Source organism: Arenimonas donghaensis DSM 18148 = HO3-R19, from assembly GCF_000743535.1.
GTDB lineage: Bacteria > Pseudomonadota > Gammaproteobacteria > Xanthomonadales > Xanthomonadaceae > Arenimonas > Arenimonas donghaensis.
Genome location: NZ_AVCJ01000050.1, coordinates 53,018 through 109,537, shown reverse-complemented (window position 1 = coordinate 109,537; position 56,520 = coordinate 53,018). Strand labels below are relative to the sequence as shown.

Genomic DNA, 56,520 nt, shown 5'->3' with positions numbered 1-56,520 from the left:
CTGGCGGCGCTTGCCGTTGCGCACGTCCATGCGCTCAACGCGGGTGTAGGGGTCGTCGTGGAAGGGCCACACTTCCACCAGCACGTCGTGTTCCTCGTCCGGCAGGGTGTCGAGCAGGAAGGCCGACACCGCCTCCTGGGTGCGGGTCTGGATGCGCGAACCGGGGCCGGAGCCCACCGCGCGGTAACCCACCAGCAGTTCGATGTTCTTGCCGTCGGCGTCCACGCCGTACAGCTCGCCGGTGCTGCTGGGCGTGTCGTCCATGCCGTAGGCCTCGGCCATGGACAGCAGCAGGCGCTGGTCGTTCACCCAGTAAAAATCGTTGATGTGGGTGTCCTTGCCCAGCGCGAAGCGCGCGGTCACCTCGTTGTCGGCGCGGCGCAGCACCACCAGCCCGGTGCGGTCGCCCAGCGGAACGGTGGCGGCGTAGTACTCGCCCGTGGGGGAAAGCTGGATGTCGCTGAAGGCATCGAGCTTGATGAAACCCGACAGGTCGACCTGGGCCTGGACCGGAAGGGCCAGGCACAAGCTGGCCAGCAGCGCCCAAAGGCACGAACGATGGAACCTGGACATGGCGTGGTATCCCGTTTTTTGGGGGATACCTACTCTACGGCGCCCCTGAGCAGTTCATTGACAGAAGTTTTCGCACGGGTTTTGGCGTCAACCTGCTTGACAATCACCGCGCAATAGAGTGAGTACTTGCCGTCCGCGGAAGGCAGCGAACCCGAGACGACGACGCTTCCGGCGGGAATGCGGCCCTGGGTGACCTCGCCGGTCATGCGGTTGTAGATGCGGGTGGACTGGCCCAGGAACACGCCCATGCCGATCACGCTGCCCTTCTCGACGATCACGCCTTCCACGACCTCGGCCCGGGCACCGATGAAGCAGCCGTCCTCGATGATGGTCGGGCTGGCCTGCAGCGGCTCGAGCACGCCGCCGATACCGGCGCCGCCGCTGATGTGGCAGTGCTTGCCGATCTGGGCGCAGCTGCCGACGGTGGCCCAGGTATCGACCATGGTGCCGGCACCCACGTAGGCGCCGATGTTGACGAAGCTGGGCATCAGCACCACGTCCTTGCCAAGGTGGGCGCCCGACCGGACGATGGCGCCGGGCACGACGCGGGCACCGAGCTTGTGGAAGTCGGCGTCGTCGAAGTTGTCGAAGCGCAGCCGCACCTTGTCCCAGTAGGGCGCCGGGAAGCCTTCCATCATCTGCATGTCGTTGATGCGGAAGTACAGCAGCACGGCCTTCTTGAGCCACTCGTTCACCTCCCAACGCTTGCCGTGCGGTGCCGCCACGCGCGCCTTGCCCGACTCGAGCAGCTCGATCGCCTCCTCCACCGCCGGACGCGTGGAGCCGTCGATCTCCATCGCCGTCAGGGTGGCCCGGCGCTCGAAGGCGTCTTCGATGATCGCCTGCAGCTGTTCAGTGCTGGGCTTCTTTCTTGCCATGGTGCATCTCTCCGTCGACGCCGGCCACGATGGCCTCGCGCAGTTGATCCAAAAGGGCCGGGTCATCGATGGGCGCGTTGGCCTCATCGGTGAGCAGGAAAAAATCCTCCACCTTCTCGCCGAAGGTGGCGATGCGGGCATCGTGCACGCGCAGGCGGAACTTTCGCAGCACCTGGGCCACCGATGCCAGCAGGCCCGGCTGGTCGGTGCAGACCAGGCTCATGCGCGTGCGACGGCCGTCGGCCGAAGCGTCGAAGCCGACCTTCACCGGCACCCGGAAGTGGCGAAGCTGCCTCGGCGCGGCGCGGCGCGGCGGCTTCACCCTGGCGGGATCGCGAAGCGCCAGCTTCAGCGCCGACTCCACCGCCGCCGGTTCCGGCGCACGGCCGTGGGGCGCGAACAGCTGGAAGTTGTCGAGCGCGAAGCCGTCGATCGAATTGAGCACGCGCGCCTCGAGCACGTTCAGGCCCAGGCGGTCGAAGGTGGCCACCAGCGCCGCGAACAGGCCGTCACGGTCGGGCGTGCGCACGAAGACCTCCAGGCCACCATCCTCGAGGTGCGGGCGCACCATCACCAGCGTGTCGGCGCCGCCCGAGGCGGCGATGCCATGGGTCTGCCAGGCGATCTGTTCGGGCCGGTAGCGCAGGAAACCGACGTCCGGGTAGGCCTCCCAGATGCGCTCGACCTCTTCGCGCGAAAGCCCTTCGCCGAGCAGTCGCGACAGGGCGGCGGCGCGGGTCTCGGCCATGATCTCGGTGGCGTGCACCGGGTTTTCCAGGCCACGGCGCAGGGCGAAGCGCGTGGCCGCGTGCAGGTCGGCCAGCAGCCGGTCCTTCCAGGCGTTCCACAGCTTGGGACTGGTCCCGGCGATGTCGGCGCAGGTCAGCAGGTACAGGTAGTCGAGGTGTTCGCGGTCGGCGACCTTGTTGGCGAAGCGCGCCACCACCACGGGGTCGGAGATGTCCTGGCGCTGGGCGGTGGTCGACATCAGCAGGTGCTGTTCGACCAGCCAGGCCAGCAGGTCGGCGTCCGACTGCGGCATGGCGTGGGCCGCCGCGAACTCGCGGGCATCGGTGGCGCCCAGTTCGGAGTGGTCGCCGCCGCGGCCCTTGGCGATGTCGTGGAACAGGCCGGCCAGCAGCAGCACGTGCGGCTTGCGCAGGCGCGGCCAGATTTCGTGGGCGATGCCGAAACGTTCGTCGGCCTTGCGCGCGAAACCGTCCAGGTGCGCCAGCACCGTCAGCGTGTGCTGGTCGACGGTGTAGACGTGGAACAGGTCGTACTGCATGCGCCCGGACACCTTGCCGAACGCCGGCAGGTAGCGCGCCAGCACGCCCAGGCGCGCCATGCGCGTCAGCGTGGCCACGGCGTGGGGCGACTGCACCAAGGCCATGAACTGCTCGCGAAGCGACGCCGGCTGCCCGGCGTAGGGCCCGATCGCGCCCAGGGACTCCCCCAGCGCGCGCGCGGTTTCCGAATGCAGGCCACGCGCGTCGGGCTGCCGGTCCCAGGCCGCGAACAGCTCGAGCACCGGCGCCAGGCCCTGGCCCAGGCGCGCCGGTTCGGTCATCGCCAGGTAGCCGTGGCGAAGCTCGTAGCCCTCGCCCAGCGGCACCGGCGCTTCCTGGCCGGAGAGCTGCTCTTCGTAGCGCTGCAGCACCCGGTCGTTGATGCGCATCACGGTGGCGGCGCTGCGGAAGAAACCCTGCATCATCTGTTCGACCGCCAGGTTGTCGCGGCGCTCGTCCTTCAGGCCCAGCATGGCGGCCAGGTTCTTCTGGTAGTCGAATCCCAGCCGCTCCTCGCGCCGGCCGGCCAGCAGGTGCAGGCCGAAGCGCAGGCGGGCCAGCACCCGCCATTCACGCTCGAGGCTGGCGCATTCGTCTTCGCCCAGCAGGCCCAGCGGAACCAGGGCACGCAGCCCGGGCACGCCGTACAGGCGCATGCCCATCCAGGTGATGGTCTGCAGGTCGCGCAGGCCGCCCGGCCCCTCCTTGATGCTCGGCTCGAGGTTGTGGGCGGTGTCGTTGAAGCGCGCGTGGCGGGCCTGTTGCTCCTCGCGCTTGGCGAAGAAGTAGTCCGAGGGCGACCACAGCACCGTCGGCGCCAGCGCCGCGGCCAGGGCCTTGGGGGCGCCCGGATCGCCGGCCAGGGCACGGCACTCCATCAGCGAGGTCAGCACGGTGACGTCGTCGCGGGCGGCGTCGATGCACTGGCTGGTGGAACGCACCGCCTGGCTGGTGGCCAGGCCGGCGTCCCAGAGCAGCGAGAAGAAGCGGCCGATGGCCACCTGGTGGCGCTGCTGGAGCCCGGGTTCGGCCAGCACCAGCAGGTCGATGTCCGACTGCGGGTAGAGCTCCCCGCGGCCGTAGCCGCCGGTGGCCATCAGGTCGAGGCCGGGTTCGTCGCCCAGGCAGCGCTGCCAGGCGGCGCGCACCACCAGGTCTGCGGCGTCGGCGCAGCGCGAGACCAGGCGATCGATGGCCTCGCCGGCGTCGAAACGCTCGCGCAGGAACTGGCGCCTGGCGGCCAGCCCGGCCTTGGCGGCGTCGCGCCAGGCACCATCGTCGGCCGCCTCGGCCAGCGCCGTCGCCAGTTCGGGGATGTCAGGGGCGGCGCTCACCGGCCGGCCCGGGTCACAGGTCGTTGTCGTCGCCGGGCAGGCGGGTGAGGATCTCGACGCCATCGTCGGTCACCAGCACGGTGTGCTCCCACTGGGCCGACAGCGACTTGTCACGGGTGACCACGGTCCAGCCATCGCCCAGCAGCTTGGTGTGCCGGGAGCCTTCGTTGATCATCGGCTCGATGGTGAAGGTCATGCCCTTCTTCAGCACCACGCCGGTGCCCGGCTGGCCGTAGTGCAGCACCTGCGGGTCGTCGTGGTAGACGCGGCCGATGCCGTGGCCGCAGTACTCGCGCACCACCGAGAAGCGTTCGCCTTCGGCGTACTTCTGGATCGCGTGGCCGACGTCGCCCAGGGTCGCACCGGGCTTGACGGCGCGGATGCCGCGGAACATGGCCTCGCGGGTGACCTCGACCAGGCGCCGGGCCTTCACGCTGGGCTCGCCCACGAAGAACATGCGGCTGGTGTCGCCGTGCCAGCCGTCCTTGATGACGGTGACGTCGATATTGATGATGTCGCCGTCCTTGAGCACCTTGGCGTCGCTGGGGATGCCGTGGCAGATGACGTTGTTGACCGAGGTGCAGACCGTGGCCGGGAAGCCCTTGTAGCCGACGTTGGCCGGCACGGCGCCCTGCACGTCGACGATGTGGTCGTGGCAGATGCGGTCGAGCTCGGCGGTGGTGACGCCCGGCTTGACGTGGGGGGCGACCACCTGCAGCACTTCGGCGGCCAGGCGGCCGGCCACGCGCATGTGCTCGATGTCCTCGGGGGTCTTCAGGCTGATGTTCATGGCCGCGATTATCGCCCAGTTGCGGCCGATTGGACCAGCCGGCTATACTCCCGGGGCTCGGAAAACCCCTCCAAGGGGTCTTCAGGGCCGCCCACGCCGGGCGTCACCGGTGAATACACACGCCAGGCCATCCCCCGCCCCGGGGTGCCCAAGGACCACGGTCCTGGGTTCGAGGCGGCAGCCTGGCGGAGGCCCAACCCCGGAGCTTCGACGCCGCCAGCGTGCGGCCGGCTCCCTGTCTTCAAAGGAAACACCATGTCCCAGGTCACCATGCGCCAGATGCTGGAAGCCGGCGTGCACTTCGGCCACCAGACCCGTTACTGGAACCCCAAGATGGGTCCGTACATCTTCGGCGCCCGCGGCAAGATCCACATCATCAACCTTGAAAAGACCCTGCCGCTGTTCCAGGACGCGATGAACTTCGTCTCGGGCATCGCCCAGAAGCGCGGTTCCATCCTGTTCGTCGGCACCAAGCGCTCGGCCCGCGAAGCCATCAAGGAAGAAGCCATCCGCTGCGGCATGCCCTACATGAGCATGCGCTGGCTGGGCGGCACCCTGACCAACTTCGCCACCGTCAAGAAGTCGGTCGCCCGCCTGAAGGAACTCGAGGCCGCTGAAACCGACGGCACCTTCGAGAAGCTGGTCAAGCACGAAGTGCTGGGCCTGCGCCGCGAGCGCGACAAGCTCGAGGCCTCGCTGGGCGGCATCAAGGACATGGGCCGCCTGCCGGACGCGCTGTTCGTGATCGACATCGGCCACGAGAACATCGCCGTGCAGGAAGCCAAGAAGCTCGGCATCCCGGTGATCGCCGTGGTCGACACCAACTACGACCCGAACGTGGTCGACTACGCCATCCCGGGCAACGACGACGCCATCCGCGCCGTGCAGCTGTACGTGCGTGCCGCCGCCGACGCCGTGCTCGAGGGCAAGGCCGCTTCGCCGCAGGCCCACGTCGCCGCCGACGATTTCGTCGAGCTCGACGCCGAAGGCAACCCGGTCGCCAAGGAAGACAAGAAGGCGGCCCCGCGCGCCCGCGCTCCGCGCGCCCGCACCGCCAAGTAACAACGGCGTCACGCCGCGGCGCCAACCTGCGCCGCGGCACCCCCCTTTCGCGCACGCCGGCCATCCGCCGGCGCGCCACCCACTGAATTTGGAGACCCCCATGGAAATTACTGCTTCCCTGGTCAAGGAACTGCGCGAGCGCACCGGCGCCGGCATGATGGAATGCAAGAAGGCCCTGTCCGAGTCCGCCGGTGACATCGACGCCGCGGCCGAGGCCCTGCGCAAGTCCGGCCTGGCCAAGGCCGACAAGAAGGCCGGCCGCGTGGCTGCCGAAGGCCGCATCGTCGCGGCCCAGGACGGCGGCAAGGCCGTGCTGGTCGAGATCAACTCGGAAACCGACTTCGTGGCCAAGGACGACAACTTCGTCGCCTTCGCCGACGCCGTCGCCCAGGCCGCGCTGGCTTCCGGCGCCGCCGACGCCGAAGCCCTGAAGTCGGCCAAGGTCGCCGCCGGCGATACCGTCGAAGAGGCCCGCGCCGCCGTCATCGCCAAGGTCGGCGAAAACGTCCAGGTGCGCCGCCTGGCCAAGATCGACAGCAGCAACCACGTCGCCGCCTACATCCACGGCGGCCGCATCGGCGTGCTGGTCGAGCTCAAGGGCGGCGACGCCGACCTGGCCCGCGGCATCGCCATGCACGTGGCTGCGATGAACCCGCCCTACAACAAGGCCGCCGACGTGCCGGCCGACTTCGTGGCGAAGGAAAAGGAAATCGAAATGGCCAAGATGTCCGACAAGGACAAGTCCAAGCCGGCCGAGATCCTCGAGAAGATCATGAGCGGCAAGGTCGCCAAGATCGTCAACGAAGTCACGCTCTACGGCCAGCCGTACGTGCTCAACACCGACCAGAGCGTCGAGCAGGCGCTCAAGGCCGCCGGCGCCGACGTGGTGCAGTTCCAGCGCCTGGCCGTTGGCGAGGGCATCGAGAAGGTGGTCGAGGATTACGCCGCCGAAGTGATGAAGCAGGCCGGCCTGGCCTGATCCATCGCCACGGGCGTTACCTGGAGGGCCGCGGTGCGAACCGCGGCCCTTCTGCTTTCTGAACGATGATTTCCGGATTCATCGAGGGTTTGGCCAAGGCTTGCAAGTCTCCCCCGCACCACCCCAACCCAAGGGAGTACGTTGATGAGCACCCGAGCCCCCCTGGCCTGCCTGGCCCTGCTGATTGCCGGCCCGGCCCTGGCCCAGAACGTCGAATCCGGTCCGCAGGCGCAGTTCGAGGCCAGCACCGGCCCGGTGACCGTCACCTCCGTGCAGCCGCCCCTGCCCAATGCCGACGAGTACGCCGTGAAGGTGGCCGACCTGGACGCCAATGGCGACCAGCGCCTGGACCGCAGCGAGGTTCCCGACGACCACGCCCTGCACTTCGAGTGGTCGCTGGTCGATCGCAACCGCGACGGCTACGTCACCGACGCCGAATTGGCGAACTGGAAGTAAGGCACCGAATGGTGGCCCGGCCCTCCGGGGTCCGGGCAACCTGGCGGAGCGGCGGCGTCGCCGCTCCGCCGAATTTTTTCCCGGAACAGCCGTTGGGACCCCGCGATCGGCTAGAATTTCGCCGTTTGCCCTGCCACCGGAGAGTTCCATGAGCGCCCAGCCCCTGAAGTACCGCCGCATCCTGCTCAAACTCTCCGGTGAAGCCCTGATGGGCAACGAGGACTACGGCATCGATCCCAAGGTCATCCAGGCCATGGCCAAGGACATCGTCGAGGCCCAGCGGGCCGGCGCCGAGATTGGCCTGGTCATCGGCGGCGGCAACATCTTCCGCGGCGCCGGACTGGCCGAAGCCGGCATGGACAGGGTCACCGGCGACCACATGGGCATGCTGGCCACCGTCATCAACGCCCTGGCCATGGCCGATGCGCTGGAGAAGGAAGGCGGTTTCGCCCGCGTGATGAGCGCGATCAAGATCAACGAGGTCTGCGAGGACTACATCCGTCGCCGCGCGATCCGGCACATGGAAAAGGGCCGCATCGCCCTGTTCGCCGCCGGCACCGGCAACCCGTTCTTCACCACCGATTCCGCCGCCGGCCTGCGCGCCAGCGAGATCGGCGCCGACCTGCTGCTCAAGGCCACCAAGGTCGATGGCATCTACGACGCCGACCCGAAGAAGAACCCCGGCGCCAAGCGCTTCGAACACCTGAGCTACGACGAGGTGATCGCCCGCAACCTGCAGGTGATGGACACCGCCGCCTTCGCACTGTGCCGCGACAACAAGGTGCCCGTGCGCATCTACGACATGATGCAGCCCGGTGCCCTGATGCGCATCCTGCGCGGCGAGCCGCTGGGAACCCTGGTCGACGCCGGCTGAGCGCCCGCAGGCGCCTGCCCCCGGGTTTAGCGCCTATAATCCCGGGCTTGCCCCAGAATCCGACCCGTCCGCGGAGCCAGCGATGCTCGAAGAAATCAAGAAAGACGCCCAGACCCGCATGAACAAGTCCGTCGAGGCCTTCCGCCACGACCTGACCAAACTGCGCACTGGCCGCGCCACGACCGCCCTGGTCGACCACCTGAAGGTGAACTACTACGGCTCGGACATGCCGCTGACCCAGGTGGCCAGCGTGTCGGTGTCCGACGCCCGGTCGCTGACCATCACGCCCTGGGAAAAGGGCATGGTCGCGGCCGTGGAGAAGGCCATCCTGGCCTCCGACCTCGGCCTGACCCCGAACACCGCCGGCACCGTGATCCGCATCAACCTGCCGCCGCTCACCGAGGAGCGCCGCAAGGAGCTGTCCAAGCACGTGCACGCCGAAGGCGAAAACGCCAAGGTCGCCATCCGCAACGTGCGCCGGGACGCGATCCAGCAGGTCAAGGAGCTGCTCAAGGAAAAGCAGGTCACCGAAGACGACCTGCGCCGCAGCGAAGACGAGATCCAGAAGCTCACCGACAAGGCCGTCAAGGACGTCGATGAGGTGGTCAAGGCCAAGGAACAGGAGCTGATGGCGGTTTGAGCCAGGCCGCCACGATGCCCGCCCCAGCCGCCCCGCCCGCTGCGCGCCTGCCGCGCCACCTGGCCGTCATCATGGACGGCAATGGTCGCTGGGCGCAGCGCCGCAACCGCCCGCGCACCCTGGGTCACCGCGCCGGCGCCAAGGCGGTGCAGGTGTGCGTGGACTATTGCCTGGCGCACGGCATCGGGGCGCTGACGCTTTTCGCCTTTTCCTCCGAGAACTGGAACCGTCCCGAGGACGAGGTCGGCGCGCTGATGAAGCTCTTCCTGCGCATGCTCGACAGCGAAGTGGACGAACTGCACCGGCGCGGCGTGCACCTTGGTTTCATCGGCGACCGCAGCGGTTTCCCCGACACGATCCGCGAACGCATGCGCCAGGCCGAGCGGCAAGTGCCGGCGGATGTCCGGCTGGCGCTGAACATCGCCGTCGGCTACGGCGGTCGCTGGGACATCGCCCAGGCCTGCCGCAGCCTGGCCGAAGACGTCGCCGCCGGCCGCCTGGCGCCCGCCGACATCGACGAAACCCGGCTCGGCGAACGCCTCAGCCTTGCCGGGCAGCCCGCCCCCGATCTTTTCATCCGCACCGGCGGCGACCTGCGCATCAGCAATTTCCTGCTCTGGCAGCTGGCCTATACCGAACTGTGGTTCACCGAAACCCTGTGGCCCGACCTCGACGACAGCGTGCTCGATGCCGCCATGGTGGATTTCGCCGAGCGCGAGCGCCGCTTCGGCCTCACCAGCGCCCAGGTGGCCCCGGCCGCCGGGGGGGTTGCATGAGCCGCCGCCAGCGCGTCACCACGGCCCTGGTGCTGGCACCCCTGCCGATCCTGGGCGTGCTGTTCCTGCCCACGCCCTGGCTGGCGGCCATGGTGGCCCTGGTGCTGCTGGCCGGACTGTGGGAATGGACGCATTTCGCCGGCATCCACGACAAGATGCCGCGTGCCGCCTTCCTGGCCGCCAACGCCCTGCTGATGGCCGCCCTGGTCTGGGGCGGTGGGCCGAGCCTGTTCACGCTCAAGCTGGTGAGCCTGCTCGGCGTGCTCTGGTGGGCCATGGTCTGCCTGTGGCTGTCGCGTCCGGCGTTCGGCAAGGCCGACACCCCCGCCAACCGCAGCCTCAAGCTGCTGGCCGGCAGCCTGGGCATCATCCCGGCCTGGTGCGCGCTGGGCTGGCTGCATTCGGAAGACCCCTACGGCGCGCGCTGGACCCTGTACGCCCTGGGCATCGTCTGGATGGCCGACATCGGCGCCTATTTCGCCGGCTCGAAATGGGGCCGTCGCAAGCTGGCGCCCACGATCAGCCCGGGCAAGAGCTGGGAAGGCGTCTACGGCGGCCTGGCGGCCACCGCCCTGCTCGCCATTCCGGCGCTGCCGCTGCTGGGCCTGGCCTGGACGCAATTGCCGGCGCTTTGGCTGGTGACGCTGGCCGTGGCGGGCATCTCCGTGGTCGGCGACCTGTTCGAGAGCCTGATGAAGCGGCACTCGGGGGTGAAGGACTCGGGCGACCTGTTCCCCGGCCACGGTGGCCTGATGGACCGCCTCGACAGCATCCTGGCCGCCCTGCCGGTGTTCGTGGTGGGCAAGGCATGGCTGGGCCTCTGAAAACCGTCGCCCTGCTCGGCGCCACCGGTTCGATCGGCCGTTCGACCCTGGACGTCGTCGCCCGGCATCCGGACCGCTTCCGCATCGGCGCGCTCAGCGCCCATGGCCGGGTGGACGCCCTGCTGGCGCTGTGCGAGCGCTTCCGTCCCGATGCCGCGGTGGTTTCCGACCCGGCCGCCTACCCCGCCCTGCGCGACGGCCTGGCCGCTCGCGGCCTGCCCACCCGCGCCCTGGCCGGTCCGGCAGCGCTGGACGAGGTCGCCGCCGACCCCGGCAACGACACCGTCGTCGCCGCCATCGTCGGCGCCGCCGGCATGGCCTCGACCCTGGCCGCCGCCCGCAGCGGCAAACGGCTGCTGCTGGCCAACAAGGAATCGGTCGTGCTGGCCGGCGAACTGCTGATGCGCGCCGCCCGCGAAGGCGGCGCCAGCATCCTGCCGGTGGACAGCGAACACAACGCCATCTACCAGTGCCTGCCGGCCGACGACGGCCGCCAGGGCGTGCGCCGGCTGCTGCTCACCGCCTCCGGCGGGCCATTCCGTGGCCGCGACCGCGCCGCGCTGGCGAAGGTGACGCCCGAACAGGCCTGCGCCCACCCGAACTGGGACATGGGCCCGAAGATCTCCGTCGATTCGGCGACGCTGATGAACAAGGGCCTGGAGGTGATCGAGGCCCGGCACCTGTTCGGCCTGCCGCCCGAACGCATCGAGGTGGTGGTGCACCCGCAGTCGGTCATCCACTCGCTGGTCGACTACGTCGACGGTTCGGTCCTGGCCCAACTGGGCAATCCGGACATGCGCACGGCCCTGGCCTACGGCCTGGCCTGGCCCGAACGCATCGATTCGGGCGTGGCGCCGCTTGACCTGGCCTCCCTGGCCCGCTTCGATTTCGAAGCGCCGGACCTGGAAACCTTTCCCTGCCTGGCCCTGGCCTACCGCGCGCTCGAAGCCGGCGGCAGCGCCCCGGCGGTGCTCAGCGCCGCCAATGAAGTGGCGGTTTCAGCCTTCCTTCAGGGCCAGTTGGGCTTCCTTGGTATCCCGGACCTGGTCCAGGCCTGCCTGGATGCGACCCCGGCGGGCCCGGCCGATTCCCTGGACGACCTGCTCGAGACCGACGCCGCTGCCCGGCGCCTGGCCGGCGAACTGATCACGAGGATGCGGCTGCAATGATGGAGTTCTTCGGCTCGGTGTGGTGGCTGATCGTGAGCCTGGGCATCCTGGTCACCTTCCACGAGTTCGGCCATTACTGGGTCGCCCGGCGCTGCGGCGTGCGCGTGCTGCGTTTTTCGGTGGGCTTCGGCAAGCCGCTGTGGAAGCGCGTGGGCCGCGACGGCACCGAATACGTGGTGGCCTGGATCCCGCTGGGCGGCTACGTGAAGATGCTCGACGAACGCGAGGTCGAGGTCGCGCCCTCGGAGCGCCACGAAAGCTTCAACGCCAAGCCGGTCGGCCAGCGCATCGCCATCGTCGCCGCCGGCCCGGTGGCCAACCTGCTGCTGTGCATCGGCCTGCTCTGGGCCATGTTCGTGGTCGGCAAGCCAGACTTCCAGCCCGACGTCGGCCGCGTCCAGGGCCTCGCCGCCGAGGCCGGCTTCCAGGCCGGCGACCGCCTGCTCGACGTCGACGGCCGCCCGACCCGCACCTGGAGCGAGGCCGGCATCGCCCTGGCCACGGCCATCATCGACCGTGAAGCCACCCCCGTGCGGGTGCGCACCGCCGGGGGCGACGAACGCGTCCGGCTGCTGCCGCTGGACCGCCCGGGCCTGGCCCTGAGCGAAGAACGCCCGTTTTCCGACCTGGGCCTGGCCCTGGCCTGGCCGGCGGTCATCGGCGAGGTCGAGCCCGGTTCGGCGGCCGCGCAGGCCGGCCTGCAGGCGGGCGACCGCATCCTGGCCCTGGGCGGCCGGCCGGTGGACACCTACGACCAGGTCGCGCCGCTGCTCCAGCAGCTCGCCGGTCCCGACACCCCGCTGGCTGTTCAGGTTGAACGCGACGGGCGCCGCCTGGACCTCGAGGCCCGGCCGCTGCAGGTCGAACGCGATGGCCGCCGGCTCTGGCAGCTGGGCGTGCTGGCCGCGCCGGTCGAACAGGACGCCCTGCTTCGCTTCGGCCCCCTGGCCGCGGTCCCGGCGGCCCTGGCGGAAACCCGCCAGATGACCTCGGACGTGCTCGGGATGCTCTGGCGCATGGTCTCGGGCCAGGCATCGCTGAAGAATATTTCGGGCCCGATCACCATCGCGCGGGTCGCCAACGGCAGCGCCAGCCTGGGCCCCGCATGGTTTCTTAACTTCCTCGCGATACTCTCGCTGAGCCTGTGCATCATGAACCTGCTGCCCATCCCCGTCTTGGATGGTGGGCACCTGCTGTATTACCTTATCGAGCTGGTCAAAGGCAGTCCGGTCGGCGAACGCGGCCTGGTAGCAGGCCAATACATCGGACTGGCCATGCTGGCCGGCCTGATGGGCCTGGCCTTTTACAACGATATCTTGCGGCTCGGTTCCTGAGCTTCCACCCATTGCGGGCCACCTGGCCCGGTTTCCACGGATTTATGATGACGCGACCCACTGTCCGACGCCGCCTCCTGAGCATTGCGCTCGCCGCCGCCCTTGCCGGCCCCGCCTACGCCCAGAACTACGAGCCGTTCGAGGTCGCCGACATCCGGGTCGAGGGCCTGCAGCGCATTTCCGCGGGCACGGTGTTCACCTACCTGCCGGTCGAGCGTGGCGACACGCTGGACCGCGGCCGGTCCGGCGACGCGATCCGCGCCCTGTTCCGCACCGGCTTCTTCAGCGACGTCAGCCTCGAACGCCAGGGCGACATCCTGGTGGTGGTGGTGACCGAGCGCCCGGCGATCAACAGCATCACCCTGAGCGGCAACAAGGACATCAAGACCGATGACCTGATGGCCGGCCTGCGCAGCATCGGCCTGGCCGAGGGCGAGACCTACAACCCGCTCAACCTCGACCGCATCACCCAGGAACTGATCCGCCAGTACAACAACCGCGGCAAGTACAACGTTTCGATCCTGCCCTCGGTGTCCAACCTCGACCGCAACCGCGTCGACATCACCATCGTCGTCGAGGAAGGCAAGGCCGCGCGCATCCGCGACATCAACATCGTCGGCAACGAGACCTACCTCGAGGAAGACCTGCGCCAGAGCTGGGAGTCGGACACCAGCAACTGGCTGTCCTGGTACCGCCGCGACGACCAGTACTCGCGCGAGAAGCTCTCCGGCGACCTCGAGAAGCTGAGCAACTACTACCTCGACCGCGGCTACGTCGACTTCAACGTCGAGTCGACCCAGGTCGCGATCAGCCCGGACAAGCGCGACATCTTCGTGACCGCCAACATCGCCGAAGGCGAGGTCTACACCATCGGCGACGTCAAGGTCTCCGGCGACACCATCCTGCCGGTCGAGGAGATGGAGAAGCTGCTGTTCGTCGCCGAGGGCGCCACCTTCTCCCGCGCCCGCGTCGAGCTGAGCACCGACGCGATGATCGCGGTGCTGGGCAACATCGGCTACGCCTTCGCCCAGGTCAACCCGGTGCCGGACATCGACCGCGAGAACCGCGTCGTCGGCCTGAACTTCTTCGTCGAACCGGGCCCGCGCGTGCAGGTCCGCCGCATCGTCTTCAAGGGCAACACCGGCACCGCCGACGAAGTGCTGCGCCGCGAGATGCGCCAGTTCGAGGGCGCCTGGTTCTCGCAGGCCGCGGTGGACCGCTCCAAGGTCCGCCTGCAGCGCCTGGGCTTCTTCGAGGAAATCGACATCGAGACCCCGGAAGTGGCCGGCACGCCGGACATGGTGGACGTGGTCGTCAACGTCAAGGAACGCAACTCGGGCCAGTTCACCTTCGGCCTGGGCTACCAGCAGACCTACGGGCTGATCACCAGCCTGCAGCTGGTGCAGAACAACTTCCTCGGCACCGGTAACCGCGTCGCGATCGCGGTGCAGAACAACAGCTTCTCCAAGCAGTATTCGCTGGGCTACACCGACCCGTACTTCACCGATTCGGGCGTCAGCCTGGGCTACAACCTCAGCTACAGCGACTACAGCTACTCGCGCCAGGACGCCAACCTGGCCCAGTACAACAATGCCGTCGCGTCCGCCGAAGCCCTGGTCGGCCTGCCCCTGACCGAAACCGACTCGATCCAGTTCTCGGTGGGCATCGATCGCAACGCGATCACCACCCAGGACGGCTTCACGCCCGAACCGCTGATCCAGTACCTGGTCAGCACCCTGGGCGACCGCCAGCGCTTCCCGCAGTTCCATATCGACGACGACCAAGATCCCGAAACGCCGGCGGACAACGACGACGACGACCCGAGCACCACCGACCCGCTGCAGTCCGGCGGTTCGCGCAAGTGGAACGTCAATGCCTGGCGCCTGCAGACCGGCTGGGTGCGCGATTCGCGCAACGACTTCCTGCTGCCCACGCGCGGCAGCTACCACCGCATCAGCGCCGAGTTCGTGCTGCCCGGCAGCGACCTCGAGTACTACAAGCTCGGCTACAACTTCGAACACTACATGCCGCTCACCAACTGGCTGGTGATGAAGTTCGGCGCCGAGATCGGCTTCGGTGACAGCTACGGCGACACCAGCAAGGCGCTGTGCCAGAGCTTCGACACCGAAGGCGACATCATCACCACGACCACCAACTGCGGCCTGCCGTTCTTCCGCAACTACTACGCGGGCGGCCCGAACTCGATCCGCGGCTTCGAGGTCAACACCGTCGGCCCGACCTACCAGTTCACGTCCGACGGCTTCCGCCAGCCCATCGGCGGTTCGTTCAAGACCGCCGGCACGATCGAGTTCTACTTCCCGACGCTGTTCGACAGCCGCGGCACCCGCCTGTCGACCTTCATCGACTACGGCAACGTCTATAACGGATTCGACGACTGGGAAGCCAAGACCCTGCGCATCTCGACCGGCGTGGCGCTGCAGTGGGAATCGCCCATGGGCCCGATCCAAATCAGCTATGCCCTGCCGATCCAGCGCGAGCGTTCGGACCAGATCGAACGCCTGCAGTTCACCTTCGGCGGCAGCTTCTAAGACCGGGGCGATGCCGGCCCCGTCGCCGACGCTGGCCGAACTCGCCGGGCAATTCGGCCTGGCCCTGCGCGGCGATGGCGATGTCCGCATCCGCGGCGTCGCCACCCTGTCGGCGGCCGGCGCCGGCCAGCTGGCGTTCCTGGCCAATCCCCGCTACCGGCGCGAACTCGCCGGCACCGGCGCCGCGGCGGTGGTGCTGGCCGAGGCCGATGCCGCCGACTGCCCGGTGCCTTGCCTGGTGGCCGCCTCGCCCTACGCGGCCTTCGCCCGCATCGCGGCCCTGTTCGAACCCCGGCCACTGCGCGAGCCCGGCGTGCATCCCGCCGCCGTGGTCGCGGACGATGCCATCGTTGATCCCGGTGCCCACGTCGGCCCCTTCACCAGCATCGGCGCCCGCAGCCGGATCGCGGCCGGCGCGATCATCGGCCCGGGCTGCGTGATCGGCGACGACTGCGTGGTCGGGCCCGGCTGCGAACTGATCGCCCGGGTGACCTTGGTGGCCCGCGTCCGGCTCGGCGCGCGGGTCCGCGTGCATCCGGGTGCGGTGCTGGGCGCGGAGGGCTTCGGCCTGGCGATGGAGGCCGGCCGCTGGCTCAAGGTGCCCCAGCTCGGCGGCGTCGCGATCGGCGACGACTGCGAGATCGGCGCCAACACCTGCATCGACCGCGGCGCCCTGGAAGACACCGTGCTCGAGGAAGACGTGCGCCTGGACAACCTGGTGCAGCTGGGCCACAACGTGCACGTCGGCGCCCACACCGCCATGGCCGGCTGCGTCGCCGTCGCCGGATCGGCGCGTATCGGCCGCTACTGCCTGGTCGGCGGCGGCGCCGGCATCGCCGGGCACCTTACGGTCTGCGACAAGGTCACGATCACCGCCATGAGCCTGGTGACCGCGTCCATCACCGAGCCGGGCGAATACGCCTCGGCCATGACCGTGCAGGAAGGCCGGCATTTCCGCCGCAATGCCGCCCGATTCCGGCAATTGGACGCGCTGGCGCGTAGAATGGCACCCCCGCCCAAGGACTAAAGTCCCCCAAGGAACCCCAGGATGAGCCAAGACGCCATCAAGCTGCCCGTGGATGTCGCCTGCATCCTGAACCTGCTGCCGCACCGCTACCCCTTCCTGCTGATCGACCGGGTGGTCGAGCTGGACGCGCACAAGCGCATCCGCGCGCTGAAGAACGTCACCTTCAACGAACCCTATTTCCAGGGCCATTTCCCCGGCCGCCCTGTGATGCCCGGCGTGCTGGTGATCGAGGCGATGGCCCAGGCCGGCGGCCTGCTCACGCAGCTCTCGCTGCCGCGCGACGCGATCGGCGAAGGCAAGCTGTTCTACCTGGTGAAGGTCGACAACGCCCGCTTCAATCGCATGGTGGTCCCGGGCGACCAGCTCGACATCGAGGTCGTGCTCAAGCGCAACATCCGCAACATGGCGCTGTACGAGTGCTCGGCGCGCGTCGACGGCAAGGTCGTCGCCAGCGCCGAGATCCTGTGTGCGGAGGGTAAGGAGGAGTGATCCACCCGACTGCCCTGGTCGACGCCACGGCGCGGCTCGGCGAGCGGGTCGAGATCGGGCCCTACGCCATCATCGGCGCGGACGTGCAGATCGGCGACGGCTGCAGGATCGGCCCGCACGCGGTGATCAGCGGCCCCTGCCGGATCGGCCGCGACAACGTCATCCACGCCCACGCCACGGTCGGCAACGACCCGCAGGACAAGAAATTCGCCGGCGAGCGCACCGAACTGGTCATCGGCGACGGCAACACCATCTTCGAGTTCACCACCCTCAGCCGTGGCACCGGCGACGGCGGCGGCATCACCCGCATCGGCAGCCACAACTGGATCATGGCCTACGTGCACATCGCCCACGACTGCGTCGTCGGCGACCACTGCATCCTGGCCAACAACGCCACCCTGGCCGGCCATGCCCAGGTCGGCGACTGGGCGATCCTGGGCGGATTCGCCGGCATCCACCAGTTCTGCAAGATCGGCGCCCACGCCTTCATCGGCATGGGCAGCCTGGTCAACGCCGACGTGCCGCCGTTCGTGATGGTCGCCGACAAATACGCCGGGCCTCGCGGCATCAACGCCGAAGGGCTCAAGCGCCGGGGCTTCGACAGCGAGCGCATCTCGGCCATCAAGCGCGCCTACCGGGCACTGTACCTCTCGGGCAAGCCGCTGGCGGAAGTGCGCGGGCAGTTGGCCGCCGGCGCCGCCGATTCGCAGGACGTGCAGCTGATGCTCGATTTCATCGAACACAGCGGGCGCGGCCTGCTGCGCTAGGCCCGGCATGGCCGAACGTCCGGCACGCCGCCCCCGCATCGCCCTGGTCGCCGGGGAAGCGTCCGGCGACCTGTTGGGTGCCGGACTCGTTCGCGAGCTCAGGCGCCGTTTCCCGGACGCGCAGTTCGCCGGCATCGGCGGCCCGCGCATGCGCGCGGAAGGCTTCGAGGCCTGGCACGAAAGCGGGGAACTGGCGGTGATGGGCCTGGCCGAGGTGCTGCGCCACCTGCCCCGCCTGCTGCGCCTGCGCGCCAGGCTGCGCCGGCGCCTGCTGGACTGGCAGCCCGATGTTTTCGTCGGCATCGACGCCCCCGATTTCAACCTGGGCCTGGAGCGCAAGCTCAAGCAGGCCGGCATCACCACCGTGCACTACGTCAGCCCCTCGGTCTGGGCCTGGCGCGAAGGACGCGCGGCGAAGATCGGCCGCAGCGCCGACCGCGTGCTGTGCCTGTTCCCGATGGAGCCGCCGATCTACCAGCGCCATGGCGTCGACGCGCGTTTCGTCGGCCATCCCCTGGCCGAGGCGTTCGCCGCCGTGCCCGACCGCGCGGCGGCGCGCGAACGCCTGGGCCTGGCACCCGACATCCCGGTGCTGGCCGTGCTGCCCGGCAGCCGCCAGGGCGAGATAGAGCGCCTGTGGCCGACCTTCATCGACGCGGCGCGCCAGGTCACGCTGCAGCTGCCCGGCCTGGCCGTCGCGGTCCCGGCCGCCGACCCCGGCTGCCGCGAGGCCATCGAACGCGGCCTGGCGCAGTCGCAGTTGGCCAACGTCGCGCTATTCGACGGCCAGGCCCATGACGTGATGGTGGCGTCCGACGTGGTGCTGCTGGCCTCGGGCACGGCGGCGCTGGAAGCCATGCTGGCCAAGCGGCCGATGGTCGTGGGCTACCGCATTTCCGCGCTCACCTACCGGCTGGTGATGGCCCTGGGCCTGATGCGGGTCAGCCGCTACAGCCTGCCCAACGTGCTGGCCAACGAACCGATCGTGCCCGAGCTGATGCAACACGACTGCACGCCGGAAAACCTGGCCGAGGCGGTGATGCTGTGGTTCCGCGATCCGCAGGCACGCGACGCGCTGCTGCCCCGCTACGAACACATCCACGCCAAGCTGCGCGGCGACGCCGACGCCGCGGCGGCCGACGCCGTGGCCGAACTGATGCCGGCGCGATGACTGCGGTCCTGGTCGCCGGCGTGGACGAGGCCGGACGCGGCCCGCTGGCGGGGCCGGTCGCGGTCGCGGCGGTCATCCTCGACCCGGCCCGGCCGGTCGCCGGCCTGGGGGATTCCAAGGCCCTTTCCGCCCAGCGCCGGGAACGACTGGCACCGCTGATCCAGTCCCAGGCACTGGCCTGGCACCTGGAATGGGTGTGGCCGGACGAGATCGACCGACTCAACATCCTGCACGCGACGATGGCCGGCATGTCGCGCGCGCTGCGCGCGCTTTCGCCCTCGCCCGGGGCGGCCCTGATCGACGGCAACCGCCTGCCCCGCGACCTGCCCTGCCCGGCGGAAGCACTGGTGAAGGGCGATGCGCGGGAGCCGGCGATCATGGCGGCTTCGATCCTGGCGAAAGTGGCCCGCGACGATTACATGCGCGAACTCGAGCACACGCACCCGGGCTACGGCTTCGCCCTGCACAAGGGTTATCCGACGCCGGAACACCTCGACGCACTGCGCCGCCTCGGGCCCTGCGACGTGCACCGCCGCAGCTTCGCGCCGGTGCGCGTGTTGCTGTCGCCGTCCCTGGTCGACTGAACGCGCAGGCACTGGACACCCGCGCCCTGCAGGCGTAGAAAAAACCTTGCATCCCGGCGGATGCGGCGGCCCGCGGCCACTGCCGACCAGCCGCGCACCGCGCCCCCACCCGGCCGGCAGCGAGAACTGCCATGCGCCACGACCCCCCGCTCCCGGCAGGCACGCCCCTGCCCCTGCCCCGCCATGTCCACCACGACGGCCCGGCCTTCGCCGGCCCCGTGCCGATCGCCCCGCACGACATCGCGGAATTCAACGACCTGCTGCACGAACTGCACCCGGACGCACCCCATGTCGACGCCGATGCCGTCGCCAGCGTTGCGCGCTGGCTGATGGACCTGCCGCCGGCCCAGGGTGAAGCCCTGCTGCAGGCACGGCTTGGCCGCCTCGCCGAACTGCAGGCCATGGCCCAGGATCCGGGCTGGGCCATCGAACCGGCGCTGGCGCAGCGCATTGGCCGCCTGCTGGAGTACGTCGAACGCGAGCGCGACCTGATCCCCGACGATACGCCGCGCGTTGGCCGTCTCGATGATGCGCTGCTGGTGGAACTGGCGTGGCCGATGGTCGCCGAGGAGCTGGAGGACTATCGCGATTTCCAGCGCTTCCGCGACGAATCCGGCGATGGCTTCGACGGCCAGCCCACGCGCGAGGACTGGCTGCACACGCGACTCGAGGAAGGCGCGCTCTGGGAACAGCTGCATCGGGTCCGTCACCAGCACTATGTCGACTACGGCCCGCTCGAAGGTGGCCTGCGCGTGGTGTGATCGACGCGGTGAAACTGTCGCCTGCCTGAATTGGGCCGAAGGTCACACCGACTTACGGAGGGCGATAAATCCGCTGCAACCAAGCAAGCTGGCACGGCATCTGAAACAGGCAGGTGCGCAGGGAATCCACCCTGCGTCCCATGCCCAAGGAGGCCGTCATGCAGTCCACCTTCCACGATCCGCTCGCCCTGCGCCTGCCGCCCGAGTCCACCGACTCCCGCCGCCGCCATGTCGGCGACCTGGCGCTGGAAGACTCCGCGGTGGCACGTTTCAACGCGCTGCTGGCGCAGCTGGATCCGAACGCGCCGCGCGTCAGTGCCGACCAGCTCGTCACCCTGGCCCGCTGGCTGCAGGACCAGCCGCGCGAACGCGCGGTGGCGGTCCTGGCCGAACGCCTGCGCCGTGTCGAACACCTGCGCCGCATGCTCAACGACAGCGACTGGGAGCTCGACGCCGAACTGCGCGAGCGCTCGCGCATGCTCATCAGCTACCTGCAGGAGGTCAACGACCTGATCCCGGACGACCTGCCGCTGGTCGGCCAGCTCGACGATGCCCTGCTGGTGGAGCTGGCCTGGCCGGCCTTCCGCGACCAGACCCTGGATTACGGCGATTTCTGTGCCTTCCGCCGCGACGAACAACCGCGTGGCAGTGGCGCCGAACGCCGCCAGGCCTGGGAGAACACCCGCCTGGCCGAACTGGCGCTGCTGCAGCAGCGTCGCGACGTGCGCGCCCGACCCTACGCCGCCAGCCAGCCGCTGCCACCGCTGTTCCGGGTTTCGTGACGGCCGGGGCATGACCGGGGGGCGGGCCCGGTCGCCCTCGGGGTAAACTGCCGGCTCGCCCACGGCTGCCGGCATGACGCCCCGATTCGTCCACCTCCACCTGCATAGCGAATACTCGCTCACCGATTCCAGCATCCGCATCCCGGAGCTGGTGTCGCGCTGTGCCGCGCTGGGCCTGCCCGCGGTCGCGGTCACCGACACCAGCAACCTGTTCGCCCTGGTCAAGTTCCACAAGGCCGCCGAAGCTGCCGGCCTCAAGCCACTGGCCGGCGCCGACCTGTGGATCGAGAACGGCGGCACGCCGGCCCGCATCACCTTGCTGTGCCTGGACCAGGAAGGCTACCTGGCGCTGTCGCGCCTGGTCAGCCGCGCCTACCTCGACGGCCATGCCGGCGACTACGTGGCGGTGCAGCCGGACTGGCTGTACGCCGACTGCGCCGGCCTGGTGGCCATCGCCGGCCGCGAAAGCCCGGTCGGCCGCTGCCTGCTGGCCGGGCGCGAAGAAGCCGCCCGCCAGCAGCTCGATGAACTGGCGCGCGCCTTCCCGGACCGCCTGTACCTGGAACTGACCCGCACCGGCCGCGAAGGCGAGGACGCCTTCAATGCCGCCGCCGCGGCGCTGGCCGGCGAGCGCGGACTGCCGCTGCTGGCCAGCAACGACGTGCGCTTCCTGTCGCGCGACGACTTCGAGGCGCACGAGGCCCGCGTCTGCATCGCCACCGGCCGGGTGCTCGACGACCCCAAGCGTCCGCGCGAGTACACCCGCGAGCAGTACCTGAAGTCGCCCGAGGAAATGGCCGAACTGTTCGCCGACCTGCCCGAGGCGCTGGAGAACACCGTCGAGTTGGCGAAGCGCTGCAATATGGCGCTGAGCCTGGGCACGTACTACCTGCCCGACTTCCCGGTGCCCGACGGCCATACGCTCGACAGCTGGATCCGCGAGGAATCACACCGCGGCCTGTCCGCGCGCCTGGCCCGCATCGAACTGGCGCCGGGCAAGTCGGCGTCCGACTACGCCGCGCGCCTGGACAGCGAGCTCGACGTCATTGGTTCGATGGGTTTCCCGGGCTACTTCCTGATCGTCGCCGACTTCATCAACTGGTCCAAGGCCAACGACATCCCGGTCGGGCCGGGCCGCGGCTCGGGCGCCGGTTCGCTGGTGGCCTACGCGCTGGGCATCACCGACCTCGACCCGCTGCGCTACGACCTGCTGTTCGAACGTTTCCTCAACCCCGAACGCGTGTCCATGCCCGACTTCGACGTCGACTTCTGCATGGACCGCCGCGACGAGGTGATCGACTACGTCGGCCGCAAGTACGGCCGCGACAAGGTCAGCCAGATCATCACCTACGGCACCATGGCCGCCAAGGCCGCGGTGCGCGACTGCGGGCGCGTGCTCGGCCATCCCTACGGCTTCGTCGATTCGATCGCCAAGCTCATCCCCAACACCCTGGGCATCACCCTCGACGATGCGCTGGGCCTGAGCGAAAAAGCGCGCAAGGACGCCGACCTGGCGTCGGCCGAGCTGATCGCGCGCTACCAGTCCGAAGACGACGTCCGCGACCTGGTCGACCTGGCCCGCAGCCTCGAAGACCTGACCCGCAACGCCGGCAAGCACGCCGGCGGCGTGGTCATCGCGCCGACGCCGCTGACCGACTTCAGCCCGCTGTTCGCCGAGCACCTGGCCAAGGGCGAGTCCTCGCGTTCGATCGTCACCCAGTTCGACAAGGACGACGTCGAAGCGGTCGGCCTGGTGAAGTTCGACTTCCTGGGCCTGCGCACGCTGACCATCATCGACTGGGCGGTGAAGGCCATCAATGCCCGCCGCGAACGCGCCGGCATCGAACCGGTGGACATCCTGGCGCTGCCGCTGGACGACCCGGACACCTACGCGCTGCTTTCGAAGGGACAGACCACGGCGGTCTTCCAGTTCGAATCGCGCGGCATGAAGGAATACATCCGCAAGCTGCAGCCCTCGACCTTCGAGGACCTGATCGCGCTGGCGGCGCTGTACCGCCCCGGCCCGCTGGGCGCGGGCATGGTGGACGACTTCATCGACCGCCGCCACGGACGCGCCGAGGTCAGCTACCCGCACCCGCTGCTCGAGCCCATCCTCAAGCCGACCTACGGCGTGATCGTCTACCAGGAACAGGTGATGCAGATCGCCCAGGTCCTGGCCGGCTACTCGCTGGGCGGCGCCGACCTGCTGCGTCGCGCGATGGGCAAGAAGAAGCCCGAGGAGATGGCCAAGGAACGCGTCAAGTTCGAGGCCGGCGCGGCCGAGCGCGGCATCGACCCGGGCAACGCCACCGCCATCTTCGACTTGATGGAGAAATTCGCCGACTACGGCTTCAACAAGTCGCACTCGGCCGCCTACGCGCTGGTCGCCTACCAGACCGCCTGGCTCAAGGCGCACTACCCGGCCGAGTTCATGGCCGCGACGATGTCCTCGGACATGGACAACACCGACAAGGTGGTGACCTTCCTGGACGAGTCGCGCGAGATCGGCCTGGCGGTGCTGCCGCCGGACGTGAACGCCTCGGGTTACATGTTCGAGGCACTCGATGCCAAGACCGTGCGCTATGGCCTGGGCGCGGTGAAGGGCGTCGGCCGCGGGGCCTGCGAGGCCATCGTCGAAGCGCGCAAGTCCGGCGGCGAGTTCCGCGACCTGCTCGATTTCTGCCAGCGGGTGGACGCGGTCAAGCTCAACCGCCGCGTGCTCGAGGCGCTGGTGCACGCAGGCGCCCTGGACGCGATCGGCGCCAACCGGCCCTCGCTGCTGCTGCAGGTGCCCGAGGCGATGAAGGCGACCGAACAGCTGGCGCGCGAGCGCGAGGCCGGCCAGGTGTCGCTGTTCGGGGGCGGCGGCGACGCGCCCGCCATCCACATCGAGCTGCCCGAGGCGCCCGACTGGCCGCTGGAGACCAAGCTGCTGGGCGAGCGCGAGACGCTGGGCCACTACCTGAGCGGGCACCCGCTCGATCCCTGGCGGGAAGAACTCAAGTCACTGGTCGGTGCCAGCCTGGCCGACCTCGACGCGCTGTGGAGCAGCAAGAAGGATCGCCGTGGCGAAGCCCCGGTGGTGCTGGCCGGCCTGGTCGGCGCGGTGCGCAAGCGCGGCGACACCATGGCCTTCGCCCGCATCGAGGATGGCCGGGGCCAGCTCGAAGTCGCCTTCTTCCGGGAGGCCTTCGCCGAATCGGGCCACCTGCTTTCGCGCGACCGCATCCTGCTGGTCGAGGGCAACCTGGCCGAAGACCAGTTCAGCGGCGGCTTCGTGCTGCGGGCCCGGCAATGCTGGGACTTCCACGCCCTGTGCGCCGAGCACGCGCGACGGCTGTCGATCACCGTCGACCTGCGGGCCCGTGGCGCCTGGGAGCGTCTCGAGGCCGCGCTGGCCGGATTCCGGCCCGGGGCCACCCCGCTGCGCCTGGACCTGCTGAGCCCGCGCAAGGCCCGCGGCAGCCTGGACGTCAATGGCGCCCTGGGCGTGCGCACCGAACCGGGACTGCTCAGCCAGCTGCGCGCCCTGCCCGGGGTCAGCCAGGTCAGCCTGGCCCTGCACCGCCCCTGGCAGCAGGGCGGCTGAGGCCCGCACCACCCACGCCGCGTTCGCGGCGCTCGCGGGCCGCGGGCGTGGCCTGCCGGGGCCAAGCCCGATAGAATCGCGGTCCTGAGTATTTGCTCCAGACGCCGCCCGCAGGCTGCGCGGGGCCGAACCGAGTATCCGAATGAACCCGAACTTCCTCGATTTCGAACAACCCATCGCCGAACTGGAAGCCAAGATCCAGGAACTGCGCAAGGCCAGCACCGGCCCGGCGGTGAACATCGAGACCGAAGTGAACGGGCTGCAGGAGAAACTGCGCGCGCGCACCGCCGAAATCTTCAAGGCCCTCACGCCCTGGCAGATTTCCCAGCTGGCCCGTCATCCGCAGCGGCCCTACACCAACGACTACATCGGCCTGATGTTCGAAGAGTTCCATGAACTCGCCGGCGACCGCGCCTACGCCGACGACGCCGCCATCGTCGGCGGCCTGGCGCGCATGGACGGGCGCGCGGTGATGGTCATCGGCCACCAGAAGGGCCGGGACACCAAGGCCAAGATCCGCCGCAACTTCGGCATGCCGCGGCCCGAGGGTTATCGCAAGGCACTGCGCCTGATGAAGATGGCCGAGCGTTTCCGCCTGCCCCTGCTCACCTTCATCGACACGCCCGGCGCCTACCCCGGCGTCGGCGCCGAGGAGCGCGGCCAGTCCGAAGCCATCGCCCGGAACCTGCTGGAAATGGCCGAGCTCCGGATTCCGGTCATCTGCACCGTCATCGGCGAAGGCGGCTCCGGCGGCGCCCTGGCCATCGGCGTCGGCGACCGCACCCTGATGCTCGAATACGGCACCTATTCGGTGATTTCGCCGGAAGGCTGCGCGTCCATCCTGTGGAAATCGGCCGACAAGGCCCGCGATGCCGCCGAGGCCCTGGGCCTGACCGCCGTGCGCCTGCACGAACACGGCCTGGTCGACGTCATCGTGCCCGAGCCCCTGGGCGGCGCCCACCGCGACCCGGCCGCGATGGCCGCGACGCTCAAGCGCCAGATCCAGATGGAGCTGGCCGCCCTCGACCGCCTCGAGTCCGCCGACCTGCTCGAACAGCGCTACCAGCGCCTGCGCCGCTACGGCGCCTACGAGGCCGCCTGAGCCCGGGGCGAACCCGCCCCGCCCCGCCCCCATGGTCCTGGCCCTGCCCCCGGTACCCCGCGACGGCCCGCTGCTGCTGGCCTACAGCGGCGGGCTGGATTCAACCGTGCTGCTGCACGGGCTTGCCACCGCCCCGCACCTGCGCGCGCGCGGGTTGCGCGCCCTGCACGTGGACCACGGCCTGCACCCCCGTTCCGGCGCCTGGGCCGAGGCCTGCGCGGAGAACTGCGCCCGGCTGGGCATCGAGCTGCACGTACGGCGCGTGACCGTAGAAGAGCGCGGAGACGGCCTGGAGGCCGCCGCCCGTGAGGCCCGCCATGCCGCCTTTGCCGAGGAGCTGGCGCCCGGCGAGCTGCTGTTGACCGCCCACCACCGCGACGACCAGGCCGAAACCGTGCTGCTGCGCCTGCTCCGTGGCGCCGGGGACGGGCTGGCGGCGATGCGCCCGTTCCGTCGTTTCGGCGCCGGCTGGCTGTGGCGGCCACTGCTTGACCTGCCCCGCGCCCAGCTGCAGGCCTATGCGCGCGAGCACGCGCTGCACTGGCTGGACGACCCGTCCAACGCCTCGGACCGGCACGACCGCAACTTCCTGCGCCACCACGTCTTTCCGCGCCTGCTCGAGCGCTGGCCACAGGCCGGGACTTCCCTGGCCCGCAGCGCAACCCTGCTGGCCACCCAGGCGGACCTGCTGGCCGGCGAGGACCGCCGGCGGCTGGCGCGCGTGCAGGGCCTCGACCCCGCCACGCTGTCGGTGCCGGCCCTGCTGGCCGAACCTGCCGCCTGGCGCGCCCGGCTGCTGCGGGCCTGGGTCGCCGGACGCGGCCTGCCCCCTTTGCCGGCCGATGCCCCGGCAAACATCGAACGCGACTTGCTGTCGGCCGCACCCGATGCCGAAGCCCGCCATGCCTGGGCCGGGGCCGTCATCCACCGCTGGCGCGACCTGCTGCATGCCGGCACCGACGCGACGCCATTGCCGGCGGACTGGCAGGCCTGCTGGGACGGCAGCGCGCCCCTGGCCCTGCCCACCGGTGACCACATCGCCGTATCGCCCGCCACCACTTTCGAGCAACCGCTGCAGGTGCACGCACGCCGGGGCGGCGAACGCCTGCAGCTTCCCGGCCGCGACCACCACACCACGCTCAAGCACGTCCTGCAGGACCTCGGCGTCCCGCCCTGGGAGCGCCGGCGCCTGCCCCTGCTCAGCCACCCCGACGGCCGCCTGCTGGCCGCCGGCGACCTGGCCGTCTCGGCGACCCTGCTCGACTGGCTCACGCGCCATGGTGCGCGCCTGGTCTGGACCGTCGCCTGAAACCCCGTTGACCCTTGCCGCGCGAGCGACCAAACTTCGCCCATGGCCGCCAAGACCCCCGCAACGCCGCCGTCCCCCGTCGCGCAGTTCGAATCCTCGCTCGACGAGCTCGAGACCCTGGTCCAGAAGATGGAAAAGGGCGAAATGTCGCTCGATGAATCGCTGGCCGCCTACGAACGCGGTGTCAGCCTTTACCGGCAGTGCCAGGGCGCGCTCGAACAAGCCGAGTTGCGCGTGCGACTGCTGACCGATCCCGCCGAACCCGACAGCGCCCAGCCCTTCCAGCCCGATGCCGGCTGACCCGCGCCTCGCGCGCTGGTTGCAGCGCGTCGAAGTCGAACTCGAAGCCAGCCTGCCCCCGCCCGACCAGCCCCCGCATGGCCTGCACCGTGCGATGCGGCACGCCGTGCTCGGGGGCGGCAAGCGCGTGCGGCCACTGCTGGTGTACGCCGCGGGCTGTGCGGTGGATGCGAACGAAGCCGATCTCCACGCCGCCGCCGCCGCGGTCGAGCTGGTGCACGCGTTTTCGCTCGTGCACGACGACCTGCCGGCGATGGACGACGACGCCCTGCGTCGCGGCCAGCCGACGGTGCACGTCGCCTTCGACGAAGCCACGGCCATCCTGGCCGGCGACGCGCTGCAGGCCCTGGCCTTCGAACGACTGGCACGGGCCGACGTGCCCGCCGACCTGCGCGTGGACTGGCTGGCGACCCTGGCAGAGGCCAGCGGCGCCGCTGGCATGTGCGGTGGCCAGGCCCTGGACATGGACGGCACCGGTGCCACGCTCGCCCTGCCCGAGCTCGAACGCCTGCATGCGCTCAAGACCGGTGCCCTGATCCGCGCCGCCGTGCGCATGGGGGGCCTGGCCGGCACCCGCGACCCGGACCGCCTGGCCAGCCTCGACCGATTCGCCGCGGCGCTGGGCCTGGCCTTCCAGATCCGCGACGACCTGCTGGACATCGAAGCGAGCAGCGACCAGTTGGGCAAGACCGCCGGCAAGGACCAGGCGCAGGGCAAGTCGACCTACCCGGCCCTGTTGGGCCCCGACGGCGCCCGCGAGGCGCTGGCGCGGCAGGCTGGCCTCATGGACGCATCGCTCGCAGAACTCGCCGGCGACCTCGGCCCGCTGTCGGCGCTGTCCCGGCTGGTGGTCGAGCGCCGGTCCTGATTCAGGCCGGACGCGCGCGCAGCAGGTCTTCCATGGGCGCCAAACCGGCGCTGCCCGGGAACACCTGTTCGGCCAGGACCGCCTCGGACAAGCCCAGGTGCGAGGCCAGCACGCCCTTGAACAGCGCCCGCAGGTCGGTGCCCGCGCGCAGGTCGCGGCCTTCGTTGAGGTCGGCGGGCGCCAGGCCCGGCCACTGGCCGGCGATCCGGCCACCCTGCACCGCACCGCCGGCGAGGAAGGCGTGGCTGCCGGTGCCGTGGTCGGTGCCGCGGGTGCCGTTGATCGCCGCCGTGCGGCCGAATTCGGTGACCACGACCACGGCCGTGTCCGCCCAGCGCGCGCCGGCGGCATCGTGGAACGCCTTGAGCGCGGCGTCGAGTTCGGCCAGCTTGCGCTGCAGCTGGTTGGCCTGGTTGCCGTGGCTGTCCCAGCCGGTGTCTTCGACGAAGGCCAGCCGCGGCCCCTGCGGCTCGGCCATGACGCGGCCCGCGTGGGCCATCAGCATCGGCAGGCGCGATTGCCTGCCCGCCCGGACATCCATCGGATCCATGCCTTCCTCGGCGGCCGCCATGGCCGTTTCGTAGGCACCGGCCAGCACCGGGTCGCGCGCGTACAGGGGGGCCAGGCGCTGCATCAGGGCCGGCGACACCTCGCGCGGCAGCCCGGGCCACCAGTTGGCCACCGGCTGCGGTCCCCGGAAGATCAGCGGCGTCACGCTGGCGATGGCCAGCGCCTCGCTGCCGGCCAGGGCGCCGGCACAGCGGTTGAGCCAGCCGTCGCGGTGTTCCCCCGGCTTGCGGCCGCCGTTCTCCAGGCAGTCCTGGGCGTCGAAATGCGACCGGCCCTGGTAGGGCGGCGCCACGCCGAGCACCGGCAACAGTTGCCCGCGCCCGTAAAGTTCGCGACTGAAGGCCAGTGCCGGGTGCAAGGCAAACAGACCGTCCAGTCGGGTGGCGGCCGGCAATTCGAGTTCGAATTTCCCGCGCAGCCGCTGCCAGGCGGGATCGGCGTAGGCCGGGACGGCGTGCAGCCCGTCGAGGCCACCGCGCAGCAGCAGCACGACCAGGCGGCGGGCATCGGGGCCCGGGCCGGCTGCGAACGTGAGCCCGGGGCAGGCACCCACGCAGGCCGTAGCGGCCAGGGCGCCGAGGAAACGGCGACGATCGATCCTCATGTCAGGTCCTCCACTGGAAGGCCGGGCTGGCGAGCAGCACGGCAATGCCTTGCGCGGGCGATTCGGCGCCGGCCATCGCGCGCCGCGTCTCGGCGTCGAGCCGCGGCCCGATCACTGCCTGCGCACGCGCACCGGGGGTCGCGCCGGGCGGCACCATGCCCGCCAGGACCTCGGCCACCTGCATGCGCTTGAACAGGCCGTCGGCCCCGGCCCAGGCGCCTGCGTCGTCGGCGAAACCGGCGGGCGAGCGCGGGTTGAACGGTGGCTGGCCCATGCGGTCGAGCAGGCCGATGACCCGGCGCGGATCGGGCACGTCGGTGATGGCGAAGGCGCGCAGGGCCGAGACCAGGAAATCGTCCGGGGTCTTGAACTTGCGTGCCGACGCGGACCACGCCAGCGGGTGCCCGACCAGCGCCCGCGTCATCGCACCCAGGTCGCCGCCACTATCGAGATAGCGTGCCGCGAGCGCGTCCACCAGGGCGGCCGGCGGGTCGTCCGCGACGAAATGGCGCGCCAGCTTGCCCGCCAGGTGCCGGGCCGTCGACGGATGCAGCGCCAGGTCGCGCAGGATCGCTTCGGCCTGGTCGGCGCCTGCTTCGCGATAGCGCTTGCCCAGCACCACGCGCGCCCCGGGCTCGTGGGCAACGCCACGGAAGACCGCGCCGTGCGGGCCCAGGGGTTCGCGCTGCAGCCGCCGCGCCGACACCCGCTCGTCGAGCGGCGCGGGCGTGCTCCAGCCGGTCAGCGCGCGGGCCAGTTCGCGTACGTCGTCCTGGGTGTAGCCGCCGTCGACACCCAGGGTGTGCAGCTCGAGTATTTCCCGGGCCAGGTTTTCATTCAGGCCCAGCTGCTGGCCGCGGCGCGCCCGCCGTTCGGCCATCGGCGACCGCTCGCCGATGGACTGGGCGTTGTCGAGGTAGCGCAGCATGCCCGGGTGCTGGCTGGCTGAGACCAGCAGGTCGCCGAATTTCCCCAGCAGGTGCGGACGAATCGCCTCGCGTTCCATCGGGGCGGCATAGAGCAGGGCCGCGAACTTGTCCACGGACACGGCGAAATGATTGGACCAAAAGCGCACCAGCCGCTCCAGGAAACCCTGGTCGGTCGCCAGCGCATGCCGCAGCCTCGTGCCGTATTCGCGCTGCAGGTCGGCGCCGAAGGACTGGCGGAAGCCTGCCACCGCGTCGACGGCCGGTTCCTGCCCGTCGTCGCCGGCGTTCCGGCCCGTCCGCGCCCGCGCCAGGTAGGCCTGCTCGCGGGCCAGGTACTGGCGGCTGCCGGGCAGGCCGGAAAAGCTGCCGGGGATGCCAGGCCTGAGTTGGCCCAGCAGCCAGTCCCGGGCGTCGCCCAGGCCGTCCGCCTCGCCCGGGCGCGCGCCCAGGCCAAACCGGTTGAGGGCCGAAAACGCGGTTTCGCTCGTCATCGCGGAGTCCTCGAGGCGTGCCTGCAAGGACAAGAACGGCCCAGGTCCACCGACGTTGACCGCGGCTGCCCCGGAGCCGGCGCGGGCAGGCAAGAAAAAAGCGGCCCGGAGGCCGCTTTCTTCGATTCCGCGTCGGGCCGCGATCAGGAGATCAGGCGGATCGTCACCGGATAGCGGTAGTTCTCGCCCTTGTTGGCGGCGACGCCAGCGAGGATGCAGAACACCAGGTTGCCGATCCAGATGACCGGATAGAGCAGGAAGCCGATCGCGACGAAGGACAGCACGATCGCGACGATCCAGGCCAGCACGATGGTGATCTGGAAGTTCAGCGCTTCCTTGGCCTGCCCGGTGATCCAGGCCTTTTCCGGCTTGTCCTTGTTGATCAGCCAGATGATCAGCGGAACGATGAAGCTGGCGATGATGCCCGACAGGTGGGTGATCAGCGCGATGGTCTTGTCTTCTTGCGGTGCGGCGGTCTGGACTACTTCGTCGTTCACGAGATTCCCCTCTCTCAGTGGTGCGCCGCCCCAGGCGACGCGATTTCCTAACTGTCCCGCCTCGTGAAGGGGCTGTCAAGCCGCCCCGGCCTCCCCGGCCACCATCATCCGGCCGACCAGCAGCGAACCCATGGCGATGTGCGAACGCACGTCGATGTCCGCGCCCACGGCCTCGATCGCCTGGTACATGGCCGGCAGGTGGCCGGCGATGGTGAGCCCGTCGACCGGGTGCACGATGTGGCCCTTCTCGACCCAGAAGCCGGCCGCGCCGCGCGAATAGTCGCCGGTGAGCAGGTTGGCGCCCTGGCCCATCATCTCGGTGACCACCAGGCCGGTGCCCATGCCGCGGACCATTTCATGCAGGCCGGCGGCATTGGTGGCCACTTCCAGGTTGTGCACGCCGCCGGCGTTGCCGGTGCTTTCCAGTCCCAACCGGCGCGCCGAGTAGCTCGAAAGCAGGTAGCGCAGCAAAACGCCGTCGCGCACCAGGTCCGAGTCCACGGTGGCCACGCCCTCATGGTCGAAGTCCGAGGAGCGCAGCCCGCGCGGCAGGTGCGGGCGTTCGGCGAGCTGGAACCAGTCGGGCAGGATGCGTTTGCCCGCATGGTCGACCAGGAAACTGGCGCGCCGGTACAGCACGCCGCCCGAGGCCGCCTGCAGCAGGTGGCCGATAAGGCTGCGCGCCACCTCGGGCGCGAACAGCACCGGGTATTCGCCGGTGCGGATGGGCTTGGGGCCCAGTCGCGCCAGCGCGCGCTCGGCCGCCTTGCGGCCGACCTTGGCCGGCGATTCCAGGTCGTCGGGCGACACCGCGCTGGTGTACCAGTAGTCGCGCTGCATGCCGTCGCCGCGACCGGCGATCATCGACACGCTGATCGATTGGCTGGTGCCGCGCTCGGCGCCGAGGAAACCGTGGCTGTTGGCGTACACCGAGACGCTGTCGCCGGTATGCACCGACGCACCGTCGGAATTGCTGATGCGCGCATCGGTGGCGCGACCCGCGGCTTCGGCTTCCAGCGCCAGCGCGATGGCGGCGTCGGCGTCGAGCGGCCAGGGATGCCAGGAGTCGAAGTCACGGGCCTGGGTGGCCATGCGCGCCGCGTCGGCCAGGCCGTTGCAGGGGTCGGGTTCGGTATGGCGGGCGATGGCGCAGGCCTGTTCGACCGTCGCCGCCAGGCTGCCCGCCTGCAGGTCGCCGGTGCTGGCATTGCCCTTTTTTTGCCCGAAATAGACCGTCACCGCGACGCCCCGGTCGCGGTTGCGTTCGACGGTCTCGACCTCGCCCATGCGCACGTTCACCGACAGGCCGGTGTCGTCGTTGAGGATGACGTCGGCCTGGCTGGCGCCGCGGGCCGCGGCCAGGCGCAGGACTTCCCGCGCGGCCTCGGAAAGGCGCTGCATGCGCTGGCTGGAATCATCGGGCGGTGCGGCGGGGTGGCTCATGGGCGTATCCTTTCGCCTTGGACGGATGGTGGACGATGCACGAAGAAGACGAATTCAACGAGGACGCGGGCGATTCCGGCCCGAGCCGAAGCGAAGAGCGCCGGGAGGCGCTGGCGGTGCTCGAGCTGGCCAAGCGCCTGGTCGAACAACCCGAGGCGCGGCTGCAGCAGATCCCCATGGACGAGGACCTGCGCGACCTCGTGCGGGCGGCGCAGCGCATCACCGCGCAGATCGCCCACAAGCGGCAGGTGCAGTTCCTGGCCAAGCACCTGCGCCGGGAAGAGCCCGAGGCGCTGGACGCGATCCGCGCCGCGCTCGACCACGACAAATCCGACCACCGGCGCGAGGCGCAGGCCCTGCACCAGGTCGAATACTGGCGCGACCGGCTGGTCGCCGAGGGCGATCCGGCCTTGACCGAACTGCTCGACAAGCACCCGGCGGCCGATCGCCAGCACCTGCGCCAGCTGGCCCGCAACGCGGCCCAGGAAAAGCTGAAGAACAAACCGCCCCACGCCTTCCGTGAACTCTTCCGCGAACTTCGCGACCTGCTGTCGGACCCGCAGTAGCCGGTTGATCCGACGCGCGTTCACGCGCGCGTGCCGCCGATCGTGAGCGCGTCGATGCGCAGCGTCGGCTGGCCGACACCGACCGGAACCGACTGGCCGTCCTTGCCGCAGATGCCGACGCCTTCGTCGAGCCTGAGGTCGTTGCCGACCATCGAGACGCGGTTCATCACCTCCGGGCCATTGCCGATCAGGGTCGCGCCCTTGACCGGCCGGGTGACCTTGCCGTCTTCGATCAGGTAGGCCTCGGAGGCCGAAAACACGAACTTGCCGCTGGTGATGTCGACCTGGCCGCCGCCGAAATTCGGTGCATACAGGCCCTTCTTCACCGAGGCGATGATTTCGCCCGGGTCGTGGTTCCCGGCCAGCATGTAGGTGTTGGTCATGCGCGGCATGGGCAGCTGGGCGAAACTTTCGCGCCGCCCGTTGCCGGTCGGCGCCATGCCCATCAGGCGGGCATTGAGCGTGTCCTGCAGGTAACCGCGCAGGATGCCGTCCTCGATCAGGGTGGTGCACTGGGTCGGCGTGCCTTCGTCGTCCACGTTCAGCGAGCCGCGGCGTCCGGCCAGGGTGCCGTCGTCGACGATGGTGACGCCCGGCGCGGCGACGCGTTCGCCGATGCGGCCGGCATACACCGACGTGCCCTTGCGGTTGAAGTCGCCTTCCAGCCCGTGGCCCACCGCCTCGTGCAGCAGCACGCCTGGCCAGCCCGGGCCCAGCACCACCGGCAGCGTGCCGGCCGGTGCGTCTTCGGCGTCCAGGCACACCAGCGCCTGGCGCAGTGCCTCGCGGGCGACGTCGCGGGGCTTGCCGTCGCTGAACAGCGTTTCGTAGGAGTAGCGGCCGCCGGCGCCGGCATAACCCTGCTCGCGGCGTCCGTTCTGCTCGACGATCACCTGGACGTTGAAGCGCACCAGCGGCCGCACGTCGGCGGCCACCACGCCGTCGCTGCGGGCCACCAGCACGGTGTCGACGCCGCCCGACAGGCTGACGATGACCTGCTGCACGCGCGGGTCGGCGTCGCGCAGCCACTGGTCGACCTCGCGCAGGGCGGTGATCTTGGCGTCGGTGCCCATCGAGTCGATCGGATCCATCGCCGGGTAGAGCGCCCGGCCCGGCACCACCACCCGGTGGCCGGCCTGCTGCTCGCGGCCGTCGCGGCTGATCGCGCGGGCGGCGGCGGCGGATTCGAGCAGGGCTTCGGCGCGGATGTCGTCGGAATAGGCGAAACCGGTTTTTTCACCGCTTACCGCGCGAACGCCGACACCCTGCTCGATGGCATGCGAACCGTCCTTGACGATGCCGTCCTCGACCACCCAGCTCTCGCGGCGCGAATGCTGGAAATACAGGTCGCCGTAGTCGACGCCCGGGCCCATCAGGCGGCCGAAGACGGGTTCGAGCGCATCCAGGCCGAGGCCGGTCGGTGCGAGCAGGCGCGATTGCGCCAGGGTGAGCGTCTGGGTCATCGGTTCCATATGCGGGCTGTGGGCGCCGGCTTCAAGGCTGGCGCGGCGCGGGCGGTGGCGTCGAGGGTCCTTTTTCCACCACTTCGACCACCGGGTCGGCCCAGTCGCCGGTGACGTGGTACACGGTGCGCGCGGCTTCCTTGAGCGGCTTTTGCAGCACGGCCTGCGCCACCGCGCCGACCGCGGCGCCCACCGGGCCACCGGCGATCGCGCCGATGGCGGGCAGCACGCCGCCGGCCTTGGGCAGCACCTCGATGCGCTGGTCGTACTGCTGGCGGCGCAGGTCGGTCGAGCCGCTGACCCGGATTTCCGCCGCCGGGCCGTTGATCTGCAGCAGGTCCGTGCGGGCCTTGCCATCGGCGAACTCGAACTCGCCGGAGATGGTGTTGAATCCAAAGCCCTTGTTGAAGAAGTCCTTGAAATCCAGGGTCAGCCGGCGCGGGATCTCGGCCAGCGAAATCAGCCCGAGCACGCGCCCGCCGCCGCCGGGTTCGACTTCCAGCAGCGCGCCTTCACCGACGTCCACCTTCAGCCGTCCCTCGAAACGCGCCAGCGAGAACTCGCCGGGCGAGCCGTTCCAGCCGCCCTTGAGCTCTCCCATCGTCGGGCCCTCCTCGACCATGCCCGAGAGCCCGAACGCACCCAGCAGGTCGCCCAGTGCACGGGCCGTGAAGCGGACGTCGAAGTTCGAGCGGCTGCTGCCGTCGCCGGTGCGCAGCCAGTCGCCGCTGGCGTCGAGCTGGTAGCCCTCGGACCGGGTGCGGAAGCTGTCGATGTGCAGGCCGCCTGGCCCGGGCTGCGCCAGCAGCGTCGTTTCGCCCAGCACCAGTTCGCCCATGCGCAGGTCGCGCACCTGGAAGTCGAGCGGCGGCAGGGCCGACGGATCCTGGCCCGCCTTTTCGGGAGCGGCGACGGCCTCCACGGTGCCTTCGATGGCCGGGGACGGCGGCGTGGCGACGGGCGCGCCGTCGCTAGCTTCGCTGCCGTCCGCGTCCACCAGTTTTTTCTCGGGCCAGTACAGGCGCTCGAAGCGGCCTTCGACGGTCGACCCTTCCGCCAGCGGGATCACGATCGACCCCGCGACCTGAGGTCCATCGAGGGTCACCCGGGTGCGCTCGGCGCCACGCGCCAGGCGCACGTGGGTGTCGGCGAACAGCGAACCCATCAGGTCCAGCTGACCAACCCGCAGGTCCACGGTGCGCAGCACGGTGCCGCCCCCTTCGCCGTCCGCGCCATCGCCATCGCCGCGGCCACCGGCAAACCCGATCCAGCCCAGCGCGTCGAGCGTCTCGCTCTCGCCCAACACCACCAGGCCCGAGTCGGGAAGATCCAGCGGTCCGTCTTCACCCAGGCGCAGGGCACCGGTGAGCCGGCCCTGGGCGTCGATGTTGCCGCGCAGCCGGGCCAGGGCCCCCAGCCGCAGCTGGACTTCGCCCTCGGTGACCGGCAGCGGCACGTCCAGGCGCATGGGCAGGCCCTGGTCAGCCGGCTTGGCCAGTGGCGCCGGCAAGTCCAGGCGGACGCCGCCGAGATCGCTTTCGACCCGAAGCCGCGAGGGGGGCGCGCGCTGGCCTTCGGGCGTCGCCGGCACGTCCACGCGGATGTCCCAGAAACCCCGGCCATCCACGTGCGGGTCCAGCCAGGCCAGCGGCGGGTGCCGGGCCAGCAGGTCCTTGATCGGGAATTCGCCCAGCAGGCGCGCCCTTGCCGCCAAGGCCGGGTCGTCGGTGTCGTGGCCGACGGTGAGGTTGAAGACGCCGGGCTGGTCGTCGAACAGTACCTGCAGGTCTTCGGTGTAGAAGCCGCCGGCGCTGAAGCGGGTCCGGCCGCTGACCCGGGTGAAGACGATGTCCCAGCGCGGATCGGCCAGGCGCGCCTCGGCCAGGTCCAGGTGGCCCTCGATGCGGCGGCCACCCAGGCGCTCGACGAGCGGCAGGTCGAGCAGCAGCGAGACCCGCGCCAGTCCGGACACGCTGGCCTTGCGCAGGTGTTCGCCGTACTGGTCCGCCAGCGGGCTGGCCAGCATCAGGGTCTGCAGGGTTTCGCCGCGGGTGGCCGAGCTGACGTCGAGCTGCAGCCGCGGGTCGCGGAAATCGGGAATGCCACCGGCCAGCTGGTCGACCGGATTGCCGGCGATCTCCGCCTGGCCCGCCAGGCCCATGCCGACGCCGTCGAAGTCCACGGCCACGTCCAGGGCTTCGGCGTCAGGCCACTCGTCGCTGAAATTCACCCGCGCGCCTGCCACCTCGGCGCGGGCGTCGAAGCGGCCCTCGCGTTCGCGGAACGGCCAATGATCGAGGTCGCCGCCGAGGCTGATGCGGCCTTCGCGCACCTCGCCCTCGAGCAGCGCCCGGTCGAGCCAGTCGATGGTTTTCTCGGGCATCTTGCCCTGGACCCAGAAGCGTCCCGCCGCGGTCACCGGGGCGGTGTCGACATCCGCCGCCAGGTCCAGGCGCGGCAGGCTGCCGTCGCCCTGGAAGGCCAGTTCGGCGCGCAGCCGGGTGCCGTAGTCGGGGCCGCGGATCGACAGGCCGCTGGCGCCCAGGGTCCAGCCCTCGCCTTCGCGCCACCAGCCGAGCAGGCCTTCGAGCTGGAAGTCCAGGGTTTCACGGAAACGTCCCGGCCACTGGAAGGACGTCGGCCCGGGGGTCAACTGCAGCACGCCGCCGTCCTGGTCGAGGGCGACATGGCCGCTCAGCGACTGCAGCCCGGGGCGCGCGTCGTAGGGTCGCCAGCCGATGTCGTGCAAGGCCGCCGAGGCCTGCCAGTCGTCGCCGCTGCCCTGCACCCGCACCTGGCGCAGTTCGCCCTCGGGCGCGGCCCGATGCAGCCACTGGCGCAGGCCGTCGGGCACCCGGGCACTGAGGCTGGCCCATTGCCGCACCGGCACCAGGTCAAGGCGTGGCGCGCGCAGTGCGAACCGCTCGCCGCCGGCCAGCCACAGGCCGTCCAGGCGTCGCGGCAGCTCCCGGCCGGTCTCGTGAAGCTGCAGGCGCGGCGCATGCACCTGCCAGGCGCCCTGCTCGTCGGCCTGCCAGCGAGCCAGCAGGCTGGCGCGCTCGTAGGCCACGGGCGGTGACCCCATGCGGCCTTCGGGGCCCGGCAACCAGGGCCTGCGGGCCCCCAGGGCCAGCGGCGAGAAGTCGGCGCGGCTGCGTACGTCCATCACCCGCTGGCCGTCGATGCGTGCCCACAGGTCGAGGTCGCCCTGGCCGGCAAGCACCAGGCCGGTGTCGGCCAGCAGCGACGACCATCCTTGCAGCACCAGGCGCTTGCCACCGGCCCACAGTTCGCCGGACCAGTCGTCGCGCCGCAGCCTGGCCACCGCCGACAGCGGCGGCGCGGCCGGGTCGGCCCAGGCCCGCACGCCGGCCACCACGTTGTCGCCGTCGACCCGCAGGCGCAGGTCCACCCGGGCCATCTCCAGCGGCGCCTGCAGGGCCGGCGAACGCACCTGCAGGCGGGCACGCTCGACCTGCAGTTCGCCCAGGGCTTCGAGCGTGTCCAGGGGGTCGGCGCCCGGCTTGGGCTCGAACGGCAAGCCGGCCAGGCGCCAGCGCCGGTCGGGGCCCTGTTCGAGCACCAGCGACAAGTCGCGCACCTTCAGGGCGGTCAGCGGCTCGCCCGGCAGCAGGCCGGAATAAACCGCCACCAGCAGCTCGGCGTGGCCGACCGCGAGTTGGCGTTCGCCCTCGCCGATGCGCAGGCCACCCAGGGTGAAACGCGGTCCCCGGCGGGTCCATTCGCCGCGGGCGCTTTCGAAGGCGACGGGCTGGCCCAGGCGTTCGGACAGCCAGCCAGCGACCTTTTCAGGGTGGCGCTCGACCAGGGGCAGCAGCTGGTTGAGCGCACCCACGCCGGTGGCGAGCAGGATCAGGACCACCAGGAAACCGTAGCCCAGCACGCGGCGGGCATGGCGGAATCGGCGGCGCAGCGGGCTGTTCATGCCGGCTTAGAGCAGGACCACGTCGTATTGTTCCTGCGCGTACTGCTCGTCGGCCTGGAAACGGATGGATTTACCCAGGAACTCCTCGAGCTCGGCGACGGCCGCCGACTCCTCGTCGGTGATCTTGTTGACCACCTTCGGCGAGGCGATCACCAGCAGCTGCTGGGCCTCGAACTGGCGCACGGCACGGGTGATTTCGCGGAAGATCTCGTAGGTCAGGGTTTCGGTGGTCTTGAGCGTGCCGCGGCCGTTGCATTCGTGGCAGGGCTCGCAGAGCTGTCGCTCGAGGCTGTCGGTGGTGCGCTTGCGGGTCATCTCGACCAGGCCCAGCGGCGAAAACTCGTGGAACGAGGTGCGAGCGTGGTCGTGCGCCAGGCCCTTCTCGAGCGTGCGCAGCACCTGGCGCCTGTGCTCGTCGTCGGTCATGTCGATGAAGTCGATGATGATGATGCCGCCGAGGTTGCGCAGCCGCAGCTGGCGCGCCACCGACTGCGCGGCCTCGAGGTTGGTGCGGTAGACGGTTTCCTCCAGGTTGCGCTGGCCCAGGAACGAGCCGGTGTTGACGTCGATCGTGGCCATGGCCTCGGTCTGGTCGATCACCAGGTAGCCGCCGGACTTGAGCGGGACCTCCTTTTGCAGTGCCCGCTGGATTTCGTCCTCGACGCCGTAGAGGTCGAAGATCGGGCGTTCGCCGGCGTAGTGTTCGATGCGCGCGGCCAGTTCGGGCATGAACTGGTGGGCGAAGGCGTTGAGCCGGTCGTAGGCCTCGCGCGAATCCACCCGCACGGTGTCGACGTTCTTGCGCATCAGGTCGCGCACCGCCCGCAGCGGCAGCGCCAGGTCTTCATAGATGCGCTGGCCCACCCGGGTGCTGGCGCTGGCCTCGCGGATGGCACCCCAGGCCTTGCGCAGGTAGTCCACGTCCTCGGCCAGGGCTTCGGCGGGCTGGCCCTCGGCATTGGTGCGCACGATGTAACCCTGGCCGCTGCCGTTGGCCAGCTCGCCGACCAGGGTCTTGAGCCGGTTGCGCTCGGTTTCGTTTTCGATGCGCGCCGAGACGCCCAGCACGCGCGAATGCGGCAGGAAGACCAGGTAGCGCGAGGGGATCGAAACCTGGGTGGTGAGCCGCGCGCCCTTGCTGCCGATCGGGTCCTTGACCACCTGCACGACGATTTCCTGGCCCTCGTGCACCAGCGAGGAAATGGCTGGCGGCGGCGACGGCGCGATGACGTCACCCTCCCCGTCGCCTTCGCCGACCGGCGCGGGCGGCACGCGCATGATGTCGGACGCGTGCAGGAAGGCGGCGCGCTCGAGGCCGATCTCGACGAAGGCCGCCTGCATGCCGGGCATGACCCGCTGCACGCGCCCCTTGTAGATGTTGCCGACCACGCCCCGGCGCGACGTGCGCTCGATGTGCAGTTCCTGCAGCATGCCGTTCTCGACCACCGCGACGCGGGTTTCGCGCGGGGTGACGTTGATCAGGATTTCTTCCGACACGGTGGGCTCCTCAGTCCATGAGGCCGAATTCGCGCAGCAGTCGCGCGGTTTCGTGCAGGGGCAGGCCCATCACGCCCGAATGGCTGCCCGAAAGATGGGAGACGAAGGCCGCGGCACGACCCTGGATGGCATAGGCGCCGGCCTTGCCGAAACATTCGCCGGTGGCGATGTAGGCCTCGATGCGGGCCTGGGTGAGCACTTCGAACCGGACCTGCGAAATGCAGGTGGCGTGCTGTTCCCGGCCGGCGCTGAGCACCCAGACCGAGGAAATGCATTCGTGCACCCGGCCCGAGAGCCGCTGCAGCATGCGGGCGGCGTCGGCGGCGTCGGCGGGCTTGCCGAAGACCTCGTCGTCGAGCACCACCTCGGTGTCGGCTCCGAGCACCACGGCGCCACGGCTGGCCACGACCTTGAGCAGGCCGGCACCGGCTTTTTCCCGGGCCACGCGGCTCACGTAGGCGGCGGGAGGCTCACCCGGTTCGCGCTGTTCGGGGACGTCGACGTCGAGCAGGCCGAACTCCATGCCCAGCTGGGCGAGCAGTTCCTGGCGACGCGGTGATTTCGAGGCGAGATGCAGCATCGCCCAAGGATAGCCGGTCAGGCCCGGTGGTAGGGGTGATTGGCGAGCAGGCTGCAGGCACGGTACAGCTGTTCGGCCAGCAGCAGCCGCACCAGCATGTGCGGCAGGGTCAGCGGCCCCAGCGACCAGCGTTCGTCTGCGGCGGCCAGCACCTCGGGTGAATGGCCTTCGGGGCCGCCGATCAGGAAGGCCAGGTCGCGGCCCTGCTGGCGCCAGTGCTCGAGGCGTTCGGCGAGATCCTCGGACGACCAGGCCTTGCCGCGACCGTCCAGTGCCACGACCCAGGCACCACGAGGCAGCGCGGCCTGCACCCGACCGCCCTCGTCGGCCATGGCCCGCAGCGCGTCGCGGCCCTTGCCGCGCATGCCCGGCGCGACCTCGGCCAGTTCCAGCGGCAACCAGTGCGAAAGACGCTTCTGGTACTCGGCAAAGCCTTCCGCCACCCAGGACGGCGCTTTTTCACCCACCGCGATCAGTCGCGCCTTCATCGGTAGCCACCGGTGGCGGATGGACGACTCAAGCCTCCGGCGTGTCCCCGGCTTCGGCCTCGGGCTCCGGCGGCTGGTCGCCGACGGTCCACAGGCGTTCGAGGGCATAGAACTCGCGCACGCGCGGCAGCATGACGTGGACGATGACGTCGCCCAGGTCCACCAGGACCCATTCGGCCTCGCGCTCGCCTTCCACGCCCAGCGGCATGACGCCGCACTTCTTGGAGAATTTCACCACCTCGTCGGCCACGGACTTGACGTGGCGGGTGGACGTGCCGGAGACGACCACCAGGTAGTCGGCGATGCTGGTCTTGCCACGCACGTCGATTTCCACCGCGTCCTTGGCCTTCATTTCCTCCAGCGCGGCGCGGACCTGGGTCAGCAGGGCTTCGGGGGACGGTGCCGGGTCGGGCATCCGGGTCTTGATGACGTGGGCTTGGGTGGTCAAGGGCAGCTCGTGGATTGAATACGGGGCCGGATTATACGCCGGGCGGGCTCAGCCCGCCCGATACAGGCCGCGCCGGGCGATTTCAGCCGCCACGCCCGGTGGCAGCCAGTCACCCGGGTCGGTCCCTTCGGCCAGGCGCCGGCGCAGTTCGCTCGACGACGCCGGATGCGGCGGCAACGCGAGCCGGTAGACGCGTCCGGCCGCGAGCCCGGCCAGTTCGGCGGGTTCGTCCAGCCAGCGACCTTGGCAGGCGTCGGCCAGTTCGTCCGGCAGGTCGTCCAGGCCGTGGCCCGGCCGCAGCGCAACCACGAAATGCGCCAGCTCGAACAGCGTCCGCCATGCCTGCCAGCCCGGCAGGCCGCGGAACGCATCCGCCCCCACCAGCCAGGCCAGCGGTGCCTGCGGGCCGATGGCGGCGCGCACTTCGCGCAGGGTGTCGACGGTATAGGACGGCCCCTCGCGATCCAGTTCCCGCGCGTCCACGCCCAACCCGGGCTCGGAATCCACGGCCAGGCCAAGCAGGGCCACCCGGTCTTCGGCACTCGCCGCGGTCGGACCCCGGTGGGGCGGAATCGCCGCCGGAACCAGGCGCACGGCGGCACCCAGCCGGTCGCGGGCGGCCCGGGCCACGGCCAGGTGACCGGCGTGGACCGGGTCGAAGGTGCCGCCGTAAAGCACGCGCAGGCTCACGAAGCGAGCAATCCACGGGCCCGGCCATCGGCGATCGCCACCAGCAGGCGTTCGAGCTGCAGCCAGGGATCGCCGTCGCCGCGACCCTTGGCGCTGCGGTCGATGCGGCCGCATTCGGCGACGAAACGTTCCCAGCGCGAGGTCGGGTGGCGCTCAAGCGCGCGCCGGTACGCCGCCTGCTTGTTCTGCCAGACGCCGGCGTCGCGCATCGCCGACGCCAGCCGGCCGCCCTCCCCGGCCCGTGCCAGCGCGCAAAGGCCCAGGACTTCCCTGGCCACCATCGGCATCAGGCCCGCGACCTGGTCGCCTTCGGCCCGCAGCGCGGCCAGCATGCGCACGGCGCGGGCGGCTTCGCCGGCCAGGGCGGCGTCAACCAGGGTGAAGACGTCGAAACGCGAGGAATCCGCGACCAGCTGCTCCATCTGCGCGAGATCGATGGCTTCGCGCGTGCCGCCGGCCAGCAGGGCCAGCTTGTCCACTTCCTGGGCGGCGGCCAGCAGGTTGCCTTCGACCCGGTCGGCCAGGCGCTGGACCGCGTCGGGCGTCGCGACCAGGCCGCGGCTGCGCAGGCGCTGGAGCAGCCAGTCGCCGAGCTCGTGCGATTTGAGCGGCCAGAACGCCACCAGGTGGCCGGCGCGGGCGATCGCCTCGCTCCACTTCCCGGCGTGTTTCTTGCTCCATTCCTGGGTAGTGACCAGCAGCACGGTGTCGGGCGGGGGATTCTCGCAGTACTCCCGCAGCGCCTCGCCGCCTTCCTTGCCGGGCCGGCCGGTCGGCATGCGCAGCTCGAACAGGCGCTGGCTGGCGAACAGGCTCATCGACGCCATGCCCTGGCTGAGCCGGTTCCAGTCGAAGTCCGATTCGACGTCGTAGACCTCGCGCTCGCCGAAGCCGGTGTCGCGGGCGCGGGCGCGCACGGCGTCGGCGGCTTCCTGCACCAGCAGCGGCTCGGAGCCGGCCACCAGGTAGACCGGGCGCAGTGGCTCGCCGGCCAGCTGGCGCGCGAACTGGGCCGGGCGAAGCTCCATCAGTCCGTGCGCAGCGCGGCGTCCAGGCGGCGCAGGATGGCGGCCACCATGTCGCGGCGCAGTTCGTCGCGCAGCAGGCGCTCTTCGGCCGGCGTGCCGATCGAGCCGATGGCGTCGTAGGTGTATTCGCGGGTCAGCTCGACGCTCTGGCGCGGCAACCGCAGGCTGCCGTCGGCACCCCTGAGCTGGAATTCGACGCGATAGATGCTCTGGTACTCGCGCACGCTGGCACCGCTCTCGAAGGTCAGCGGCCGGGTGCGCAGGTTTTCGGTGAGCACCTGCAGGGTGGCCGCGGGCTGGCCTTCAACGGCGGCGGTGGCGCCGGCGCGCTCGAGCGCGGTCGCCAGGTCCTGGCCCAGCGGGCTGTAGGGGTCGGCGGTGCTGACCGCGACCGGCCCCAGGCTGGTGGCCACGGCAAGCGAGGCGCGCGGCTTGAAGCCGCAGCCGGCGGCCAGCAGGGCCAGGCACAACACGATGACCAGACGAGACATTCGCTTACCCCACGACGATGTTGACGATCTTGCCCGGCACCACGATGACCTTGCGCACGGACAAGCCTTCGATGAACTTTTGCACGTTCGGTTCGGCCAGGGCCAGGGCCTCGACCGTTTCCTTGCCGGCGTTGGCCGACACCTCGAGCGTACCGCGCAGCTTGCCGTTGACCTGGATCGCCAGGGTGACGCTGTCGCGCACCAGGGCCTCGGGGTCGGCTTCCGGGAAAGCCAGGTCCTCGATGGTGGTCTCCGGATGCCCCAGCAATTGCCAGAGCGCGTGCGAGGTGTGCGGGGTGATCGGGTTGAGCAGCAGGGTGATGGCCTCGAACGCCTCCTGGCGCAGGGCGCGGCCCTGGGCGCTGGCGTCGTCGAACCTGGCGATGGCGTTGAGCAGTTCCATCACCGCCGCGATGGCCGTGTTGAAGGTATGCCGGCGGCCGTAGTCGTCGCCGACCTTCTGGATGGTTTCGTGCAACTGGCGCCGCAGGCTTCGCTGGGTGGAGTCGAGCGAACCGACCTCCAGGGCGGCCACCGTGCCCTCCGCGGCCACGTGCTTTTGCACCTGCACCCAGAGCCGGCGCAGGAAACGCGCCATGCCCTCGACGCCGGCCTCGTTCCATTCCAGGCTCAACTCCGGCGGCGCCGCGAACATCGAGAACAGGCGCACCGTGTCGGCGCCATACTTGTCCACCATGGTCTGCGGATCGACGCCGTTGTTCTTGGACTTGGACATCTTCTCGGTGGCGCCGACGTGCACCGGCTGGCCGTCGGCCCGCAGCGTCGCGCCGGTGACGTGGCCCTTGGCGTCACGCTGGACGTCGACGTCGGCCGGGTTGATCCATTCCTTGGAGCCGTCGGCGTTGTCGCGGTAATACGTGTCGGCGATGACCATGCCCTGGCAAAGCAGGTTGGTCGCCGGCTCGTCGGTTTCCACCAGCCCGGCGTCGCGCATGAGCTTGTGGAAGAACCGGAAGTACAGCAGGTGCATGATCGCGTGTTCGATGCCGCCGATGTACTGGTCGACCGGCAGCCAGTAGTTGGCGCGGCCGTCCACCAGGTCCTGGGCGCCGGGCGAGGTGTAGCGCGCGTAGTACCAGCTCGACTCCATGAAGGTGTCGAAGGTGTCGGTCTCGCGCTCGGCCGGCCCCCCGCAGCCCGGGCAGGTGGTCTTGCGCCACTGCGGGTCGGACTTGATCGGCGAGGCGACGCCGGTGAATTCGACATCCTCGGGCAGTTTCACCGGCAGCTGGTCTTCCGGGACCGGCAACGCGCCGCACTTTTCGCAGTGGATGACCGGGATCGGGCAGCCCCAGTAGCGCTGGCGGCTGACGCCCCAGTCGCGCAGGCGGAAATTGACCCGCCGGCGGCCGCGGTCCTTGGCCTTGAGCTTTTCGGCGATGCGGTCGAACGCGGCCTGGTAGGCCAGGCCATCGAGGTCGCCGGAATTGACCACGCGCATGCGCGGGTCGGTCTTGTCGGCGTACCAGTCCTGCCAGTTCGAGGGGTCGTAGGTTTCGCCTTCGATCGCGACCACCTGCGCGATGGGCAGGCCGTATTTGTGCGCGAACTCGAAGTCGCGCTGGTCGTGGCCGGGCACCGCCATCACCGCGCCGGTGCCGTAGCCCATCAGCACGAAGTTGGCGACCCAGACCGGCACCGGCTCGCCGGAAATCGGGTGGGTGGCGTAGAGCCCGGTGAACACGCCCTTCTTTTCCTGGGTCTCGAGCTCGGCTTCGGAGACGCCGCCCTTGCGGCACTCATCGACGAAGGCCCGGACCGCGGCATTGCCGGACGCCGCCCACAGCGCCACCGGGTGCTCGGCGGCAACGGCCAGGTAGGTCGCGCCCATGAGGGTGTCGGGACGGGTGGTGAAGACCGTCAGCGGTTCGGCCATCGTCTCGAGCTCGAAGACGACTTCCAGGCCTTCGCTGCGACCGATCCAGTTGCGCTGCATGGTCTTGACCGCCTCCGGCCAGCCCGGCAGGTCGTCCAGGCCATCGAGCAGCTGCTGGGCGTAATCGGTGATCTTGAGGAACCACTGCGGGATCTCGCGCTTTTCCACCAGCGCGCCCGAACGCCAGCCTCGGCCGTCGATGACCTGCTCGTTGGCCAGCACGGTCTGGTCGACGGGGTCCCAGTTGACGATGGAGTTCTTGCGGTAGACCAGGCCCTTTTTCATCAGCCGGGTGAACATCAGCTGTTCCCAGCGGTAGTACTCGGGCGTGCAGGTCGCGAACTCGCGGGTCCAGTCGTAGGCGAAACCCAGGCGCTGGAGCTGCCCGCGCATGTGGTCGATGTTCTTGTAGGTCCACTTCGCCGGCGCGGTCTTGTTCTTGATCGCGGCGTTTTCGGCCGGCAGGCCGAAGGCGTCCCAGGCCATCGGCTGGAGCACGTTGAAACCCTTCATGCGCCGGTGCCGGCTGATGACGTCGCCGATGGTGTAGTTGCGCACGTGGCCCATGTGCAGCGCACCCGATGGGTAGGGCAGCATGGACAGGCAGAAGAATTTCGGGCGCGAGGTGTCCTCGGAGACCTGGAAGGCACCGGTGGCCTGCCAATGGGACTGCGCGGCGGTTTCCACCGCCTTCGGGTCGTAGGCGCTGGGATCGTGGATTTCGGACATGGGGATGGACGCGAAAAAACAGGCCGCCAGCCTACCAAATCCCCGCCCCGCAAAGGAGGAGGCCGGGCCGGTCCTGGCCAGATCCGCGACAGCAGTGAAGAATCCGGGCCGCTGGGGTGTACCAGACCCGGAGAACCCTCGAAAGGAGCTTCGCCATGTCCACCAGACCTGTAACCCTCCCCGCCCTCCTGGCGATCCTGATGCTCGTGGGATGCCGGGGCGGCGATTCGGCACCTGACGGCCAGGAACTGCCGGAGCTGCGCACTTATGAGGTTCCTGCCGGCCAGGCGGACGTGCTCGCGGAAGCCTTGAATGAAGTACTGGCCGGACCTGGGGAGCAAGCCGGCGCCGGGCGAGCTTCCTCGCGCCTGCCCGGCCGGCTGGTCGTGCTCGCTCCCGGGTCGGTCCATGACTCGGTCGAAGAGGCCCTGGCGGAAATGGCCGGCTCGGCTGACGAGCGTGTCGCGCAGCCAGCCACACTGCGTATCTGGCTCGTGGATGTGCAGCCTGGGCAGGACCAGACACCCGCTTTCGAGAAATCCCTTGGCGACGCCATTGAGGTCATCCGGACCCGATTCGCGGGACAGGGTCTGCGCCTGGTCGAAGAGGCGTCGCTTGGCCTGCCCTCGAACCATGGCTTGGCGACCTTGACGACGGGAACGGGCAACGAGATCAGCGTAAGAACCCTGCCCGGCAACGTGCCCACCTTCGACGTGGAACTGTTGTCCAAGGGCGGCGGCGAACAGGTCCCACTGGAGTTCAGGTCGCGCCTTGAACTGGCGCCTGGCGAGACGGTGATTGCGGCAACGCTCAACAAGGGGCGCTGGGACAAGGGAGGAACCCGATTGGTCCTGATGAGGCTGGATGCGCCTGGTTCCTGAGTAGCTGGCGTGCCAATCACCGATGCCGGGCTGACCGACTGCTATCGCCGTATTGAACGTCGGCTCTACAACGTACTGTTCCGGCTGCTGTGGAATCCCCAGGACTGCCAGGACGTAATGCACGATGCGTTCATGCGCGTATGGCACCGGCGCGAGGCCGTGCTCGAAACGTCGTTGGAGCCCTTGTTGTTCGCCACTGCGCTGAACCTCGCTCGCAATCAGCTTCGCTGGAAATCCCTGAGGTCGTTCGTCGGACTCGACGACCACGTAGCGGCGACGGGTCCACCGCACGGCGACTGCGCCGACCTGCGGCGCGCCCTGGCCGCCTTGTCGCCCGGCCAGCGCAAGGTCGTCCTGCTCAGTGAAATCGGTGGTTTTGATACCCGGGAAATCGCCCAGATGCTGGGAATCCCCGAAGGGACCGTCGGATCACGCAAGCACCAGGCCCTTGCCAGAATCAGGAAAATACTGGAGCCGAACGAATGAACACCGGACCCACGCCCCTGTTTCGCGACCTGGCCCCTCCACCCGGGGGCGAACAACGACTTCGGCAGGCCATGGCCAACCTGCGCAATCCGGGCCGCCGTGCAATCCGGCGCCGCTGGCTGGAGTTCTCTGCGTCCGCCGTCGGCGTTGCCCTGGCCTGGATAGTCATCGTCGGAAACCAGGGGCCTGCGCTTGCTGACCAGGCCCAAGACGCCGTACGCGCCGTCCTGAGCCCGCCCGCAGGCCGCTTCGAGGCGCAATCGGCGGAGGTTGTCGAGAGGCCGGAATCAACAGGGGCTGTACGGCTCTACGTGCTTGTCCCCGAGATCGACGATCCGGGGAGCTAGACAGCGGGGACAATCCGAGGGTTAGCATGGGCCATCCCTGACGGAGTCCACCCGAATGCGCGCGACCCCTCTGCTGTTGGCCCTTGCCCTGGTTTCACCCGCCGCCGCCGAAGCGCAAACGCTGGCCGTGCAGTGCGGGCAGCTCTTCGATGGCGTTAGCGGGCGAAGTCTGCCGGAACGGACCGTGCTGGTGTCGGACGGGAAGGTACGCGAGGTCCGCGAAGGCCACGCCACCATTGAGGGCGCGACAACGATTGACCTGCGCACCCACACCTGCAGCCCGGGCTGGATAGACATGCACGTGCACCTGAGCGGCGAGTCGAGCCCGCAGCGTTATTCGGAAGGCTTCCGACTCAATCCGGAATTCACCGTGTTGCGTTCGGTCGAATATGCCCGCCGGACCCTGCATGCCGGCTTCACCACGGTGCGCGACCTGGGCGGCGAGACCACCCTGGCGCTGCGCGACGGCATCGACCAGGGCTGGATCGAGGGGCCGCGCATCGTCGCCGCCGGCAAGTCCATCGCCACCACCGGCGGCCACGCCGACCCCACCAACGGCATGAACCACCTGATCGCCGACGCCCTGGGCGAACCCGGTCCCGCCGAAGGCGTGGTCAACAGCCCGGACCAGGCCCGCCAGGCCGTGCGCCAGCGCTACAAGGATGGTTCGGACGTCATCAAGATCACCGCCACCGGCGGTGTGCTCAGCTACGCCGCCAGTGGCGACGCACCCCAGTTCACGGTCGACGAAGTCGAAGCCGTGGTGGCGGCGGCACGCGACTATGGCTACAAGGTCGCCGCGCACGCGCATGGCAAGGAAGGCATGCGCCGGGCCATCGTCGGCGGGGTCGACAGCATCGAACACGGCACCTACATGGACGACGAGGTGTTCGCGCTGATGAAGAAACACGGCACCTGGTACGTGCCGACCATCACCGCCGGCCGCTTCGTCGCCGACAAGGCCAAGGTCGATGGTTATTACCCCGAGGTCGTCCGACCCAAGGCGGCGCGCATCGGGCCGCTGATCCAGGGCACCTTCACCCGGGCCTGGAAGGCCGGGGTCAAAATCGCCTTCGGCACCGACAGCGGCGTCAGCCTGCATGGTGAAAACGCCGACGAGTTCATCTACATGGTCGAGTCCGGCATGCCCCCGGCCGAGGCCCTGCGCGCAGCGACCGTGAACGCTGCCGAGCTGCTGGGCCGCGACGACCTCGGCAAGCTGGTTCCCGGCGGCGTCGCCGACCTGGTGGCGATGCCCGGCGACCCGCTGCAGGACATCACCGTCGTCAAGCAGGTGGACTTCGTGATGAAGGACGGCAAGGTCGTGCGCGCGCCCGAGTGAGCCCGGCATGACCGGGGTTGGGCAACGCATGGCACGGGCGGACGCCCGGAACCGGGGAGAAACTCGCGGCGTCCCCACCTGCTGGTTCCGCCATGGAAGCTGCCATCCGAACCCGAGGCCTGAGCCGCCGCTTCGCCGGCGGCCCGGGCGTACATTCACTTGACCTCGCGGTGCCCTCGGGCGCGATTTACGGCTTCCTGGGCCCCAACGGCGCCGGCAAGACCACCACCATCCGGCTGCTGCTGGGCCTGCTTCGGCCCGACGCCGGCGAAGTACGGTTGCTCGGCGAAACACTGACGCCCGGCAAGCGCGGCGCGCTGGCCCACGTCGGTGCCCTGGTCGAGCATCCCTCGGTCTATCCGCACCTGGATGGCCGCGCCAACCTCGAAGTGACCCGCCGCCTGCTCGGCCTGCCGGCGTCGCGCGTCGGGGAAGTGCTCGAGCGCGTCGGCCTGGCGAACGACGCCCACCGCCGCGTGCGTGATTATTCGCTGGGCATGCGCCAGCGGCTTGGCATCGGCCTCGCGCTGCTCGGCCGACCGAAGCTGCTGATCCTGGACGAACCCGGCAATGGCCTGGATCCGGCCGGCACCCAGGAGCTGCGACACTTCCTGCGCGACCTCGTCGCCCGGGAAGGCCTGACCCTGTTCCTGTCGAGTCACCTGCTCGGCGAGGTGGAACAACTGGCCAGCCACGTCGGCGTGCTAGAAGGCGGCCGCCTGCGCTTCCAGGGCACGCTGACGGAACTGCGCGAACGGGCGCGGCCGAGCCTGCTGCTGCGCTGCGATTCGCCGGCCCGCGCCATGCGCCTGCTGCTCGAGGCCGGCGAAGACCCCGCCCTGGCCGAAGGCCATGCGCTCCGGTTGACGCCGCGCCTGCCCGTCGCCGAGATCAACCAGCGCCTGGTGGCCCACGGGATCGGCATCCAGCATCTCGCGCTGGAGCCGGTGACCCTGGAATCGCTGTTTTTCGATCTGACCACGCCTGCGGCGCGCGAGGTCGCGGCATGAGCGCGCTGGCCAGGGCCCTGTGGGCCGAACGACTGAAGCTGCGCGGCACCCTGGCGGCATGGATGTGCCTGGTTGCACCGGCCGTCGTGGTGGCGGTGTACGTCCTGCAGATCACCTTCTCGAATTTCCCGGCCAGCCGGGTCCCCATGACTCCCGCCGAAGCCTGGGCCGGGTTCGTGCAGGCCACCCTGGTGCTGTGGGCCTTCCTCATGCTGCCGCTGCTGGTGACCCTGCAGGCGGCGCTGCTGGCCGGGCTGGACCACCAGGGCAACCAGTGGAAGCACCTCCTGGCGCTGCCCACGCCGCGGCACACGCACTACCTGGCCAAACTGGCCGCGCTCGGCGCGCTGTTGGCGCTGTCGCAGCTGTCGATGTTCGTCCTGCTGCCCCTGGGCGGCGTGTTGCTGTCGGTGACCAAGCCAGCATTCGGCCTGGCCGGCGCGCCGTCCTGGTCCGCGCTGGCCGGGGACCTGGCCGGGATCTACTTCGCCTGCTTGCTGCTGGTGGCCCTGCACACCTGGATCGCGCTGCGCTGGCGCAGCTTTGCCGTCGCCGTGGGCGTCGGCATGGGCGCGACCGTGATGGGCTTCCTGATCGGCCAGTCCGGGCGTTTCGGCCCGTGGTATCCGTGGTCGCTGCCGATGCAGACCCTGGCCACCGATCCGGCCGTGGCGACGCAGGTGACGACCTACAGCGTAGCCGCCGCCGTGCTGGTCACCGCATTGGGAGTGGCCTGGTTCCGCCGCAGCGAGCCGGCCTGAGCCGGCTCACTGCCAATGGAACACATCCTCCACCCCGGCGCCGAAGGCACGGGCGATGCGGAAGGCCAACTCGAGCGAAGGCGCATACCTGCCCGCTTCCAGCGCGATGATGGTCTGGCGGGTGACGCCGACTTCGCGCGCCAGCGCCTCCTGGGTCATTTCGCCGTGCTCGAAGCGCAGGCGGCGGATGTGGTTGCCCAGAGGCGTTCCGCTCATGCGTGCCGGTCCCGCCAGTAGGCCCCGGCAGTCACCGCGTATTCAACCAGCGAATGCAGCACCAGCCCGAACAGCAGCAGGTGCGAGATCGCGATCGGCGTCGCCCAGGCCAGGCGTTCCACGGGGCTGAAGCCGAACAGCACCACGAAAGCGACCACCACGACCACCAGCGCGATGCGGGCCCAGCTTGCCGCGATGCGTTCAATGTCCCGGTCGCGTTCGTCTTGCAGCACCTTGCCCTTCCAGCGGCCGGCGAGCAGCTGCGAGATGACGGCCCAGGCGACCAGGAGCAGGACGATGCTCCTGCCGATGCCGCCCAGGTCGCGCAGGTCGGCGGCGCCGGCGATGACGTCGGCTTTCAGGATGAAATAGGCCGCGACCATGGCGGTGAACCCCAGCCCCACCCAGGCCCGCCATTCGCCCGGCGACACCGTCTCGTCCAGTTCGCCTTTGGGTGCCGCGGAGAGGCCATAGAGCGTGGTCCAGGCCACCAGGAGCAGGAGGCCGATGCCGGCATTGCCCAGCTCGATGCCAAACAGCCGGTCGGGCCCGGCCAGCAACAACCAGAAGGAAACACCCGCCAAAGCCGCCAACCCCGCCACTCCCCACTTCGGCCAACGCATGGTCTGCTCCAGCTGACTAAATGTAATGTGCAGGTTACATTCTGTCGGCGGGATGTCAAGCAGACATTACATTGGCTTGTGTGCCGGGCGGGCTGGCACCATCTCCGGATCGCCCTTCGCTTCCGGAACCGCCATGACCCCTGCCAATCCCCACGTCTTCGACGCCCAACTGCCCAGCTTCGAGCAGGACGTCCTGCTCCGGTCCAAGGAGGTGCCGGTGGTGGTGGACTTCTGGGCCACCTGGTGCGGCCCCTGCAAGACCCTGGGGCCGGTGCTGGAGAAACTCGCGGCCGAATACAACGGCGGCTTCCTGCTGGCCAAGGTCGACGTCGACGCCGAACAGCAGCTGGCGGGCTATTTCCAGATCAAGTCGGTGCCGACGGTGATGCTGGTCAAGGACGGCCAGATCGTCGACGGCTTCCCCGGCGCCCTGCCCGAAGGCCAGCTGCGCCAGTTCCTGTCCCACCATGGCGTGCAGCCGCGTGAACCCGAGCCCAAGGCCGAGCCGGAGGCACCCGCGCCCGTGGACCCGCACGAGGACGTCGTGCGCCTGCGCGCCGCCATCCAGGCCGAGCCGGACAAGGAAGAGCTCAAGCTCGACCTGGCCCTGGCCCTGCTGCGCACCGGCGCCGTGCCCGAGGCCCAGGGGCTGCTGGACAAGCTGCCGGCCAACCTAGCCCAGGACGACCGCGCCCTGCGCGGTCGTGCGCGCCTGGGTTTCGCGGCGCTGCTCAAGGACGCCCCGCCGGCCGACGTGCTGCGCAAGACGCTCGACGCCGATCCGGGCGACCTGCGCGCGCGCCACCTGCTGGGCGCCATCGACATCGTCGAGGGACGCAGCCAGGAGGGACTGGAACACTTCCTGGACATGCTGCGCCGCGATCGCGACTTCGAAGGCGGCCTGCCACGCAAGGCGCTGATCGACGCCTTCCGCGTCGTCGAGGACGAAGACCTGGTCGGGACCTACCGCCGCAAGATGGCCTCGCTGTTGTTCTGACATGAAAGCCACCCACCTTCGCCGCTACATGAACGTCTGGCCGCCTTTCCTTTTCAGCGGCATCCGTGTCACCCGGATCAGCGACGACTTCCGGCACGCCCAGGTCGAGCTGCGCCAGCGCTGGTACAACCGCAACTACGTCGGCACGCATTTTGGCGGCAGCCTGTTCGCCATGGCCGATCCGTTCTGGATGATCATGGTGTTGCGCCGCCTGGGGCCCGGCTACATGGTCTGGGACCAGGCCGGCGAAATCCGCTTCGAAAAACCCGGACGCGGCACCGTGGTCGCCCGGTTTGATCTCGATGACGCCGTGGTCGACGAGATCCGGGCCGCTACCGAAGGCGGCGACAAGGTCCTGCGCTGGTTCGAAACTGAAATCAGGGACGCCAGCGGCGACGTCGTCGCCCGGTACCGCAAGCAGGTCTACGTCCGCCGCAAGCGGCCCAAGTAGCCCCTCCCACAGCTCAGGCCCGGGCTGAAATGTGGACTGGTTCACGTTTTCACCCCCGGCTTGCCTGAACGGCTGGCTCCCGTATGCTGGAGGGCCCGCCCCCCGCCCGACCCGACCGCGCCATGCAGCAGGAAGAAGAGCTTTCCCCTGATGAGCTGACCGCGCTGCTCTCCAGCTACATGCCGGAGATCCCGGGCTATCGGGTGCTGCGGCGCATCGGCAAGGGCGGCATGTCCCAGGTGTACCTGGGCGTGCAGGAATCGCTCGACCGCCAGGTCGCGATCAAGGTCATGTCGCCGGCGGCGCTGACCGACGAAATCTCCAAGCAGCGCTTCGAACACGAGGCGCGCACCATCGCCAAGCTCGAGCACCCCTGCATCGTCGGCATCCACGAGGTCGGACGCACGCGCCAGGGGCTGCTGTATTACGTGCTGCCCTACCTGGCCAAGGGCCACCTGGGCCAGCGCGACTTCACCCAGGACGAAGAGCGCGCCGTCGAAGTGCTGCGCTCGCTGCTGTCGGCACTCGAATACGCCCATGCGCGCGGCATCGTGCATCGCGACGTCAAGGCCGAGAACGTCCTGTTCGACAACGCCGACCGGCCGCTGCTCACCGATTTCGGCATCGCGCTGAGCAAGCGCGACTCCACCCGCATCACCACCGCCGGCCTGGCCGTCGGCAGCGGCGGCTACATGGCGCCGGAACAGGCCCGCGGCGAAGTGGTCGATGGCCGCGCCGACCTCTACAGCGTCGGCGTGCTGGCATTCGAACTGCTCACGGGCCACCTGCCCTTCCAGGCCGCCGACCCGCTGGCGCTGGCGCTGATGCACGCCCAGGACCCGGTGCCGCGGCTGGCGCCTGAGAAACGGCACTGGCAGCCCTTCATCGACCGGGCGATGGCCAAGTCGCCGGACAATCGCTACCGCAACGCCCAGCAGATGCTCGGTGCGCTCAACCAGATCGCCACCGGCAAACGCACCGAGCCGGTGATCGATCCGGGCAAGCTCAAGGGCCTGGTCGAACGCTGGTGGAAACCCGTCCTGGCCACCACGTCGGCGGTCCTGCTGGCGACGCTGGCGATCCTCTGGCTGATGGACGGCCAGCAAACCGCGGAGCCGCCCGCCGGCGACTTCTTCACCGTCGAGGACACGCCGCCGGCGCCGCTACCGGCGCCCGAGCCGGCCGCCATCGCGGAACCATCGCCGGCCGCTGACGCCGAAGCGCCGGCCGAAACCGCGCCGGGGCCGGCACCCGCATCGGGCGAGCCGCGGCCGGCCTTCGACCAGGTGCGCGCCGAAGTGGCCACCACCACCCTCGATTACGATCCCACCCGGCCGGGGGCCCGTGAACTCTCGGCCGCGCGCCGGCAGATCGAGCGCCAGCGCCTGAGCCTTCCGCCTGGCGACAACGCGATGGATTCGCTGCGCGCCGCGCGCCAGGTGGCGCCACGCGAACCGGCGCTGCTGCGGCTGTCCGACGAGGTCATCGCCTACTACAGCACCCGCGTCGTCGCTGCCGTGCAAGCCGGTGACGACGGCGCCGCGCGCCAGCACTACGACCGCGCGGCACCGTTCGCGGCGGAAATGGACCGGCTCGAAGGCAAGCCCTGGCTCGAAATGCGCGAAGCGCTGCCGCCGCTGCTGCTGGCCCGCCTGGAAAGCGGGCTCGAGGCCATGGACGCCGAGTCGGTCGCCACCACCAAGGTGCTGGCGGCGGCCCTGGACGTGAGCCCGGCCAGCCTCGAGCCGGCCTGGTCGAAGGCCGTGGAACTGCCCAAGGCCGGCGACACCCTGCCCGACAATGCGGTCGCGATGGTCCTGGTGCGGGCGCCGCGCGGCAGCAGCGCGGGCCTGGGCGCGATGCGCAGCGAAGTCACCCGCGCCGAATACGCCGCGTTTGCCAGCGCCACCCGCCGTCCCGCCGCGCGCTGCCGCAACCGCGTCGTGCCGATCAGCCTCAAGAAGCGCACCTGGGACGACCCGGGCTTCAGCCAGTCGGGCAACCATCCGGTCGCCTGCGTGAGCTTCGACGACGCCGAGGCCTACGCCCAGTGGCTGAGCCGCCGCACCGGCCTGTCCTACCGGCTGCCGACCCTGGCCGAATGGAGCCCGCTGGCCGACTACCGGGGCAGCGGCAATGCCTGCAGCGATGGCCGCATCGACTGCGGCAGCGAAGGCACGGTCAATGCCAGCCAGGGCCCGCTGAGCCCGCTGGGCCTGGCCGGCCTGCGCGGCAACGTGCGCGAATGGACCAGCAACTGCACCCGCGGCTGCCAGCGCCGCCTGGCCGCGGGCCTGGGCTGGCGCGACAGCGCCGAACGCAGCAGTCCGGCCCAGAGCAACGACTTCGACGCCGATACCGGCCTGGACGACCTGGGCTTCCGCCTGGTCCGCGAGGTCAGCGCGGCCGAACTCGGCGTTCGCTGAGCCGCACGCCCCGAGCCCGCCACCCCATGCGACGCCTCCGCGCCTATTTCCTCACCGGCCTGCTGACCCTGCTGCCGATCTGGCTGGTCTGGATCGTCTTCAAGTTCGTGCTCGGCCTGCTCAAGGACATGAGCCAGCCGGTGGTTGCGCCGGTGTCGGCCCGCCTGGCCATGGCGCACCCCGAATGGCTGGGCTGGGTGGACGACCCCTGGGCGCAATCGGCCTTCGCGATCGCGGCGACCATCATCGTGATCATCGCCGTCGGCGCCCTGGCCCGGCGCGTCGCCGGCCAGCAGGCGCTGCGCTGGTTCGAGAGCCTGATCGCCCGCGTGCCGCTGGCCAATACC

The 56,520-nt window shown here is 69.9% G+C and carries 53 protein-coding genes (2 of these 53 only partly in view); 33 read left to right on the top strand and 20 right to left on the bottom strand.

The features are described 5' to 3' along the window. The 4 genes in view from N788_RS12855 to map are tightly spaced (at most 29 nt apart) and all read right to left on the bottom strand, a layout consistent with a single transcriptional unit that may run on beyond the window. A protein-coding gene (locus N788_RS12855; protein WP_084696049.1) for an alpha/beta hydrolase family protein crosses the window boundary here: on the bottom strand, positions 1 to 573 show its start. It extends 1,392 nt beyond the left edge of the window; the window shows 573 of its 1,965 coding nt (coding positions 1–573); its start codon is at positions 571 to 573; its stop codon lies beyond the left edge, outside the window. Positions 574 to 602: 29 nt separating this feature from the next. After that, positions 603 to 1,538: a 2,3,4,5-tetrahydropyridine-2,6-dicarboxylate N-succinyltransferase gene (gene dapD, locus N788_RS12850; protein WP_425476486.1), complete on the bottom strand. Its 936-nt coding sequence runs from the start codon at positions 1,536 to 1,538 to the stop codon at positions 603 to 605. Beyond that, entirely contained in the window at positions 1,426 to 4,137 is a 2,712-nt protein-coding gene (gene glnD, locus N788_RS15115; protein WP_084696048.1) for a [protein-PII] uridylyltransferase, read from the bottom strand. The genes dapD and glnD overlap by 113 nt, the downstream gene beginning before the upstream one ends. Then, a complete protein-coding gene (gene map, locus N788_RS12845) occupies positions 4,088 to 4,864 on the bottom strand; it encodes a type I methionyl aminopeptidase (RefSeq protein WP_034225748.1) in 777 nt (258 codons plus the stop codon). The genes glnD and map overlap by 50 nt, the downstream gene beginning before the upstream one ends. A gap of 255 nt (positions 4,865 to 5,119) precedes the next feature. Here map and rpsB point away from each other — a divergent pair, with 255 nt between their 5' ends. The 22 genes from rpsB to N788_RS12735 all read left to right on the top strand — a co-directional run bounded on the left by rpsB (position 5,120) and on the right by N788_RS12735 (position 28,276). After that, positions 5,120 to 5,926, top strand: a complete 807-nt coding sequence (gene rpsB, locus N788_RS12840) for a 30S ribosomal protein S2 (RefSeq protein ID WP_034225745.1) — start codon at positions 5,120 to 5,122, stop codon at positions 5,924 to 5,926. A 100-nt stretch (positions 5,927 to 6,026) separates the two neighbouring features. Then, positions 6,027 to 6,905, top strand: coding sequence for a translation elongation factor Ts (gene tsf / locus N788_RS12835; RefSeq protein ID WP_034225743.1), 879 nt, complete (start codon positions 6,027 to 6,029; stop codon positions 6,903 to 6,905). A gap of 144 nt (positions 6,906 to 7,049) precedes the next feature. Continuing rightward, complete coding sequence (locus N788_RS12830; protein WP_034225740.1) at positions 7,050 to 7,361, top strand: hypothetical protein; 312 nt, start codon at positions 7,050 to 7,052, stop codon at positions 7,359 to 7,361. 148 nt (positions 7,362 to 7,509) lie between these two features. Then, the gene (pyrH, locus tag N788_RS12825; RefSeq protein WP_034225737.1) at positions 7,510 to 8,235 is read left to right on the top strand and encodes a UMP kinase; all 726 of its coding nucleotides are present in this window, start codon (positions 7,510 to 7,512) and stop codon (positions 8,233 to 8,235) included. Between the two features lie 82 nt (positions 8,236 to 8,317). Further along, on the top strand, positions 8,318 to 8,875 hold the full coding sequence (gene frr / locus N788_RS12820) for a ribosome recycling factor (RefSeq protein ID WP_034225734.1): 558 nt from the start codon (positions 8,318 to 8,320) through the stop codon (positions 8,873 to 8,875). Positions 8,876 to 8,889: 14 nt separating this feature from the next. Next, a complete protein-coding gene (gene uppS / locus N788_RS12815; RefSeq protein WP_034225844.1) occupies positions 8,890 to 9,651 on the top strand; it encodes a polyprenyl diphosphate synthase in 762 nt (253 codons plus the stop codon). Further along, on the top strand, positions 9,648 to 10,475 hold the full coding sequence (locus tag N788_RS12810; protein WP_034225731.1) for a phosphatidate cytidylyltransferase: 828 nt from the start codon (positions 9,648 to 9,650) through the stop codon (positions 10,473 to 10,475). Before uppS ends, N788_RS12810 begins: the two co-directional genes overlap by 4 nt. Further along, a complete protein-coding gene (locus tag N788_RS12805; protein WP_051924650.1) occupies positions 10,460 to 11,644 on the top strand; it encodes a 1-deoxy-D-xylulose-5-phosphate reductoisomerase in 1,185 nt (394 codons plus the stop codon). The genes N788_RS12810 and N788_RS12805 overlap by 16 nt, the downstream gene beginning before the upstream one ends. Beyond that, the gene (gene rseP, locus N788_RS12800) at positions 11,641 to 12,978 is read left to right on the top strand and encodes an RIP metalloprotease RseP (protein WP_034225728.1); all 1,338 of its coding nucleotides are present in this window, start codon (positions 11,641 to 11,643) and stop codon (positions 12,976 to 12,978) included. Before N788_RS12805 ends, rseP begins: the two co-directional genes overlap by 4 nt. A gap of 47 nt (positions 12,979 to 13,025) precedes the next feature. Beyond that, complete coding sequence (bamA, locus tag N788_RS12795) at positions 13,026 to 15,527, top strand: outer membrane protein assembly factor BamA (RefSeq protein WP_034225840.1); 2,502 nt, start codon at positions 13,026 to 13,028, stop codon at positions 15,525 to 15,527. Positions 15,528 to 15,537: 10 nt separating this feature from the next. Beyond that, positions 15,538 to 16,554, top strand: a complete 1,017-nt coding sequence (gene lpxD / locus N788_RS12790) for a UDP-3-O-(3-hydroxymyristoyl)glucosamine N-acyltransferase (protein ID WP_034225726.1) — start codon at positions 15,538 to 15,540, stop codon at positions 16,552 to 16,554. A gap of 21 nt (positions 16,555 to 16,575) precedes the next feature. After that, entirely contained in the window at positions 16,576 to 17,043 is a 468-nt protein-coding gene (gene fabZ, locus N788_RS12785) for a 3-hydroxyacyl-ACP dehydratase FabZ (protein ID WP_034225723.1), read from the top strand. Further along, the gene (gene lpxA / locus N788_RS12780; RefSeq protein ID WP_034225720.1) at positions 17,040 to 17,810 is read left to right on the top strand and encodes an acyl-ACP--UDP-N-acetylglucosamine O-acyltransferase; all 771 of its coding nucleotides are present in this window, start codon (positions 17,040 to 17,042) and stop codon (positions 17,808 to 17,810) included. Before fabZ ends, lpxA begins: the two co-directional genes overlap by 4 nt. Positions 17,811 to 17,817: 7 nt before the next feature. Further along, complete coding sequence (gene lpxB, locus N788_RS12775; RefSeq protein WP_084696047.1) at positions 17,818 to 18,981, top strand: lipid-A-disaccharide synthase; 1,164 nt, start codon at positions 17,818 to 17,820, stop codon at positions 18,979 to 18,981. Continuing rightward, the gene (rnhB, locus tag N788_RS12770) at positions 18,978 to 19,565 is read left to right on the top strand and encodes a ribonuclease HII (RefSeq protein WP_034225716.1); all 588 of its coding nucleotides are present in this window, start codon (positions 18,978 to 18,980) and stop codon (positions 19,563 to 19,565) included. The genes lpxB and rnhB overlap by 4 nt, the downstream gene beginning before the upstream one ends. Positions 19,566 to 19,696: 131 nt before the next feature. Next, complete coding sequence (locus N788_RS14105; RefSeq protein WP_051924649.1) at positions 19,697 to 20,326, top strand: YkvA family protein; 630 nt, start codon at positions 19,697 to 19,699, stop codon at positions 20,324 to 20,326. 158 nt (positions 20,327 to 20,484) lie between these two features. Next, on the top strand, positions 20,485 to 21,108 hold the full coding sequence (locus N788_RS12760; protein WP_160171932.1) for a YkvA family protein: 624 nt from the start codon (positions 20,485 to 20,487) through the stop codon (positions 21,106 to 21,108). Between the two features lie 73 nt (positions 21,109 to 21,181). Beyond that, a complete protein-coding gene (gene dnaE / locus N788_RS12755; RefSeq protein ID WP_034225711.1) occupies positions 21,182 to 24,697 on the top strand; it encodes a DNA polymerase III subunit alpha in 3,516 nt (1,171 codons plus the stop codon). A 142-nt stretch (positions 24,698 to 24,839) separates the two neighbouring features. After that, positions 24,840 to 25,799 (top strand): acetyl-CoA carboxylase carboxyltransferase subunit alpha, encoded by a 960-nt coding sequence (locus N788_RS12750; protein ID WP_034225708.1) that lies wholly within the window; start codon positions 24,840 to 24,842, stop codon positions 25,797 to 25,799. Between the two features lie 31 nt (positions 25,800 to 25,830). Next, entirely contained in the window at positions 25,831 to 27,108 is a 1,278-nt protein-coding gene (gene tilS, locus N788_RS12745) for a tRNA lysidine(34) synthetase TilS (protein ID WP_034225706.1), read from the top strand. A gap of 42 nt (positions 27,109 to 27,150) precedes the next feature. Beyond that, the gene (locus N788_RS12740) at positions 27,151 to 27,408 is read left to right on the top strand and encodes an exodeoxyribonuclease VII small subunit (RefSeq protein ID WP_034225698.1); all 258 of its coding nucleotides are present in this window, start codon (positions 27,151 to 27,153) and stop codon (positions 27,406 to 27,408) included. Further along, positions 27,398 to 28,276 carry a polyprenyl synthetase family protein gene (locus tag N788_RS12735; RefSeq protein WP_034225696.1) on the top strand — a complete coding sequence of 293 codons (879 nt, stop codon included), beginning with the start codon at positions 27,398 to 27,400 and terminating at the stop codon, positions 28,274 to 28,276. The genes N788_RS12740 and N788_RS12735 overlap by 11 nt, the downstream gene beginning before the upstream one ends. Before the next feature lies 1 nt (position 28,277). Here the strand turns inward: N788_RS12735 and N788_RS12730 are convergent, their stop codons facing one another. The 4 genes from N788_RS12730 to pmbA form a co-directional block, all read right to left on the bottom strand. Beyond that, positions 28,278 to 29,450 carry a DUF1501 domain-containing protein gene (locus N788_RS12730; protein ID WP_034225694.1) on the bottom strand — a complete coding sequence of 391 codons (1,173 nt, stop codon included), beginning with the start codon at positions 29,448 to 29,450 and terminating at the stop codon, positions 28,278 to 28,280. Between the two features lies 1 nt (position 29,451). Next, on the bottom strand, positions 29,452 to 30,870 hold the full coding sequence (locus N788_RS12725) for a DUF1800 domain-containing protein (RefSeq protein ID WP_034225691.1): 1,419 nt from the start codon (positions 30,868 to 30,870) through the stop codon (positions 29,452 to 29,454). A 143-nt stretch (positions 30,871 to 31,013) separates the two neighbouring features. Beyond that, on the bottom strand, positions 31,014 to 31,367 hold the full coding sequence (locus tag N788_RS12720; RefSeq protein WP_034225690.1) for a DUF4870 domain-containing protein: 354 nt from the start codon (positions 31,365 to 31,367) through the stop codon (positions 31,014 to 31,016). Positions 31,368 to 31,442: 75 nt separating this feature from the next. After that, complete coding sequence (pmbA, locus tag N788_RS12715; RefSeq protein WP_034225689.1) at positions 31,443 to 32,810, bottom strand: metalloprotease PmbA; 1,368 nt, start codon at positions 32,808 to 32,810, stop codon at positions 31,443 to 31,445. A gap of 35 nt (positions 32,811 to 32,845) precedes the next feature. Here pmbA and yjgA point away from each other — a divergent pair, with 35 nt between their 5' ends. Further along, positions 32,846 to 33,376: a ribosome biogenesis factor YjgA gene (yjgA, locus tag N788_RS12710; RefSeq protein ID WP_034225688.1), complete on the top strand. Its 531-nt coding sequence runs from the start codon at positions 32,846 to 32,848 to the stop codon at positions 33,374 to 33,376. 20 nt (positions 33,377 to 33,396) lie between these two features. Here the strand turns inward: yjgA and tldD are convergent, their stop codons facing one another. The 10 genes from tldD to leuS are packed head-to-tail and all read right to left on the bottom strand — an operon-like array spanning position 33,397 to position 46,633. Further along, positions 33,397 to 34,839, bottom strand: a complete 1,443-nt coding sequence (gene tldD / locus N788_RS12705) for a metalloprotease TldD (RefSeq protein ID WP_034225832.1) — start codon at positions 34,837 to 34,839, stop codon at positions 33,397 to 33,399. A gap of 31 nt (positions 34,840 to 34,870) precedes the next feature. After that, positions 34,871 to 38,785: a YhdP family protein gene (locus N788_RS12700; protein WP_034225686.1), complete on the bottom strand. Its 3,915-nt coding sequence runs from the start codon at positions 38,783 to 38,785 to the stop codon at positions 34,871 to 34,873. 6 nt (positions 38,786 to 38,791) lie between these two features. Then, positions 38,792 to 40,282, bottom strand: coding sequence for a ribonuclease G (rng, locus tag N788_RS12695; RefSeq protein WP_034225684.1), 1,491 nt, complete (start codon positions 40,280 to 40,282; stop codon positions 38,792 to 38,794). 10 nt (positions 40,283 to 40,292) lie between these two features. Then, a complete protein-coding gene (locus N788_RS12690) occupies positions 40,293 to 40,862 on the bottom strand; it encodes a Maf family protein (RefSeq protein ID WP_034225682.1) in 570 nt (189 codons plus the stop codon). Between the two features lie 17 nt (positions 40,863 to 40,879). Next, the gene (rlmH, locus tag N788_RS12685) at positions 40,880 to 41,350 is read right to left on the bottom strand and encodes a 23S rRNA (pseudouridine(1915)-N(3))-methyltransferase RlmH (RefSeq protein WP_034225679.1); all 471 of its coding nucleotides are present in this window, start codon (positions 41,348 to 41,350) and stop codon (positions 40,880 to 40,882) included. Between the two features lie 28 nt (positions 41,351 to 41,378). Continuing rightward, positions 41,379 to 41,798, bottom strand: a complete 420-nt coding sequence (rsfS, locus tag N788_RS12680) for a ribosome silencing factor (RefSeq protein ID WP_034225677.1) — start codon at positions 41,796 to 41,798, stop codon at positions 41,379 to 41,381. Between the two features lie 48 nt (positions 41,799 to 41,846). Next, on the bottom strand, positions 41,847 to 42,488 hold the full coding sequence (gene nadD, locus N788_RS12675; protein ID WP_034225675.1) for a nicotinate-nucleotide adenylyltransferase: 642 nt from the start codon (positions 42,486 to 42,488) through the stop codon (positions 41,847 to 41,849). Next, positions 42,485 to 43,516, bottom strand: a complete 1,032-nt coding sequence (gene holA, locus N788_RS12670) for a DNA polymerase III subunit delta (protein WP_034225673.1) — start codon at positions 43,514 to 43,516, stop codon at positions 42,485 to 42,487. The genes nadD and holA overlap by 4 nt, the downstream gene beginning before the upstream one ends. Further along, a complete protein-coding gene (locus N788_RS12665; protein ID WP_034225671.1) occupies positions 43,516 to 44,007 on the bottom strand; it encodes an LPS-assembly lipoprotein LptE in 492 nt (163 codons plus the stop codon). The genes holA and N788_RS12665 overlap by 1 nt, the downstream gene beginning before the upstream one ends. Before the next feature lie 4 nt (positions 44,008 to 44,011). Continuing rightward, positions 44,012 to 46,633 (bottom strand): leucine--tRNA ligase, encoded by a 2,622-nt coding sequence (gene leuS / locus N788_RS12660; protein WP_034225669.1) that lies wholly within the window; start codon positions 46,631 to 46,633, stop codon positions 44,012 to 44,014. Between the two features lie 155 nt (positions 46,634 to 46,788). On the opposite strand from leuS, the gene N788_RS12655 reads away from it, so the two are divergent. The 6 genes from N788_RS12655 to N788_RS14095 all read left to right on the top strand — a co-directional run bounded on the left by N788_RS12655 (position 46,789) and on the right by N788_RS14095 (position 51,460). Beyond that, complete coding sequence (locus N788_RS12655; RefSeq protein WP_152560489.1) at positions 46,789 to 47,514, top strand: hypothetical protein; 726 nt, start codon at positions 46,789 to 46,791, stop codon at positions 47,512 to 47,514. A gap of 9 nt (positions 47,515 to 47,523) precedes the next feature. Further along, a complete protein-coding gene (locus N788_RS14100; protein ID WP_084696046.1) occupies positions 47,524 to 48,000 on the top strand; it encodes an RNA polymerase sigma factor in 477 nt (158 codons plus the stop codon). 71 nt (positions 48,001 to 48,071) lie between these two features. Then, positions 48,072 to 48,347, top strand: coding sequence for a hypothetical protein (locus tag N788_RS12645; protein ID WP_152560488.1), 276 nt, complete (start codon positions 48,072 to 48,074; stop codon positions 48,345 to 48,347). Positions 48,348 to 48,402: 55 nt separating this feature from the next. Continuing rightward, on the top strand, positions 48,403 to 49,689 hold the full coding sequence (locus tag N788_RS12640) for a metal-dependent hydrolase family protein (protein WP_034225664.1): 1,287 nt from the start codon (positions 48,403 to 48,405) through the stop codon (positions 49,687 to 49,689). A gap of 92 nt (positions 49,690 to 49,781) precedes the next feature. Next, positions 49,782 to 50,699, top strand: coding sequence for an ABC transporter ATP-binding protein (locus N788_RS12635; protein ID WP_034225662.1), 918 nt, complete (start codon positions 49,782 to 49,784; stop codon positions 50,697 to 50,699). Then, positions 50,696 to 51,460, top strand: a complete 765-nt coding sequence (locus N788_RS14095) for an ABC transporter permease (protein ID WP_051924646.1) — start codon at positions 50,696 to 50,698, stop codon at positions 51,458 to 51,460. The genes N788_RS12635 and N788_RS14095 overlap by 4 nt, the downstream gene beginning before the upstream one ends. A 6-nt stretch (positions 51,461 to 51,466) precedes the next feature. Here the strand turns inward: N788_RS14095 and N788_RS12625 are convergent, their stop codons facing one another. Next, complete coding sequence (locus N788_RS12625) at positions 51,467 to 51,676, bottom strand: helix-turn-helix transcriptional regulator (protein WP_034225660.1); 210 nt, start codon at positions 51,674 to 51,676, stop codon at positions 51,467 to 51,469. Next, complete coding sequence (locus tag N788_RS12620) at positions 51,673 to 52,299, bottom strand: hypothetical protein (protein ID WP_152560487.1); 627 nt, start codon at positions 52,297 to 52,299, stop codon at positions 51,673 to 51,675. Before N788_RS12620 ends, N788_RS12625 begins: the two co-directional genes overlap by 4 nt. Before the next feature lie 133 nt (positions 52,300 to 52,432). On the opposite strand from N788_RS12620, the gene trxA reads away from it, so the two are divergent. From trxA to N788_RS12600, 4 genes are all read left to right on the top strand, one after another. Next, positions 52,433 to 53,296 (top strand): thioredoxin, encoded by an 864-nt coding sequence (gene trxA, locus N788_RS12615; RefSeq protein ID WP_034225656.1) that lies wholly within the window; start codon positions 52,433 to 52,435, stop codon positions 53,294 to 53,296. Between the two features lies 1 nt (position 53,297). Next, positions 53,298 to 53,747, top strand: a complete 450-nt coding sequence (locus N788_RS12610) for a DUF4442 domain-containing protein (protein WP_034225654.1) — start codon at positions 53,298 to 53,300, stop codon at positions 53,745 to 53,747. Positions 53,748 to 53,869: 122 nt separating this feature from the next. Next, positions 53,870 to 56,173 (top strand): bifunctional serine/threonine-protein kinase/formylglycine-generating enzyme family protein, encoded by a 2,304-nt coding sequence (locus N788_RS14090; RefSeq protein WP_051924645.1) that lies wholly within the window; start codon positions 53,870 to 53,872, stop codon positions 56,171 to 56,173. Between the two features lie 26 nt (positions 56,174 to 56,199). After that, positions 56,200 to 56,520: the 5' end (the start) of a DUF502 domain-containing protein gene (locus N788_RS12600; RefSeq protein ID WP_051924644.1), read on the top strand. 333 nt of this gene lie beyond the right edge of the window; 321 of the gene's 654 nt are visible here — the first part of the coding sequence; its start codon is at positions 56,200 to 56,202; its stop codon lies off the right edge, out of view.

Excerpts from the sequence above, each read along its gene's own strand:
- tsf (WP_034225743.1), top strand. The coding sequence starts at position 6,027 with ATGGAAATTACTGCTTCCCTGGTCAAGGAACTGCGCGAGCGCACCGGC.
- yjgA (WP_034225688.1), top strand. The coding sequence starts at position 32,846 with ATGCACGAAGAAGACGAATTCAACGAGGACGCGGGCGATTCCGGCCCG.
- N788_RS12760 (WP_160171932.1), top strand. The coding sequence starts at position 20,485 with ATGCAGTCCACCTTCCACGATCCGCTCGCCCTGCGCCTGCCGCCCGAG.
- rseP (WP_034225728.1), top strand. The coding sequence starts at position 11,641 with ATGATGGAGTTCTTCGGCTCGGTGTGGTGGCTGATCGTGAGCCTGGGC.
- N788_RS12655 (WP_152560489.1), top strand. The coding sequence starts at position 46,789 with ATGTCCACCAGACCTGTAACCCTCCCCGCCCTCCTGGCGATCCTGATG.
- N788_RS12640 (WP_034225664.1), top strand. The coding sequence starts at position 48,403 with ATGCGCGCGACCCCTCTGCTGTTGGCCCTTGCCCTGGTTTCACCCGCC.
- N788_RS12750 (WP_034225708.1), top strand. The coding sequence starts at position 24,840 with ATGAACCCGAACTTCCTCGATTTCGAACAACCCATCGCCGAACTGGAA.
- N788_RS12645 (WP_152560488.1), top strand. The coding sequence starts at position 48,072 with ATGGCCAACCTGCGCAATCCGGGCCGCCGTGCAATCCGGCGCCGCTGG.
- rpsB (WP_034225745.1), top strand. The coding sequence starts at position 5,120 with ATGTCCCAGGTCACCATGCGCCAGATGCTGGAAGCCGGCGTGCACTTC.
- N788_RS12735 (WP_034225696.1), top strand. The coding sequence starts at position 27,398 with ATGCCGGCTGACCCGCGCCTCGCGCGCTGGTTGCAGCGCGTCGAAGTC.
- N788_RS12665 (WP_034225671.1), bottom strand. The coding sequence starts at position 44,007 with ATGTCTCGTCTGGTCATCGTGTTGTGCCTGGCCCTGCTGGCCGCCGGC.
- map (WP_034225748.1), bottom strand. The coding sequence starts at position 4,864 with ATGAACATCAGCCTGAAGACCCCCGAGGACATCGAGCACATGCGCGTG.
- N788_RS12610 (WP_034225654.1), top strand. The coding sequence starts at position 53,298 with ATGAAAGCCACCCACCTTCGCCGCTACATGAACGTCTGGCCGCCTTTC.
- N788_RS14095 (WP_051924646.1), top strand. The coding sequence starts at position 50,696 with ATGAGCGCGCTGGCCAGGGCCCTGTGGGCCGAACGACTGAAGCTGCGC.
- N788_RS12690 (WP_034225682.1), bottom strand. The coding sequence starts at position 40,862 with ATGCTGCATCTCGCCTCGAAATCACCGCGTCGCCAGGAACTGCTCGCC.
- leuS (WP_034225669.1), bottom strand. The coding sequence starts at position 46,633 with ATGTCCGAAATCCACGATCCCAGCGCCTACGACCCGAAGGCGGTGGAA.
- N788_RS14105 (WP_051924649.1), top strand. The coding sequence starts at position 19,697 with ATGCGCCACGACCCCCCGCTCCCGGCAGGCACGCCCCTGCCCCTGCCC.
- dnaE (WP_034225711.1), top strand. The coding sequence starts at position 21,182 with ATGACGCCCCGATTCGTCCACCTCCACCTGCATAGCGAATACTCGCTC.
- fabZ (WP_034225723.1), top strand. The coding sequence starts at position 16,576 with ATGAGCCAAGACGCCATCAAGCTGCCCGTGGATGTCGCCTGCATCCTG.
- tilS (WP_034225706.1), top strand. The coding sequence starts at position 25,831 with ATGGTCCTGGCCCTGCCCCCGGTACCCCGCGACGGCCCGCTGCTGCTG.
- rnhB (WP_034225716.1), top strand. The coding sequence starts at position 18,978 with ATGACTGCGGTCCTGGTCGCCGGCGTGGACGAGGCCGGACGCGGCCCG.
- N788_RS12730 (WP_034225694.1), bottom strand. The coding sequence starts at position 29,450 with ATGAGGATCGATCGTCGCCGTTTCCTCGGCGCCCTGGCCGCTACGGCC.
- holA (WP_034225673.1), bottom strand. The coding sequence starts at position 43,516 with ATGGAGCTTCGCCCGGCCCAGTTCGCGCGCCAGCTGGCCGGCGAGCCA.
- N788_RS14090 (WP_051924645.1), top strand. The coding sequence starts at position 53,870 with ATGCAGCAGGAAGAAGAGCTTTCCCCTGATGAGCTGACCGCGCTGCTC.
- N788_RS12725 (WP_034225691.1), bottom strand. The coding sequence starts at position 30,870 with ATGACGAGCGAAACCGCGTTTTCGGCCCTCAACCGGTTTGGCCTGGGC.
- N788_RS12805 (WP_051924650.1), top strand. The coding sequence starts at position 10,460 with ATGGCTGGGCCTCTGAAAACCGTCGCCCTGCTCGGCGCCACCGGTTCG.
- lpxB (WP_084696047.1), top strand. The coding sequence starts at position 17,818 with ATGGCCGAACGTCCGGCACGCCGCCCCCGCATCGCCCTGGTCGCCGGG.
- uppS (WP_034225844.1), top strand. The coding sequence starts at position 8,890 with ATGCCCGCCCCAGCCGCCCCGCCCGCTGCGCGCCTGCCGCGCCACCTG.
- N788_RS12620 (WP_152560487.1), bottom strand. The coding sequence starts at position 52,299 with ATGCGTTGGCCGAAGTGGGGAGTGGCGGGGTTGGCGGCTTTGGCGGGT.
- pmbA (WP_034225689.1), bottom strand. The coding sequence starts at position 32,810 with ATGAGCCACCCCGCCGCACCGCCCGATGATTCCAGCCAGCGCATGCAG.
- dapD (WP_425476486.1), bottom strand. The coding sequence starts at position 1,538 with ATGAGGCCAACGCGCCCATCGATGACCCGGCCCTTTTGGATCAACTGC.
- tldD (WP_034225832.1), bottom strand. The coding sequence starts at position 34,839 with ATGACCCAGACGCTCACCCTGGCGCAATCGCGCCTGCTCGCACCGACC.
- N788_RS12635 (WP_034225662.1), top strand. The coding sequence starts at position 49,782 with ATGGAAGCTGCCATCCGAACCCGAGGCCTGAGCCGCCGCTTCGCCGGC.
- N788_RS12625 (WP_034225660.1), bottom strand. The coding sequence starts at position 51,676 with ATGAGCGGAACGCCTCTGGGCAACCACATCCGCCGCCTGCGCTTCGAG.
- pyrH (WP_034225737.1), top strand. The coding sequence starts at position 7,510 with ATGAGCGCCCAGCCCCTGAAGTACCGCCGCATCCTGCTCAAACTCTCC.
- glnD (WP_084696048.1), bottom strand. The coding sequence starts at position 4,137 with ATGGCGTCGAGATCCTCACCCGCCTGCCCGGCGACGACAACGACCTGT.
- trxA (WP_034225656.1), top strand. The coding sequence starts at position 52,433 with ATGACCCCTGCCAATCCCCACGTCTTCGACGCCCAACTGCCCAGCTTC.
- N788_RS12700 (WP_034225686.1), bottom strand. The coding sequence starts at position 38,785 with ATGAACAGCCCGCTGCGCCGCCGATTCCGCCATGCCCGCCGCGTGCTG.
- N788_RS12740 (WP_034225698.1), top strand. The coding sequence starts at position 27,151 with ATGGCCGCCAAGACCCCCGCAACGCCGCCGTCCCCCGTCGCGCAGTTC.
- lpxD (WP_034225726.1), top strand. The coding sequence starts at position 15,538 with ATGCCGGCCCCGTCGCCGACGCTGGCCGAACTCGCCGGGCAATTCGGC.
- N788_RS12830 (WP_034225740.1), top strand. The coding sequence starts at position 7,050 with ATGAGCACCCGAGCCCCCCTGGCCTGCCTGGCCCTGCTGATTGCCGGC.
- frr (WP_034225734.1), top strand. The coding sequence starts at position 8,318 with ATGCTCGAAGAAATCAAGAAAGACGCCCAGACCCGCATGAACAAGTCC.
- N788_RS12810 (WP_034225731.1), top strand. The coding sequence starts at position 9,648 with ATGAGCCGCCGCCAGCGCGTCACCACGGCCCTGGTGCTGGCACCCCTG.
- bamA (WP_034225840.1), top strand. The coding sequence starts at position 13,026 with ATGACGCGACCCACTGTCCGACGCCGCCTCCTGAGCATTGCGCTCGCC.
- rlmH (WP_034225679.1), bottom strand. The coding sequence starts at position 41,350 with ATGAAGGCGCGACTGATCGCGGTGGGTGAAAAAGCGCCGTCCTGGGTG.